Below are 57671 nucleotides of genomic sequence, written 5' to 3'. Positions count from 1 at the left end.
GTTCGTTTTGCTGGAAACGAGTGAATACCCGGGACACGGTTTCCACCGCCAGGCCCAGGTAATTACCAATTTCGTTGCGCGACATGCTCAGGCGAAACTGGTTGGCCGAGAACCCCCGGGCGCGGAAACGGGCCGACAGGTTGACCAGGAACGTGGCGATGCGCTCGTCGGCGGTTTTCTTCGACAGCAGCAACATCATTTGCTGGTCGTCGCGAATCTCGCGACTCATCACGCGCATCAACTGACGACGCAGTTGCGGCAGTTGCAGCGCCAGTTCGTCGAGGCGTTCGAAAGGGATTTCACACACCGATGTGGTTTCCATGGCTTGCGCCGAGACCGGGTGTTTTTCGGTGTCCATGCCCGACAGGCCGACCAGTTCACTCGGCAGGTGGAAACCGGTGAGTTGTTCTTCGCCGCCATCGCTCAGGCTGAAGGTCTTCAGGGCGCCAGAGCGTACTGCATAAACGGAATCGAACGTGTCGCCCTGGCGGAACAGGAATTCGCCTTTTTTCAGCGGGCGGCCACGTTTAACGATTTCGTCCAGCGCATCCATGTCTTCCAGATTCAAAGAAAGTGGCAAGCAAAGGGGGGCCAGGCTGCAATCCTTGCAATGGGCCTGGTTATGAGCGCGCAGTTTTACTGGCTCGGACATTTCTTCAATCCTTGTGGGAAAACACACATAAGCCGTAAGGGTAACCCACGGGAGGACGTTCAGGCACGCGACGATTTTGTCGCAGGGTCGTAAATCAGCGTTTCGTAGACCGGCAGTGAGGTGATTGCTAGATCCCCCGTGAAAACCGCTGGCGATTTTGCTGCTCCAGGTACGCGTCGAACACCCTGCACACCGAACGCACCAGCAATCGTCCGGCGGGCTGTACAGTAATCCGTTCGTTATCAAGCTCTATCAGTCCATCGTCGGCCATTCCCTGCAACTGTGGCCAGAGTTCGCCGAAGTAGCCCTGAAAGTCGATGTTGAAGGCTTGTTCGATCTGGGCGAATTCCAGGCTGAAAGTGCAGATCAGTTGTTGGATGACCGCACGTCGCAGCCGGTCATCGGTGGTGCACAGCAGACCACGGCTGGTGGCCAGCTGCGCGCTGGCCAACGTGTTCTGGTACTGATTCAGGTCGCTGCTGTTCTGGCAATACAAGTCGCCGATCTGGCTGATGGCGGAGACGCCCAGGCCAATCAAGTCGCAATGGCCGTGGGTGGTGTAACCCTGGAAGTTGCGTTGCAGGGTCGATTCTTCCTGAGCAATCGCCAGTTCATCGTCGGGCAGCGCGAAGTGGTCCATGCCGATGTAGCGGTAACCGGCCTTGGTCAGCTGCTCGATCGTGCCCTGGAGTATTTCCAGTTTCTGCGCCGGTGTCGGCAGTTCGTCGCTGTTGATTCGTCGTTGCGGTATGAAGCGTTCTGGCAGGTGCGCGTAGTTGAACACCGAGAGGCGGTCCGGTTGCAGGTTGATGACTTCATCGACGGTGTGGGCGAAGTTCTCGGGCGTCTGTCTCGGCAAGCCGTAGATCAGGTCAATGTTGATCGAGCGAAACTGCAGCGTGCGGGCAGCGTCGATCACCGCGCGGGTTTCTTCCAGGCTTTGCAGGCGATTGACCGCCCGTTGCACCGCCGGGTCGAGGTCTTGCAGGCCGATACTGACCCGATTGAAGCCCAGTTCACGGAGCAGGCCCATGGTCGACCAGTCGGCTTCGCGAGGGTCGATTTCGATGCCGTAGTCGCCGGAATCGTCGTCCAGCAAGTTGAAGCTTTTGCGCAACTGGGCCATCAACTGGCGCAGTTCATCGTGATTGAGAAAGGTCGGGGTGCCGCCGCCGAAATGCAGTTGCTCGACTTCCTGCGCGGGGTCGAGGTGGCAGGCGATCAACTGGATTTCCTGCTCCAGACGCTGCAAATAGGGCAGGGCCCGGCCGCGATCCTTGGTGATGACTTTGTTGCAGGCGCAGTAGTAGCAAATGTTCGCGCAGAACGGCACATGCACGTACAGCGACAACGGACGCAGGGCCTTACGGCTTTCGCGCAGTGCATGGAAGAGGTCGAAGGTACCGACATGACCGTCGAATTGCGCGGCGGTCGGGTACGAGGTGTAACGCGGTCCCGCCAGGTCATAACGGCGGATCAGATCGGTATCCCAACGAATGGCGTCGAGCAACATGCGGGCATTCCCCCGGATAGGCTGGCAGTGTCAGCGAGTCTATGGGGAGGCGCGGTGGGGCATCTTGATTTGCATCAAAGTTGGTCGGGTGGGCAGCGTGAACCTGAAGCAGCTGCCGAAGGCTGCGTTCGAGGACGCAGTCCTCGCCAATACGGTGCACGCGGTTGATCCGGGGATCTGCGGTGGAGGGTTTACGACGGCTTCGCCGCCGAACGCAGCCTTCGGCAGCTGCTACAGGGGCGCGCCGCAAATTTAGTGGCCCATGAGCCAATGCTGATGCGGTCCCGGCAAGGTCCAGATGCCGAACAGAATCACCAGTAATCCGCCAGTCATGCGCACGCTACGCTTGCGCAACAACGCCGTGACCCGTTCAGCCGCCAGCCCCGTGGCGAGCAACACTGGCCAGGTGCCGAGCCCGAACGCGAGCATCAAAAGCGCACTGTCCAGCGCATTGCCCTGACTCGCCGACCACAGCAACGTGCTGTAAACCAACCCGCACGGCAACCAGCCCCAGAGCGCGCCCAGCAGCAACGCACGGGGTACACTCGACACCGGCAGCAGTTTATTGGCAACCGGCTGGATATGCCGCCACAGGCCGCGACCGAGGCTTTCGATGCGGGTCAGGCCGCTCCACCAACCGGCGAGGTACAAGCCCATGGCGACCAACAGCAATGCGGCGATGACGCGCATGAACATCGCCGCCGGGCTGTTGGCCACCGCCCAGCCGGCCAGGCCGATCAGCAGGCCGGCCGTTGCATAGCTGAGAATTCGCCCCAGGTTGTAGGCCAGCAGCAGTCGAAAGCGTCGGCTGCGTTGTTCCTTGGGAATCGCCAGGGTCAGCGCGCCCATCAAACCGCCGCACATGCCCAGGCAATGCCCGCCACCGAGCAGACCGAGAATCACCGCAGACACCAGCAGCGGCGCCAACTCAAGCATGGGGAGGGGCCTTGTCGTCCGGTTTGGCCGGATGGCCGCTGGCTTCGTCGACGGCCGCCTTGTGGTTAGGGTCCTGGTCGTCGAACAGAATGCTGTGGGCCGGGCCGTCGAGGTCATCGTACTGACCGCTGTCGACTGCCCAGAAGAAGATGTAAATAGCGATGGCCACGATCAGCAGCGCGGCCGGGATCATCACATAGAGAGCTGGCATCTGGACTCCATGCCCACGCGGCTCAGGCCGGCAGCGGGCGGGTTTCTGGCGTGGCGCTGACCGCAGGCGTCTTTGGCATGCGAGTCAGGCGCAGAGCGTTCAGCACCACGGTCAACGAACTGATGGACATGCCGACCGCGGCCCACACCGGAGTGATCCAGCCGAGGGCAGCGAACGGCAACATGAGGCCATTGTACAGCCCGGCCCACAGCAGGTTCTCGATGATTACCCGACGGGTGCGCCGCGCCAGGCTGAAGGCTTGTACCAGTGCGTCGAGGCGGTTCGACAGCAATACCGCGTCGGCGCTGGTTTTCGCCAGGTCGGTGGCCGAACCCATGGCCACGCTGATGTCGGCGGCGGCCAGCACTGGCACGTCGTTGACGCCGTCACCGAGCATCAACACCTTGCGGCCTTCCTTGTGGAGCTGTTGCAGGACCTGCAATTTGTCGTCCGGACGTAAGCCGCCACGGGCTTCATCGATGCCGAGTTCCGCGGCGACACTGGCGACCATCGGCGAGCTGTCACCGGACAACAACAGCGTGCGCCAGCCGCGAGACTTGCAGGCGGCGAGTAGCGCGGGTGCGTCGGCACGCAAACGGTCGTCGAGAACAAACCATGCCAACGGCCCCTGGTTGTCGCCGAGCAACAGCCATTGACCGGCTTCATCCGGCATCAACGGCACGGCAGCGCCACTGAGTTCACAGACAAAACCCGGTTGGCCGATGCGCAGGCGTTGCTCACCGACCAACCCTTCGAGGCCTAGCCCTGGTGTGCTGTGGACTTCTTCGGCAGCGAGCGGTGCGCGGCCAAATGCGCGGGCGATCGGATGTTCAGAGCGGTTTTCCAGAGCAGCGGCCAGGCTCAGGCACTGATCGCTGTTGAGTGCGCCGAGCGGGCGGATTGAGCGCAACGCCAAGCGCCCTTCGGTGAGCGTGCCGGTCTTGTCGAAAATCACCGTGTCGATCTGGTTCAGGCCTTCCAGCACATGACCGCGAGTCAGCAGCAAACCGAGTTTGTGCAGTGTTCCGGTGGCGGCAGTGAGGGCGGTCGGCGTGGCGAGGGACAAGGCACACGGGCATGTCGCAACGAGCATTGCCAACACAATCCAGAAGGCCCGCGACGAATCCAGTTCCCACCAGATCAGGCCGATGACGGCAGCGGCAATCAGCGATAGCAGCAGGAACCATTGCGCGGCGCGGTCGGCTATTTCCGCCAGTCGCGGCTTCTCGGCCTGAGCACGGTCCAGCAGGCGGACGATGGCGGACAGTCGGGTGTCTTGCCCCAGCGCCAGGACTTCCACGGTCAATGCACCTTCGACATTCAGGGTGCCGGCGGTGACGGCATCGCCCGGTGTGCGCGGCTGTGGCAGGTATTCGCCGGTCAGCAGGGATTCGTCGATGTTCGACTGACCGTCGAGGATCTTACCGTCAGCCGGAAGGATTGCGCCGGGATGCACCAGCACTTGATCGCCGACGCGCAGTTCGCTGAGCAGGATCCGATCGCTCTGGCCGTCGGCATTCAGGCGCAGACACGAGGCGGGTAACAGGTTGACCAGTTGCGCGGTGGCGGCGGCGGTGCGTTCGCGGGCACGGCGTTCCAGATACCGTCCGGCCAGCAGGAACAGCGCGAACATGCCCACCGCATCGAAATACAGTTCTCCGACGCCGGTGATCGAAGTCCAGATCCCGGCGATATAAGCACTGCCAATGGCCAGCGAGACCGAGACGTCCATGGTCAGGTGGCGGGTGCGCAAATCGCGCATCGCGCCTTTGAAGAATGGCGCGCAGCTGTAGAACACGATCGGGGTGGTGAGAAATAACGCGACCCAGCGCAGGATAGTGTGCAGCTCGGGGCTGAGATCAATGTTGAATTCCGGCCAGGTGGCCATGGTCGCCATCATCGCCTGGAACCACAGCAGCCCGGCCACGCCGAGTTGGCGCAGGGCCAGGCGGTTTTCGCTGGCCAGTTGTTCGCTGGCGCGGTCGGCTTGATACGGGTGCGCGGCGTAACCGATGTGGCGCAATTCGCTGAGTACCTGGCTCAGCGGCAGTTGCGCATCGGCCCAGCGCACGTGCAGGCGATGGTTGGACAGGTTCAGGCGCGCTTCGGCCACCGCCGGCAAGCCGCGCAGGTGTTTCTCGATCAACCAGCCGCAAGCCGCGCAACTGATGCCTTCCATCAACAGAGTGGTTTCGGCAAGGTCGCCTTCGTGGCGGACGAAGGGTGCTTGTACATCGGCGCGGTCGTACAGCGCCAGTTCGTCCACCAACTGCACCGGCAGCGCTTCGGGGTTGGCCGATGACTCGCTGCGATGCTGGTAATAGCTTTCCAGGCCGCCAGCCACGATTGCTTCGGCCACGGCCTGGCAACCCGGGCAGCAGAACTCGCGGGCTTCACCGAGGACGGCAGCGGTGAAGCGGCTGCCGGCCGGGACGGGCAGGGCGCAGTGGTAGCAGGAAAGTTGGGTGGTCATGAGGCGTTGTCCGATGATCGTTCCCACGCTCTGCGTGGGAATGCCTCCCCGGACGCTCCGCGTCCGCTTCGGCTGGGACGCGGAGCGTCCCTGGCTGCGTTCCCACGCAGAGCGTGGGAACGATCAGGGTAAGGCTTACTTCTTCAGGTCTTCCGCACCCTGCAGCGGCTCATCACCCAGCAGCAAATCCTTGTCATGGCTGACCTGTTCTTCTTCGAACATGCGCCAGGTCTTGTCGTCCTGTACGCCCAGCAGTTCTACAAAGCGGCGACCGTCGACCTTGTCGCTCAACTGGCCAATGTAGCGGCCCTGTTCGGTTTCGCTGCGCGCCAGGGTGATCTTGCGATCCTTCTCGGGCTGGGTCGGCGAGATCAGGTTCAGCTCCAGGGTTTTGGGTTGGCTGTTGCCGCTCAGGCGCAAATCGACTTCGCCGGTCACGTCGTCCAGATGAACGCGGGCGCGCAGCAGCAGGGTCTGCGCCAGCAGTTCACGGTCGAGGGAGCGGTTGATGCCTTTGCCAGCCTCGTAATAGTTGTCGTTGACCAGGTTGTCCGGGTTTTTCACCGCGATCGTCACCATGGACAAGGTCAGGGTCACGGAACACGCCAGGATGGCGATGATGATCCACGGCCAAAGGTGCTTGTACCAGGGACTTGCGGCAGTTGGTGCGGGCATGATCACTTCTCTCAACGAACTTGTGGGCCGATGAACCGGCTCTTGGCTTCAATGTGGACGTTGTCGTCATCGGCATCCTTGAGGATGAATTTCACCTCGTTGGTGCTCGATGGCAGTTTTTCCGGAGCGATGGACAGTTCGACCGGTTGGCTGAAAATCTCTCCGGCGGCGACCTTGATCTCGCGCTTGCCTTGCAGTTTGAGGTCCGGCAGGCCAGCGGCTTCGAGCAGGTAGGTGTGGTCGCGTTGATCCTTGTTCATGATCTTCAGGCTGTAGACGTTTTCGATCCGGCCTTCGGCGTTCTCACGGTACAGCACGCGGTCCTTGCTGACGTCGAAACCGACCAGCGAACGCATGAAGAACGCGGTCATCAGCAAAGCGATCATCGCCAGCAGCACCGTGGCATAGCCGATCAGGCGCGGGCGCAGTTTATGGGTTTTTTGCCCGGACAGGTTGTGCTCGGTGGTGTAACTGATCAGGCCGCGCGGGTAATCCATTTTGTCCATGATGCTGTCGCAGGCATCGATGCAGGCCGCACAGCCGATGCATTCGACTTGCAGGCCGTCGCGGATGTCGATACCGGTCGGGCAAACCTGGACGCACATGGTGCAGTCGATGCAGTCGCCCAGGCCCATGGCCTTGTAGTCGACGCCTTTCTTGCGCGGACCGCGGCTTTCACCACGACGCGGGTCGTAGGAAACGATCAGGGTGTCTTTGTCGAACATCACACTCTGGAAGCGCGCGTACGGGCACATGTAAATGCACACCTGCTCGCGCAACCAGCCGGCATTGCCGTAGGTGGCGAGGGTGAAGAAGCCGACCCAGAAATACGACCAGCCGTCGGCTTCACCGGTGAAGAAGTCGATGGTCAGTTCGCGAATGGGCGAGAAGTAACCCACGAAGGTCATGCCGGTCACGAAGCCAATCAACAGCCACATCGAGTGTTTGCTGAGTTTGCGCAAGAATTTGTTGGCGCTCATGGGCGCTTTGTCGAGCTTGATGCGCTGGTTGCGGTCGCCTTCGGTGACCTTCTCGCACCACATGAAAATCCAGGTCCAGACACTCTGTGGGCAGGTATAGCCGCACCAGACTCGCCCGGCGTACACGGTAATGAAGAACAGGCCGAAGGCGCTGACGATCAGGATCCCCGAGAGCAGGATGAAGTCCTGAGGCCAGAAGGTTGCGCCAAAGATGAAGAATTTGCGCTCCGGCAGGTTCCACCAGACGGCCTGATGGCCGCCCCAGCTCAGCCAGACCGTACCGAAATACAGCAGAAACAGCCCGGCACCGCCCATCATCCGCAGGTTGCGGAACAGACCGGTGAAGGCGCGGGTGTAGATTTTTTCTCGAGAGGCGTAGAGGTCGACGCTTTTGTTCTTGGCAGGTGTGACGTCGTGTACCGGAATCTGGTTGCTCATCATTGCATCCCACGGCAGTGGAAAAATGCCTCGGTCAGTACATGCCGACCGCGGTCAAAAAGAGGTGTTGCAGTGGCGCAATGATACGCCTGTCGCTCTGGCTCAAGGGTGCGACCTTTGGTCACGTTGGTGGAAATCTACTGACGGTGTAATGACTTGAATCAATTGACTTGTGAATTATGGACGGTTTTCCCGACTTGGGGATCAATCATTCAAAGGGTTGAGCAGCGCAACGCCACTCGCCTGGAATCCGACACGTTGCCCGTGACCACCATCCATGTCGGCATGTCCTGCTCCACAGGAACATTACAAACAATAATCGCCAGTTGTTAGTCTCAAGTATTGGGGGCGGAAATATATTAATTTAATTGGCTTGGATGTGATGTTTGTGGTTTTTGTGTTCTTCGAATAAGTTGTGGCGAGTGCGCTGCAAAGTTGTGGTGCATCTATCAGTTATTAACGGAAACGGAATTCTATGAATATCAAGAAGCGCGCAGGTTTTCTTGCGTGTCTATGGGTGTTGTCGATGGCGCCTGCTGCGCATTCTATTGAAAACGCACCTCGTCATATGGTCTTTGCCTCTGACCCGCAATACCCTTGGACGGAGAAGTCCGACAGTGGTGAAGAGCAATCGGCATCGGACCGTGACAAGCGTTCCCAAGGGTTGATCGAAAGCCAGTTTGCCAATATCGCGGATTTCCGCGGACGGCACGCCGGTCAGGGGCCTGTGCCCTTGATGATCAATGGTGATATGACTGCCTTCGGGCATATTTCCGAGCGTTCGTATATTCGGACGGCACTGAATAAGTACTTCGGAAAAGATTTTTTGTATGGCTTGGGTAATCACGATTATAAAAATAACGTGGGTGATTGTTTTTCTGAAAGTTGTGCGGCTGGGAGCATTGTCGATTACAAGGAACATCACTGGGGCAAAGTAGATAACTTTGATTTGCGCGTGAGTGGTGGCGGTCTGGTTAATAAATATAACGGCAGCCTGGCGTATTCAACTACGGTCGGCGATGTTCATATGGTGCAACTCAACAATGAACCGACGTACGAGGTGGAAATCTCGCACTTTCTTAATCCGACCTCGTTCCGCATCACTCAGGCGCTGGACTGGCTGGAGACTGATTTGCGGCTCGCACGAGCACAGGGCTACATCATCATCGTCAACCTGCATGAGCCCGATCGCTGGGGCAACCCGCAGCAGGTCGAGCGTTTCAACCGGATCATTAATCAGTATGGCGTCACGGCTGTGTTTGCCGGTCATTACCATAGCGATGCGGGCAGCTTCAGGAGTTCGTGGTACTACGGCAAGGTTCCGGTCTTTCTCAGCGGTGGCGCGTCGCAGCAGACCTACCTGATCGCCAGCTTTTCCGAGGATCGCAAGGCCTTGCACATCAATAGGGTCGAGAACAATGACTGGTCGAGTCGCAACACGATAGAGACGGTACCGGTCAAATCGGTCTGGTCAGGCATCCAGTAAAAAAAAGCCCCGCCAGTTCCCTGGCGGGGCTTTTGGTATTGCATCAAGCGTTTGCCTTATTGGGCGTCCGCCACCGGCGCTTTCTCACCGTGAGACAGGCTATAAACGTAAGCCGCCAGCAAGTGAACCTTGTCGTTGCCTTGCAGCTGTTCTTGCGCAGGCATCTGGCCTTGACGGCCGTAACGGATGGTCTGCTGCAGTTGAGCGAAGCTCGAACCGTAGATGAACGCGGCCGGGTGGGTCAGGTCAGGTGCGCCCATCGCGGGGGTACCTTTACCTGCCGGGCCGTGGCACACCGCGCAGTTGGCGGCGAACAGCTTCTGGCCGGCAACCGGATCAGCCTTGGTGCCTTCCGGCAGCTTGCGGCCATCGAGGTTGGTCAGCACGTAGCCGGCAACGTCGGCAACGCCTTGCTCACCAATGACTTCAGCCCATGCCGGCATGACCGCATGACGGCCGCCCATGATGGTGGTCTTGATGGTTTCCGCTTCGCCGCCCCAGCGCCAGTCGGCGTCGGTCAGGTTAGGGAAGCCATAAGCGCCCTTGGCATCGGAACCGTGGCAGACCGAGCAGTTGGAGGCGAACAGACGGCCACCCATCTTCAGGGCTTGCGGGTCCTTGGCCACTTCTTCGATGGGCATGGAAGCGAATTTGGCGAAGATCGGGCCGAACTTGGCGTCCGACTTGGCCATTTCCTTTTCCCACTCGTGAACGCCGGTCCAGCCGCTCTGGCCGTTGGCGAACGCGGTCTGCTTGTCGTTATCGAGGTAGTTGTAACCCGGCAGCAGGCCTTTCCAGTTACCCAGGCCTGGGTACAGAACCAGGTAGCCCAGGGCGAAGATGATGGTGCCCACGAACAGCATGAACCACCATTTCGGCAGTGGGTTGTCGTACTCCTCGATCCCGTCGAAGGAGTGGCCAACCGTTTCTTCAGTGGCTTCGCTGCGCTGGCCCTTGCGGGTTGACAGCAGCAGCCAGGTCAGGGTGAAGATTGTGCCGAGGCTGAGGACTGTGACGTACAGACTCCAGAACGTAGTCATTCTTTGTTACTCCTAGAAGCTTGCTCGACGTGCTTGATGGCTTCGGGATCATCCGCGAAAGGCAGCAAGGTCGCGTCTTCAAACTCCGACTTGCGCTTGGGGCTGAACACCCACAACGCCAGACCGATGAAGGCCACCATCACAACAACGGTGCCCAGGCCACGAATCATCCCGATATCCATCTAAATCACCGTTTGCTTTTGATGATGGTGCCCAGGCCTTGCAGATAGGCCACCAGCGCGTCCATTTCGGTTTTGCCCTTCACAGCATCCTGGGCACCGGCGATGTCTTCGTCGGTGTAAGGGACGCCGAGCGTGCGCAAGACTTCCATTTTCTTGGCGGTGTCTTTGCCGTCGAGCTTGTTTTCCACGAGGAACGGGTAGGCCGGCATTTTCGACTCAGGCACCACGTTGCGCGGGTTGTACAAATGCGCACGCTGCCAGTCATCGGAGTAACGACCGCCGACACGGGCCAGGTCCGGACCGGTACGCTTGGAACCCCACAGGAACGGGTGGTCCCAGACGCTTTCACCGGCAACCGAATAGTGGCCGTATCGTTCGGTTTCAGCACGGAACGGGCGGATCATCTGCGAGTGGCAGCCGACACAACCGTTGGCGATGTAGATGTCGCGGCCTTCCAGTTCAAGGGCGGTGCGAGGCTTCATGCCTTCGACCGGCTTGTTGGTGACGTCCTGGAAAAACAGCGGAACGATCTGGGTCAAGCCGCCGATGCTGACGGCGATAACCATGAAGAAGGCCAGCAGGCCAATGTTCTTCTCGACTGCTTCATGCTTCATCAGTGAGCTCCAACTACAGCAATCTGAGCCGCGGCTTCGGCTTCAGCCGGGTTCGAGGCACGTACGGTACGCCATACGTTGTAGGCCATGAACAACATGCCGCTGGCAAAGAACGCACCGCCCAGGGCGCGAACGATGAAACCAGGATGGCTGGCTTGCAGCGCTTCGACGAACGAGTAGGTGAGGGTGCCGTCGTCGTTGATTGCACGCCACATCAGACCTTGGGTGATGCCGTTGACCCACATCGAAGCGATGTACAGAACGGTACCGATGGTCGCGAGCCAGAAGTGCGTGTTGATCAGGCCGATGCTGTGCATCTGCACACGACCGAACAGTTTCGGGATCATGTGGTAGATGGCGCCGATCGAGATCATCGCCACCCAGCCCAACGCACCGGCGTGCACGTGGCCGATGGTCCAGTCAGTGTAGTGAGACAGTGAGTTGACGGTCTTGATGGCCATCATCGGGCCTTCGAAGGTCGACATGCCGTAGAAGGCCAGCGATACAACGAGGAAGCGCAGGATCGGGTCGGTGCGCAGCTTATGCCAGGCGCCCGACAGGGTCATCATGCCGTTGATCATGCCGCCCCAGCTTGGCGCCAGCAGGATGATCGACATTGCCATACCCAGCGACTGAGCCCAGTCCGGCAGAGCGGTGTAGTGCAGGTGGTGCGGACCGGCCCAGATGTACAGGGTGATCAGCGCCCAGAAGTGCACGATCGACAGACGATAGGAGTAGATCGGACGCTCGGCCTGCTTCGGAACGAAGTAGTACATCATTCCCAGGAAGCCGGTGGTCAGGAAGAAACCCACCGCGTTGTGGCCGTACCACCACTGGATCATCGCGTCAGTCGCACCGGCGTAGGCCGAGTAGGACTTGAACAAGCTGACCGGCAGGGAAGCGTGGTTGACGATGTGCAGCATCGCCGTCACAACGATGAAGGCACCGTAGAACCAGTTACCCACATAGATGTGCTTGGTGTTGCGCTTGGTGATGGTGCCGAAGAACACCACGGCGTAGGTGATCCAGACAATGGCCAGCAAAATGGCGATAGGCCATTCCAGTTCTGCGTATTCCTTGGACGTGGTGTAGCCCAGCGGCAAGGAAATGCCTGCGCCGACGATCACCGCTTGCCAACCCCAAAAGGTGAAGGCCGCGAGACTGTCGGAAATCAGTCGCGTTTGGCAGGTTCGCTGCACGACGTAATAAGAAGTGGCAAACAGTGCACAACCACCGAAGGCGAAAATCACCAGGTTGGTGTGCAACGGGCGCAGGCGTCCAAAGCTCGTCCATTCCAGACCGAAGTTCAACTCCGGCCAGACCAGTTGCGAGGCAATGAAGACACCGAGCCCCATGCCAAGGATCCCCCAGACCACCGTCATGATGGCGAACTGGCGGACTACCTTATAGTTATAAGCAGTCGGACTGATTGCTGTGCTCATTCTAAGGTTCCACGGTTTGGGTGTTTTATTAGGAGTAAAAATCGGCCGCAAGTATGGAGAAAGCGAGGGGTCATTGCAACGCGCCATGACCTGGGTCAATGCTTTCAAAAGCTGATTCTGCGGCCTTTCCATGCGCCGCGTAGGGACAAAATTGCCCAAGGGCAAAATGTCGCGGCAGACGAAATTGGTGAGGGGTTCAGGTCGGATGTAACGAGGTGTGTTCAAACCCAACGATCGGGTGACAGATGGCAATTGGCAGGACAGCCGGTATCTACCAGCCTTTGCGGCTTGTCATCGAGCAGATTCGTCAAACACATCGGGTCGGGTCGACCTGGAACCGGCTCACGCCAGTCCGCATCGAAGCAAGCTTAGCCCCGAATCTGGGGAACTGAAAGGAGGACTAACGGAGGGTGCGACAATGGGTCGCAAAGGGGCAGGGAACTGCCGCATCCGGGAGAATGCGGCAGCAGAGCGGTCGAGATTTATTCGTGTTTGCCTTCAGCCTGCAAACGCTCGGTGCTCAGACCCTGAGACAAGCTGTAAACGTAAGCGGCCAGCAGTTGCACCTTGTCGTTACCGAGTAGTTCGTTCTGCGCCGGCATATGGCCCTGGCGGCCATGACGAATCGTTTGTTCAAGCTGCGTCAGGCCTGTTCCATAGATAAAACCGGCTGGTTGCGTCAGATTCGGCGCGCCCATGGCTTCAGTGCCCTGGCCGTTTGCCCCATGACAGGCTACACACAGGGTGCTGAACGCTTGCTGTCCGGCGTGCAGATCGGCACCGCTGTCGGCAGGCAACGGCAGGCCGGCCAGGTCATGCCGCACATACGCCGCGACATTCTTCACTCCGGCATCACCGAGGATTTCACCCCAGGCCGGCATCGCGGCCATACGACCGCCCATGATCGTGGCTTTGATGGTGTCGGCATGACCGCCCCAGCGCCAGCTGTTGTCAGCCAGGTTCGGGAAGCCAAAGGCGCCCTTGGCATCAGAGCCGTGGCAGACCGCGCAATTGGAGGCAAACAGGCGACCGCCCATTGTCAGCGCTTGCGGATCCTTGGCCACTTCTTCCACGGGCATCGCCGCGAATTTGGCGAAGATCGGTCCGAACTTCGCATCCGACTTGGCCATTTCCTTTTCCCACTCGTGGACGCCGGTCCACCCGTCCTCGTAACCCGGCAGAACGCCTTTCCAGTTGCCCAGCCCTGGGTAAAGCACCAGATAGCCCACGGCAAACACCAGCGTGCCGGCGAACAGCATGAACCACCACTGCGGCAGCGGGTTGTCGTACTCCTCGATGCCGTCGAAGCTGTGGCCCATGGTCTGGTCGACGCTGCCCTTGGTTTCGCCCTTGCGGGTGCCGATCAGCAGCCAGGTCAGGCCGATCAGGCTGCCGATGGTCAGTACGCAGATCCACGTACTCCAGAAGGTGGTCATGGCCGGGTACTCCTTGTTGTTGCAGGTTCTTGGGTGATGACGCTGTCAGGCTGCGGCTCGTCGGCGAACGGCAGCAAACGCGCTTCGGCAAATTCCGGATTGCGCTTGCCATTGAACACCCAGAGCGTCAGGCCGACAAAGGCCACGAACACCACGACCGTGCCCAGGCCGCGGATCATTCCACTGCTCAATTCGCTACTTATTCCAAAGAACATGGCCATGACTCACCTCTTGCTCTTGATGGATGTGCCAAGCACTTGCAGGTAAGCGACCAGTGCATCCATTTCGGTCTTGCCCTTGAGCGAGGCGACTGAGCCTGCGATGTCGTCGTCGGTGTACGGCACGCCGAGGGTGCGCATCGCCTTGATCTTGCTTTCGGTGTGGCTGCTGTCGAGTTGATTGTCCACGAGCCACGGATAGCCGGGCATTTTCGATTCCGGCACCACGTTGCGCGGGTTGTACAAGTGCGCGCGGTGCCAGTCTTCGGAGTAGCGACCGCCGACCCGAGCCAGGTCCGGACCGGTACGTTTCGAGCCCCACAGGAATGGGTGATCCCAGACACTTTCACCGGCCACCGAGTAGTGGCCGTAGCGTTCGGTCTCGGCGCGAAACGGGCGGATCATCTGCGAATGGCAGCCGACGCAGCCTTCGCGGATGTAGAGGTCGCGACCTTCCAGTTGCAGCGCGGTGTAGGGCTTCATGCCTTCCACCGGCTTATTGGTCACGTCCTGGAAGAACAGCGGGACGATCTGGGTCAGGCCGCCAATGCTCACGGCCAGCACCATCAACAACATCAGCAGGCCGACGTTTTTCTCGATTGTTTCGTGTTTCATGGCGGCCTCCTCAGGCGATCTGCGCGGCAGCGGCGACTTCGGCAGGCTGTGAGGCCCGCACGGTGCGCCAGGTGTTGTAGGCCATCAGCAACATGCCGCTGAAGAAGATCGCACCGCCCACCAGTCGCACGACGAAGCCTGGGTGGCTGGCCACCAGGGTTTCGACGAAGGAGTAGGTCAGCGTGCCGTCTTCATTGACTGCGCGCCACATGAGGCCCTGAGCGATGCCGTTGACCCACATCGAAGCGATGTACAGCACGGTGCCGATGGTGGCGAGCCAGAAGTGCGCGTTGATCAGGCCGATGCTGTGCATCTGCGTGCGGCCAAAGATTTTCGGGATCATGTGGTACAGCGCGCCGATGGAGATCATCGCTACCCAGCCGAGGGCGCCAGCGTGAACGTGGCCGATGGTCCAGTCGGTGTAGTGAGACAGCGCGTTGACCGTTTTGATGGCCATCATCGGCCCTTCGAAGGTCGACATGCCGTAGAACGCCAGCGAGACCACGAGGAAGCGCAGGATCGGGTCGCTGCGCAACTTATGCCAGGCGCCCGAGAGCGTCATCATGCCGTTGATCATCCCGCCCCAGCTTGGCGCGAGCAGGATCAGCGACATCACCATGCCCAGCGACTGCGCCCAGTCCGGCAGCGCGGTGTAGTGCAAGTGGTGCGGGCCGGCCCAGATGTACAGGGTGATCAGCGCCCAGAAGTGCACGATCGACAAGCGGTAGGAATACACCGGACGCTCGGCCTGTTTCGGCACGAAGTAGTACATCATCCCGAGGAAACCGGCGGTAAGGAAAAAGCCTACGGCGTTGTGCCCGTACCACCACTGAACCATGGCATCGGTCGCACCGGCATACACCGAGTAGGACTTGGTGAAACTCACCGGCAGCTCAAGGTTGTTGACGATGTGCAGAATCGCCACGCTGATGATGAATGCACCGAAGAACCAGTTGCCGACGTAGATGTGTTTGGTCTTGCGCGTCGCCAGCGTGCCGAAGAACACCACGGCGTAAGCGACCCAGACGATGGTGATCAAAATGTCGATCGGCCATTCCAGCTCGGCGTATTCCTTGGAGCTGGTGTAACCCAGCGGCAAGCTGATGGCCGCCAGCAGGATCACCACTTGCCAACCCCAGAAGCAAAACGCGGCAATTTTCGGCGCGAACAGCTGGGTCTGGCAAGTACGTTGCACCGAATAGAAAGAACTCGCAAACAAGGCGCAGCCGCCAAAAGCGAAGATCACTGCGTTGGTGTGCAGCGGGCGTAGACGCCCGAAGCTGGTCCACGGCAGATTGAAGTTAAGTTCAGGCCAGACCAATTGAGCCGCGAGAAAAACCCCGAGGCCCATGCCGACGATGCCCCACACCACCGTCATAATGGCGAATTGGCGGACCACCTTGTAGTTGTAGGCGGTACTGATAGAAGTGTTCATGGTTCCCCATCCACGGTTCAGCCGAAGTGAAAGGCGTTTGCGCAAGGCAGACGCTCCCTTCGCCTGGAGTTATAGGCAGACTAAAAGCGAGGCAAGCATGGACAAAGAGCACAAGGCCAGTATTGACGGGGGTCAATGGGCGCAGTGTGTGGCGGAACATGGCTGGCTGTGGGACGCCGCCTCGGCGCCGTCATCGACGACGCTGATTCTGGCTCACGGTGCCGGTGCACCGATGGACAGTGGCTGGATGAACGACGTGGCTGCGCGCCTTGCTGCTCAAGGCGTCAATGTGCTGCGCTTCGAGTTTCCCTACATGGCACAACGACGCATCGATGGTGGAAAACGTCCACCGAACCCTGCGCCAAAGTTGCTGGAGTGCTGGCGTGAGGTGTATGCCGTGGTGCGACGCCATGTCGCTGGACGTCTGGCCATTGGCGGCAAGTCCATGGGCGGGCGGATGGCGAGTTTACTGGCCGATGAGTTAGGGGTGGATGGGTTGGTGTGTCTGGGTTATCCGTTTTATGCGGTGGGCAAACCGGAGAAACCTCGGGTCGAGCATCTGGCCGCGCTCAAGACACCGACGTTGATAGTGCAGGGTGAGCGGGATGCGCTGGGGAATCGTGAGGCCGTCGAGGCTTATACGTTGGCACCGAGTATCGAGGTGTTCTGGCTGGTGGCGGGGGATCATGACTTGAAGCCGTTGAAGGCTTCGGGGTTTACGCATGAGCAGCATTTGGAAGCTGCGGCGCAAAAGGTAGCTGATTTCCTTGGTTAAGTGATCGTTCCCACGCTCTGCGTGGGAACGATCAGGACGATCAGCGGTTAAACCGCTCCACCAACGAATACTGAGTATTCGCCGTCTTCGTCAGCTCTTCACTCAACAACGCCGAGTGTTGAGCCTGTTCCGACGTCTGATCCGCCAGTTGCGAGATGTTGCTGATGTTGCGGCTGATTTCTTCGGCGACAGCGCTTTGCTCTTCGGTTGCGGCGGCAATCTGGGTAGTCATGTCGGTGATGTTGGCCACCGCTTCGCTGATCCCCACCAGTGCCTGGTCCGCTTCCAGTACCCGCGCCACACCTTCTTCGGCCTGGCGATGCCCGGCTTCCATGGTTTGCACCGCGGTGCTGGCGGTTTGCTGGAGCTTGGCGATCAGCGCGTGGATCTGCCCGGTGGATTCGCTGGTGCGTTGCGCCAGTTGACGGACTTCGTCGGCAACCACCGCAAACCCACGCCCCATCTCGCCGGCACGGGCCGCTTCGATGGCGGCGTTCAAGGCCAGCAGGTTGGTCTGGTCGGCGATGCCTTTGATCACATCGACCACGCCACCGATTTCGTCGCTGTCCTTGGCCAGTTGGTTCACGGTCATACCGGTTTCACCGACCACCACCGACAGACGCTGGATGGCTTCGCGAGTTTCCCCGGCGATGTCGCGGCCGCGACCGGTGAGGCGATTGGCTTCCTGGGTGGCGTCGGCAGTGCGCTGCACGTGGCTGGCGACTTCTTGAGTGGTAGCCGCCATCTGGTTGACGGCGGTGGCCACTTGCTCGGTTTCGACGCGCTGGCGTTCCAGGCCGGTGGAGCTTTTGTGCGCCAGGGTGTCGGACTGTTTCGCTTGCTCGGTCAGGTGCTCGGCGGTGTCCTGCAGACGGGTCAGGCAGGTTTTCAGGCGGGCTTCCTGGCTGAGGATCGACATCTCCAGACGTGCTTGAGCGCCACGGCTGTCGGTGTACATCTGCGCGATCAGCGGGTCGGAGGTCGTCTGTCCGGCCAGTTGCAGCAGACGCTTGAGGCCGCGCTGTTGCCAGCTCAAACCCAGCAAGCCCAATGGCACAGAGAGACCGGCGGCCAACGCAAAACCCCATTGGGAGTTGAGCGACGCACCGATCATGAAGCTCAGTTGGCTGACCAGAATGAACGGCAGCCAGTCCTGCAGCACCGGCAGCCATTTGTCTGTTGAAGGAATCGCCGACTTGCCCTGGTTGATGCGTTGGTAGAGTGCTTCGGCACGCTGGATCTGTTCGGCGGTGGGTTTGATCCGCACCGACTCGTAACCGACCACCTGGTTGCCGTCGAAAACCGGTGTGACGTAGGCGTTAACCCAGTAGTGATCACCGGTTTTGCAGCGATTCTTGACGATGCCCATCCATGGCAAGCCTTGTTTCAGTGTGCCCCACATGTGCGCGAACACCGCGGCCGGAACGTCAGGGTGACGGACCAGGTTATGCGGCGCACGGATCAGCTCTTCACGAGAAAACCCGCTGATCTCGACGAACGCATCGTTGCAGTAGGTGATCACGCCTTTGGCATCGGTGGTGGAAATCAACCGTTGCTGAGCCGGGAAGGTCCGTTCGCGTTGTGTATTGGGTTGGTTGTTACGCATGGCAGTTTCAATCCGCAAGGCTTTGACTGGTTGTCGGCGCTGTCAGGAATTAGTTGAAATTTTTTTTCAGTAATCAGCATTGCGTCGCAAAACGGCCATTGCGTCAGCCGGCGAGCATCGGATAGGTGAACAGGCCGAAGTGCAGCAAGTTCGAGCCGAAATGGGTGGCGATGGCGGCCGCCAACCCAGCACGACAGTGATCCCGGCCCACCAGCCGAGTCGGCCGCAGATCAGTGGATGTTGCGAGGGGGGCGATTATAAGCAGCACACAAACAAAAACACCGCCCGAAGGCGGTGTCTGTGTCAGCAGGCTGTTACGAGGCAATCAACTGCCGCAACACGTAATGCAAAATCCCCCCTGATTTGAAGTACTCCACCTCGTTAAGGGTATCGATCCGGCACAGCACCTCGATTTTCTCGCGGCTGCCGTCTTCACGGGTGATCACCAGCGTCAGGTTCATCCGCGGTGTCAGCTCGACGCCTGTCAAACCCAGAATATCCAGCGTCTCCTTGCCGGTCAGGTTCAGGCTCTTGCGGTTTTGATCCAGCTTGAACTGCAAGGGCAACACGCCCATGCCCACCAGATTGGAACGGTGAATCCGTTCGAAACTTTCGGCAATGACCGCTTTCACACCCAGCAGATTGGTGCCCTTGGCCGCCCAGTCGCGGCTCGAACCGGTGCCGTATTCTTGCCCGGCAATCACCACCAGCGGCGTGCCTGAGGCTTGATAAAGCATGGCCGCGTCGTAGATCGGTATTTTCTCCCCGGTGGGCATGTAGATCGTATTGCCGCCTTCTTCGCCGCCGAGCATCTCGTTACGGATGCGGATGTTGGCAAAGGTGCCGCGCATCATCACTTCATGATTGCCGCGACGCGAGCCGTAGGAGTTGAAGTCCCGCGGTTCTACGCCTTTCTCGCGCAGGTAATGGCCCGCCGGGCTGTCAGCCTTGATGTTACCGGCCGGGGAGATGTGGTCGGTCGTCACCGAGTCGCCGAGCAGCGCGAGGACCTTTGCACCGACGACGTCTTTGACCACCGGCGCCGGGCCTCCGATGTCATTGAAAAATGGCGGGTGCTGGATGTAAGTCGAATCGTCTTGCCAGACATAGGTCGCCGCTTGCGGCACTTCAATCGCCTGCCACTGCTCGTCGCCGGCAAACACTTCGGCGTATTCCTTGTGGAACATCGCGGTGTTGACCTGGTTCACCGCGTCGGCGATCTCTTGGGTGCTTGGCCAGATGTCCCGCAGAAAAACCAGATTGCCCTCTTTGTCGGTACCCAAAGGCTCGCTGCTGATGTCGATGCGCACCGTGCCGACCAGCGCGTAAGCAACGACCAGCGGTGGGGAGGCCAGCCAGTTGGTTTTCACCAGAGGATGCACGCGACCTTCGAAGTTGCGGTTGCCCGACAGCACCGAGGCGACGGTCAGGTCGGCTGCCTGAATGGCTTTCTCGATGGGCTCCGGCAAGGGGCCGGAGTTGCCGATACACGTGGTGCAGCCGTAGCCGACCAGTGCAAAACCCAGTTCATCAAGGTACTGGGTCAGGCCGGCAGCCTTGTAGTAGTCGGTGACCACTTTCGAGCCTGGGGCCAACGAACTCTTGACCCACGGTTTGCGCTTGAGGCCTTTCTCCACGGCTTTCTTCGCCACCAGGCCGGCGGCCATCATTACGCTCGGATTGGAAGTGTTGGTGCAGGAGGTGATCGCGGCGATCACCACCGCGCCGTTTTTCAGGCGATAAGTCTGACCGTCGTACTCGTAGTCCGCTTCGCCGACCAGATCGGCATTGCCCACCGCGACGCCACCGCCGCCTTCACTTTCGAGACGACCGACTTCCTTGCTGGTGGGTTTGAATTGCAGTTCGATGAAGTCACTGAACGCTTGCGCGACATTTGGCAGCGATACCCGGTCCTGGGGGCGTTTCGGCCCGGCAAGGCTGGCCTCAACACTGCCCATGTCCAGCGCCAGGCTGTCGGTGAACGCCGGTTCCTGGCCCGGCAGGCGCCACAGGCCCTGAGCTTTGCTGTAGGCCTCGACCAGTTTCACGGTTTCGCTGGGGCGACCGGATAGACGCAGATAGTCCAGGGTGATGTCGTCCACCGGGAAGAAGCCGCAGGTGGCGCCGTATTCCGGGGCCATGTTGGCGATGGTCGCACGGTCGGCCAGCGGCAGGTCGGCGAGGCCGTCGCCGTAGAACTCGACGAATTTGCCGACCACGCCTTTCTTGCGCAGCATCTGGGTGACGGTCAGCACCAGGTCAGTGGCGGTGATGCCTTCCTTGAGCTTGCCGGTGAGTTTGAAGCCGATCACTTCCGGGATCAGCATCGACACCGGTTGGCCCAGCATCGCCGCTTCCGCTTCGATCCCGCCGACACCCCAGCCGAGCACACCGAGGCCGTTGATCATGGTGGTGTGGGAGTCGGTGCCGACCAGAGTGTCCGGGAAGGCATACGTGCGGCCGTCCTCTTCCTTGGTCCAGACCGTGCGCCCCAGGTATTCCAGATTCACCTGGTGGCAGATCCCGGTGCCCGGGGGCACCACGCTGAAGTTGTCGAAGGCGCTTTGGCCCCAGCGTAGGAACGCATAACGTTCACCGTTGCGCTGCATTTCGATGTCGACGTTCTGTTCGAAGGCACTTGAACTGCCGAATTTGTCGACCATCACCGAGTGGTCGATCACCAAGTCTACCGGCGACAACGGATTGATCCGCTGTGGGTCGCCGCCGGCCTTGGCCATCGCGGCGCGCATGGCGGCGAGGTCGACCACGGCAGGCACGCCGGTAAAGTCCTGCATTAATACCCGCGCGGGACGGTATTGAATTTCGCGGTCGGAGCGACGCTCCTTGAGCCAGGCGGCAATCGCCCTGAGATCGGCGCCGGTGACGGTTTTTTCGTCTTCCCAGCGCAGCAGGTTTTCCAGCAGCACTTTCAACGACATGGGCAGCTTGTCGAGATCGCCCAGGCTTTTGGCGGCATCCGGCAAGCTGAAATAGTGATAGGTCTTGTCGTCGATTTGTAAGGTTTTAAGGGTTTTCAGGCTATCGAGGGACGGCATTGAAATAACTCCTTTGGGTCCGCACGGCTACGGACTGACGGGACAGACAGAGCCTTTAACCTAGCCCTGTTCATTCGTTAAAGCTAATAACTGGACTCTATGGCCGAGTCCAAGGTTGCGAACTCGGCTATCATGCGCCGGTTTTCGTGACAGGCTTTGCTTCAACGCAAGTCTGGGCATCGCGCAGTGGCTGAATTCTTCGCCAACTGCCCAGGAGTAAGAATGAACACCCTCTTTATGCATTGCCGGCCGGGCTTCGAAAGCGAAGTCTGTTCCGAGATTGCCGAACACGCCGCGCGGCTGAACGTGGCCGGTTATGCCAAGGCCAAGACTGCCAGCGCCTGCGCTGAATTTATCTGCACCGAAGAAGACGGCGCCCAGCGCCTGATGCGTGGTCAGCGTTTCGCCGATCTGATCTTCCCGCGCCAATGGGCTCGCGGGATCTTCATTGATCTGCCGGAAACCGACCGCATCAGCGTAATCCTCGCCCACATGGCAGACTTCCCGCTGTGCGGCAGCCTATGGCTGGAAATGGTCGACACCAATGATGGCAAGGAACTGTCGAACTTCTGCAAGAAGTTCGAAGGCCACCTGCGCAAGGCGCTGATGGCGGCTGGCAAACTGGTTGAAGATGCCCATAAACCGCGTCTGCTGCTGACTTTCAAAAGTGGCCGCGAAGTGTTCATGGGACTGGCCGAGTCGAATAACTCGGCGATGTGGCCGATGGGCATTCCGCGCCTGAAGTTTCCGCGTGAGGCGCCGAGCCGTTCGACGCTGAAACTGGAAGAGGCGTGGCACCACTTCATCCCGCGCGATCAGTGGGATGAGCGTCTGCACAGTGATATGACTGGCGTCGACCTTGGCGCCGCGCCCGGCGGCTGGACCTGGCAACTGGTCAATCGCGGCATGCTGGTGACCGCGATCGACAACGGTCCGATGGCCGAAAGCCTGATGGACACCGGTCTGGTGCAACACTTGATGGCTGACGGTTTCACCTTCAAGCCCAAGCAACCGGTGGACTGGATGGTCTGCGACATCGTCGAGAAACCGGCGCGCAACGCCGCGATGCTGGAAGAATGGATTGGCGAGGGGCATTGCCGCGAAGCGGTGGTCAACCTCAAGCTGCCAATGAAACAGCGTTACGCCGAAGTGAAGCGATTGCTGGAGCGCATTGCCGACGGGTTCAAGGAGCGCGGTATTCGGGTCGAGATCGGCTGCAAGCAGCTGTACCACGACCGTGAAGAAGTGACGTGCCACTTGCGCCGGCTCGATGTGAAGAAACCCAAGTCCCGCTGATTTTGTGCACTGATCGTTCCCACGCAGAGTGGGAACGATCAGCTGTCAGTGACTAGACACCCGGCAATGCGCGACAATGCCGGCACGTTTCAGGAGTGACTCATGAGTGAAATGATAGATGCGCCGGTAGACGGCACCCTCGACGCCACCGGCCTCAACTGCCCGGAACCGGTGATGATGCTGCACCAGCACATCCGTGACCTGGCGCCCGGCGGTTTGCTCAAGGTGATCGCCACCGACCCGTCGACCCGTCGCGACATTCCCAAGTTTTGCGTGTTTCTCGACCACGAACTGGTCGCGCAGCACGAAGAGGCAGGCACCTACCTCTACTGGATCCGCAAGAAACTCGCTTAACCTGCCGAATGACTGATACGAATCCGCTTGCGTGCGCTGCGCGTCAGGCGGATCGACAGCATCAGCGCCGCGCAACTCAAGCCGACGATCAAACCCTGCCACAGCCCGCTCGGGCCGCCCGGCGTACCAAACCAGTCGGTCAGGCCCAGCGCGTAACCCACCGGCAAACCAATCCCCCAGTAAGCGAACAGCGTCAGGATCATCGTCACCCGAGTGTCCTGATAGCCGCGCAACGCACCGGCTGCAGTCACCTGGATCGCATCGGAGAACTGGAACAGCGCCGAATACACAATCAGCATTGCCGCGACCTGAATCACCGTCGGATCAGCTGTGTAGATCGTTGCGATGTGTTCACGCAGCAACAGCATCATGCTCGCGGAAACGCACGCATAAGCCAGCGCCGTGCCCATGCCGACGCCGGCGGCGAAGCGTGCTTCACGAGGTTCACCACGGCCCAGTGCCTGGCCGACGCGCACGGTGACGGCCATTCCCAGCGAGTAAGGGATCATGAACACCAGGGAGCTGACGTTCAGCGCAATCTGGTGGCCCGCCACGACAGTCGCGCCGAGGCTGCCGATAAGGAGGGCAATCACCGCGAAGATACTCGATTCGGCGAACACCGCAATGCCGATCGGTAGGCCGATGCCCAGCAGGCGTTTGATCACCGACCATTGTGGCCAGTCGAAGCGGCTGAACAGCTCGCTTTTCTGGTAGGACGGCGCCCAGCGTGTATAGGCCATCATGCCGAGGGCCATGAACCACATCACAATCCCCGTCGCCCAGCCACAACCGGCACCGCCCATGGCGGCCACGCCCAAGTGGCCATAAATGAAGACGTAGTTCAGCGGGATGTTCAACGCCAAGGCGCACAAACCGAGGATCATCGCCGGGCGAGTGCGGCCCATGCCGTCACTGAAACAGCGCAACACATGGTAGAACGCGACCGCTGGTAAACCGGCGGCAATGCCGTGGAGGTATTGCATGCACGGGCCGATCAGCTCGGGGTCGACCTTCATGATGTGCAGGATGGGTTCGGCGGCGATGAGCATGCCGGTCGCCATCAACCCCACCACCAAGGCCAGCCACAGCGCCTGACGCACAATCGGGCCGATCTCGCTGTGGTTGCCGGCGCCGAAACGCTGGGCGACTTTGGGCGTGGTGGCCAACAGAGTGCCGGTCATCAACAGAAACACCGGCACCCAGATCGAGTTGCCCAGTGCCACGGCCGCCAGATCCCGTGGCCCGACCCGACCCGCCATCACCGCATCGACGAAGCCCATGGCAGTGGTCGCCAGTTGCGCGATCATGATCGGCAGGGCCAGGCCGAGCAGGTTTTTCAGCTCCAGGCGAACCCGGGCCGGGCGGGTGAGGGAAGTAGCGGCGAGGCGGTCAGTCACGGAATTCAAGGGCGAAACGTCCAAAGATATTGATGCGCTAGGCGGCGCATTCTACGCCCTGACGCAGTGGTCAGGAAAAGAGCTGTGTTGCGGATTTGTAATCGACGTACGACGCAGTCCCTGTAGCAGCTGGCGAAGCCTGCGTTCGGCTGCGTAGCAGTCGCGAGACCTGAGCATGCGATTTTCCTGAATCACCGCAGAGCCTGATTTCACGACTGCTACGCAGCCGAACGCAGGCTTCGCCAGCTGCTACAGAGACTGTGCAATGCTTGCTGGCTCACACTGGTCATCTCCGCCTACACTGCCGATCCGCCAAAGGAGCCTGCCATGCTGATTGTTGCCGACGAAAATATCCCGCTGCTCGATGCCTTCTTTGAAGGTTTCGGTGAAATCCGCCAAGTGCCGGGACGCTCCATTGATCGCGCCACCGTCGAACAGGCCGATGTGCTGCTGGTGCGTTCGGTGACTAACGTTAACCGCGCGTTGCTCGAAGGCAGCAAGGTACGCTTTGTCGGCACCTGCACCATCGGCACTGATCACCTGGACCTGGATTACTTTCAGCGGGCCGGCATCACCTGGTCCAGCGCACCTGGCTGCAATGCCCGCGGCGTGGTCGACTACGTGCTCGCCAGTCTGCTGACCCTGGCCGAAATCGAAGGCGCTGACCTGACGCAGCGCACCTACGGCGTCGTCGGTGTCGGTGAAGTGGGCGGCCGTTTGGTCAAGGTTCTGCAAGGTCTGGGCTGGAAGGTGCTGGTCTGCGATCCGCCAAGACAGGCCGCTGAAGGTGGCGATTACGTCAGCCTCGAACAGATCATCGAGCAGTGCGATGTCATCAGTCTGCACACGCCGTTGAAGAAACACGGCGCTCAGGCGACCTGGCATCTGTTCGATAAAAACCGATTGAACCGGCTCAAATCCGGTACCTGGCTGATCAACGCCAGTCGCGGTCCGGTGGTGGACAACGCCGCCCTGCGCCAGGTGCTGCTGCAACGTGAAGACCTGCAAGCGGTGCTGGACGTTTGGGAGGGCGAGCCTGAGGTCGATGTGGCGTTGGCCGATCTCTGCGTGCTGGCGACCCCGCATATCGCCGGTTACAGCCTTGATGGCAAACAGCGCGGGACCGCGCAGATCTATGAGGCGTATTGCACATTTATCGGGCAACCGGCCCAGGTCGCCTTGAGCGATTTGCTGCCGTCGCCGTGGTTGTCGCAAGTGACCTTGAACGCTGAAAGCGATCCGGCCTGGGCGCTGGCCATGTTGTGCCGTGGCGTGTACGACCCGCGCCGCGACGATGCGGATTTCCGTCGCAGCCTTGTAGGCAGCGTGAACGAGCAGCGTGCGGCGTTTGATTCACTGCGCAAGCATTATCCGCAACGACGGGAGATTGATGGGTTGAAGGTGCAGATTGACGGGGATTCTGCGGTATTGCGGCAGATCGTAGCAGCCTTAGGCGCAACAGCAATCTAAAGATCCTGACCGGGCCCCTGCAAAAGCTACAAAACAACCAACCAACCATAAAAAACCCGGCCGTCAGGGGCCGGGTCAAGAAGAAGGTGGCTATATCACTTTTGTTCGGCAGGCTTGACCAATCGCTGCTCCAGTTCGCGGCAAGCGTCCTGGATCATGCCTTCAGTGATCGGTACTTCGTGCCCATCCTTATCGATCATTGAGCAACCCAGAGACTGGTCTGGCTGTGTGCGGATCACTTCAATCTTGTCATCACTGCTGTTTTGCAAGGACATGGCCTGTCTCCTCATCAGGTTGTGTGCTTACTGTAGAACCGCCAAGTGACCGGGCTGTGACAACTCCCTGCGATCTTTTCTGGACGGCGACATCAGTCCACCAGAAATACCGCGGTGTTGCCACCCGGACTTTAGACCAATACCGTCTAGGGCCTAGTCTTTGCGGTCATAATTAACCTGACTCATTATGATTTACAGCGTTCAATCCCATCGACCGGTGTACGCTTCGCGTCAAACCCTATTGGTTGCGCCATCGAATGATCTCCATCCTCTCATCCCGTCAACGGCGCGCCATGCGCCTGGCTTTGCGTTTCGTCGCGCCCTATCGATTGCCGGCCTTCGGTGCCTTGCTCGCATTGATCGTCACGGCGGGCATCACCTTGTCCATGGGGCAGGGGATTCGCCTGCTGGTGGATCAGGGTTTCATGACTCAGTCACCGCATTTGCTCAACCAGTCCATCGGCCTGTTTATGCTGCTGGTGGTCGGCCTTGCGATTGGCACCTTTGCGCGTTTTTACCTGGTCTCATGGATCGGCGAGCGCGTTGTCGCGGACATCCGCCGTCAGGTGTTCAACCATCTGATCTACCTGCACCCAGGATTTTACGAAGACAATCGCAGCTCCGAAATTCAGTCGCGCCTGACTGCCGATACCACGTTGCTGCAATCGGTGATCGGCTCTTCGCTGTCGCTGTTTCTGCGCAATCTGTTGATGGTGATCGGCGGGATCGTCCTGCTGTTTATCACTAACCCCAAGCTCACTAGCATCGTGGTGGTCGCGTTGCCGTTGGTGATCGCGCCGATCCTGATCTTTGGCCGTCGGGTGCGTAGCCTGTCGCGCCTGAGTCAGGATCGGATTGCCGATATTGGCAGCTATGTCTCCGAAACCCTGGGCCAGATCAAAACCGTGCAGGCCTACAACCATCAGGTCCAGGACGAACAGCGCTTTGCCGTAACGGTGGAGGACGCCTTCAGCACCGCTCGCAAGCGGATCTTCCAGCGGGCCTGGCTGATTACTCTGGTGATCGTGCTGGTGCTTGGCGCGGTCGGGGTGATGCTCTGGGTCGGCGGAATGGATGTCATCGCCGGGCGGATTTCCGCGGGCGAGCTGGCAGCGTTTGTGTTTTACAGCCTGATCGTCGGCAGCGCATTCGGCACGTTGAGCGAAGTGATCGGCGAACTGCAGCGTGCCGCCGGCGCCGCCGAGCGGATAGCCGAGTTGCTGCGCTCGGAGAACATTATCCAGCCACCGACCACTGGCCTGGTGACCTTGCCTGAACGGGTGAAGGGTGACCTGGTGCTGCAAGACGTGCGCTTTTCCTACCCCTCGCGTCCCGAGAGCTATGCCGTTGATGGTTTGAATCTGACCATCAATGCTGGCGAAACTGTTGCATTGGTAGGACCCTCCGGTGCCGGCAAGTCGACGGTGTATGACTTGCTGCTGCGCTTTTACGACCCGGTCGAAGGACGCATCCTGCTCGATGGCGTGCCGCTGACTCAACTCGACCCGTTGGACCTGCGCCGCTGCTTCGCCCTGGTCTCGCAAACGCCGGCACTGTTCTTTGGCAGCATCGAAGAGAACATCCGCTACGGCAATCCGACGGCAACCCTGGCCCAGGTTCAGGACGCGGCGAAAATCGCTTACGCCCACGACTTCATCGAGCAAATGCCCAACGGCTACCAGACCCATCTTGGCGACGGTGGCCTCGGTTTGTCCGGCGGCCAGCGCCAGCGCTTGGCCATTGCTCGGGCGCTGCTGGTCGATGCGCCGATCCTGCTGCTGGACGAAGCCACCAGCGCCCTCGACGCACAGAGCGAGCACCTGATCCAACAAGCCCTGCCGAGCCTGATGAAAAACCGCACCACGCTGGTCATTGCCCACCGGTTGGCTACGGTGAAAAACGCTGACCGGATCGCGGTGATGGATCAGGGGAAACTGGTAGCGGTGGGCACACATCAGGAATTGATTGCGAGCAACGCGCTGTATGCGCGGTTGGCGGCGTTGCAGTTCAGTGACGGGCGCCATGCCCCAATCGACCCAGTAACCGACTAAGTAACCGACCCAGTAGAGCTCCCAAAAAAATGCCCGCATCAATCGACGCGGGCATTTTTGTCAGCGCTTCACAGCAGACTCATTGATCGTCAAAGTAGCGCTCATGCCAATCCACCAGTGGCTGCGGTGAGTTGAGCTTCTGGCCGTAGATCACCGAATACGACAGCACGTTCTGCACGTACTGGCGGGTTTCGTCGAACGGGATGCTTTCCACCCACACGTCGAAGCTCAGGTGGTCCGCACCGCGCAGCCACTGACGCACGCGGCCCGGGCCGGCGTTGTAGGCGGCGGAAGCGAGGACGCGGTTGCCGTTGAACTGACTGTGGACCTGGCTCAGGTAAGCGGCGCCGAGCTGGATGTTCTTGTCCGGGTCGAACACTTGCTGCGGCGAGGCCAGCGGGATGCTGAACTTGCGCGAGGTCTCCTTGGCGGTGCCGGGCATGAGTTGCATCAGGCCGCTGGCGCCGACACCAGAACGGGCGTCGACCATGAAAGCACTTTCCTGACGGGTGATGGCGAACACCCAGCTCGAATGCAGGCCACGAACCTTGGCTTCGCGCACCAGGGTTTCGCGGTGGGCCATCGGGAAACGGATGTCCAGGTCGTCCCAGTACTTCGCCTGACTGATGGTGCGGATTGCCGGGAAATACCATTTCAGGTCGTAAGCCAGTTTCGCCTGGGCAACCATTTCGTCGCGGCTGAAGTGGCGGCTGACGTGGTACCACTCGCGGCGACCGTCGACGATCTGTCCGCGAGCGTGAAACTCAAGCGCCCGACGCACGCCTGGGGTATTGCGGACCTTGTTGATCAGCGTCTGACTGAGCACCAGCGGTTTGTTGTTCAGCGAGTAGGGCAACTGCGAGCGATCCGCCGCGAGGAACCCATAAAAATCACGTTCGCGGGCGAGGCCCTTATAAAGCGTCTGCGCTTCCGGGTTCTGCGGCTGCGCCAGTTCCAGGCTACGGGCCTGCCAATAGCGCCAGCGATTGGTGGTCGCCAGATCCGGCGGCAGGCGGCGAGTCAACTGATAGGCATCGTCCCAGCGGGCCAGGCGCAGCAACAGACGCAAGCGCCATTCGGACACCGTGTTGTCACGCAGTTCCGGGTCGTATTTAGTCATCATGTCCAGCGCGCGGCTGTCGAACCGTTTAGCCAGGGACAGGCCGATTTCCCGGGCGATCGCCACTTTTTCGTCACGGGAGAAGTGCATGCTGCTGGCATAACTATCGAGCATCTGCATCGCCCGGTCAGGATCCTGCCGCGCCAGACGGCGCAGGCCAAGGCTGACCACGTCGGACATCGGCTCGTCGGCCGGAATGAACCGTGAAGGAGCGTTGAGCAGTTCGGGTTTCTGCGCCACCTCCACCAGCAAACGACCGCGAGGGGCGAGGGTGGTCAGTCCGTTGACCAAGCTGTTGGCCAACGGATAGTTGCGTGCCTGGGCGGCAAGCTTGGCGCGCTCCCAGCGTTTCTGCTCGGTCAGTTGACCTTCGGCGGCCCAAATACCAAACAGCGCATCGCACGCGGCGGGTTGGGATTTGCCGGTCAACCAGAGTTTATTGGCGTTGGCGTAACCCTCGGATTTCTGGTTATGCCCGATCTGATACTGCGCGTTCAGGCAGTCCAGTTCGGTGAAATTGAGCTTGGGGTCGTAGTACTTGACGAAGGTCGCCCAGTCGCCGCGTTCGGCCAGCCAACGCAACCAGCGCAACTTCATCCAGTTGGCCTGGGGCAGGTCACCGTGCTCGGCGAGGAATTTCTCGATTTCGGCATTGCTCGCGGTTTTAAGGCGGGCGGTCAGTTCGTCATACGCCAGGTACGGCTCAAGCGGGTAATCGCGGAGGGCCTGGCTGTAACGGAAATAAGGACCGGTATCCCCCTTGGCGAGGGCACGCTTGGCTTCATCGTAATACTGGCGCTGGGTGGACAGGTCCACCGCCTGGGCGGTTTGAACGGCAGTGGCAGAAAGAAGAAAACAGGATAAAAGACTGAAAAGGCGACTGCGCATGAGACGTCCGGGCAGAGAAATCATGACAAGCGCGGGCAATGCCCGCGCTGAATTATCTGTAGCTTAGCCTTTTGCCAGCAGCGGGCGAAAGCTTTGCCGGCCTGTCAGCATCAGTTCGCAACATTTATCATGCAGAGTGCCACGAAGGTGAAATTGCCGGCCTTCTGAAGCCTCAAGTCAGGTAGAATGCGCGCCCGGTTTTTGGAGAAGCTCATGACCCTGCTCAAATTCAGCGATGTGTCCCTTGCTTTCGGCTCTATGCCGTTGTTGGACAAGGTGTCCTGGCAGATCGCCCGTGGAGAGCGGGTGTGCATCATCGGCCGCAATGGCACTGGCAAGTCCAGCATGATGAAGCTCGTCAAGGGCGACCAGAAGCCTGATGACGGTTCTGTTTGGCGTGCACCCGGCCTCAAAATTGGCGAATTGCCGCAAGAATTGCCGGTAGCCGACGAGCGGACTGTGTTCGACGTGGTGGCCGAAGGCCTGGACGGTGTCGGCGAGCTGCTCGCGCAGTATCACCACCTCAGCCAGAACATCGTCACCGACGCCGACCTGGACAAACTGATGCACGTCCAGCACGACCTCGAAGCCCGTGACGGCTGGCGTTTGCAGCAATTAGTCGACAGCACCTTGAGCCGTCTGCAGTTGCCGGCCGACAAGACCCTCGCCGAGTTGTCCGGCGGCTGGCGTCGTCGCGTCCTGTTGGCTCAGGCTCTGGTTTCCGAACCCGATCTGCTGCTGCTCGATGAACCGACTAACCACCTGGACATCGGAGCAATTGCCTGGCTCGAAGAAGCGCTGAAGGATTTCCAGGGCGCCGTGCTGTTCATCACGCACGACCGTTCATTCCTGCAGAACCTTGCCACCCGCATTCTCGAACTGGATCGCGGTGGCCTGATTGACTGGAACGGCGACTACGCCAGCTTCCTCGTTCACAAAGAAGCCTCTCTGGCGGCTGAAGATACGGCCAACGCGCTGTTCGACAAAAAACTGGCCCAGGAAGAAGTCTGGATCCGCCAGGGCATCAAGGCTCGTCGCACCCGTAACGAAGGCCGCGTGCGCGCCCTCAAAGCCCTGCGCAACGAGCGTAGCGAGCGTCGTGAGCGCAGCGGCAAGGCCAATATTCAGCTGGACACCGCTGACAAGTCCGGCAAGCAGGTAATGGTCCTCGACAACGTGAGCTTCGCTCACCCGGGCGGCCCGTTCCTGATCAAGGATTTCTCGATGGTCCTGCAGCGCGGCGACCGTATCGGTCTGCTCGGCGCCAACGGTACCGGCAAGACAACCTTGCTGAAACTGATGCTCAACGGGCTCCAGCCAACCAGCGGCACAGTGGAAGAGGGGACGCGTATCGACGTGGCCTACTTCGACCAGTTGCGTCATCAGCTGGACCTGGAAAAAACCGTAATCGACAACGTCGCAGAAGGTCGCGACTTCATCGATATCGATGGTCAGAGCCGTCACGTGCTGAGCTACCTCGGCGACTTCCTGTTCAGCCCGCAGCGTGCCCGCACGCCGGTCAAGGCGCTGTCCGGTGGTGAGCGCGCCCGTCTGTTGTTGGCCAAACTGTTCAGCAAGCCAGCGAACCTGTTAGTCCTCGATGAACCGACCAACGACCTCGACGTCGAAACCCTCGAGTTGCTTGAAGAGGTCTTGCTGACCTTCAACGGTACCGTGCTGATGGTCAGTCACGACCGGGCATTCCTCGACAACGTGGTCACCAGCACCCTGGTCTTCGAAGGTGAAGGCAAGGTTCGCGAATACGTCGGTGGTTATCAGGACTGGCTGCGTCAGGGCGGCTCGCCGCGCCTGCTGGGCGTGACCGAGAGCAAGTCTGGCAAAGCCGACCTGACCTCCGCGGTCGTGACAGCCGAAGCTGCGCCCGTTGCTGCGGTAGAAGCGCCGGTGGCGAAGAAGAAGCTCAGCTACAAGTTGCAGCGTGAGCTGGAAATGTTGCCGGCTCAGATCGAAGCCATGGAACAGCAGATCGCTACCGTTGAGGCGCAAATGGCCGATGCCGGTTTCTATCAGCGTCCTGCTGCCGAGACCGCTGCAGTGATCGCCCAGTTGGAGCAGTTGCAGGCTGAGCACGATGTAATGGTCGAGCGCTGGGCCGAGCTGGATGCCTGATTGATCCTGCTATAAAAAAGCCCGGCGTTCAGTGATGAGCGCCGGGCTTTTCGTAGGAGTCGTTTAGCTTCTGAGCAGGCGCACCGCGAGCACATCGCATGGCGCACCGTGCAGCACGTCATTGGCGGTCGAACCCAGCAGCAATGCCAGGCCATGTCGGCCATGGCTACCCACTACGATCAGGTCGCAGGTTTGTTCCTTGGCCAGGTGGTGGATCTCCTGGCGTGGCTGGCCGTAGGTCAGGTGGCTGTATTCTTTGGAAAGCACCGGATACTTCACGATCAGTCGATCCAGGCGTTCCTTGGCCTGATCAAACTGCTGTTGTTGCAGTTGTGACAGGTCCATGGGGACGTCGCCGCCAAAGGCCATGGCCATCGGCTCGACAATATGCACCAGGGACAATTTCGCGCCGTTGCTCAGCGACAGTTCGCGAGCGCGGTGGATGACAGGATCGCACTCTTCGGTTAGATCTACAGCGACCAGAATGTGGGTGTAGGGCATGAGGTGCTCCTCCTGAGGATTGCAATATTGGTAAGTATGGCTGGTTTCAAGCGCATTGGTTTCAAAGTGATTCAATGCGCTCATCAAAAATCGGGAGTACACATATGACGGTCTGGATAGTGGTGTCAATCCTGCTGGTGGTTCTGAGTCCGCTGGCATGGTTGCGGCCGTCACGCCACCAGAGCGGTCGCATGTCCCTGCGCATGGAGGCGCGACGCATCGGATTGGCGATGCAGCTGGCGCCCCAGGAGTGGCCGCACTGGCTGAGCCAGGAGCCGCCGAGCCCTTGCGCGCAGTACCATCGGCCGCGGCGTGGCAATCAGCCGGCGTGCTGGAGTTACTGGCAAAAAGCACCCGGTGTATGGGTCAATCAGTGGCAGGAGGTCTGCGAGGATCGAGCGCTGCTTAATCATTTCGAAAAATTACCAGCTAACGTTTACAAAATCGAAGCGGACAAGCAGATGATCACTTTGTATTGGGGTGAAAAGGGCGAAGCGACGGTTTTGCAGGATATTGATGCGCTGCTGAAAGCGCTGGCATAAATCGCGGAAATTTCGCGCCGCAATGGCGCGAAACGTCCGGCAGGCAGGCAATAAAAAGCCCGGCATAATCATCGGGCTGGAGTTGGCCAGGCAGGCCGGTAATTCGGTGTGGAGCTGATCTTACGCTGGGCACTCGCCAAAAGCGTTGATGTTTATTCCTCAAGGTCCCGCCGGCGTAGCTTGTTAAACAAAGGCTGCAGCGAATTAGGGCGACTTTTCTAACTATTGATCCTATGAATAGCCTCACATGCAGCGGCGTGTTGCAGGTCTTCGCGGTACGGAAATGACCGGAAAGTCGCTTTTCAACCAGTATTTTGGGCGATTGACAATTGTCGGAAATTCCGTGAAGGTGACATACCCAAATCAAACGGGCGTATGAATTGAGCGTTTGTATTACAGACCGCTCCTACAGAATCCCGACTATCGCGTTGGCGGGTGTGCCGGGTGGATTGGCGTTAGCATCGACGATAAACGTCTCTGCCGAGCCATTCGCCTGCGTCCGACGTGTACTGTTCAGCTTCCATATCGTGGAGATCAGTTGATGATTTACGAAGGTAAAGCCATCACGGTTAAGGCTCTTGAAAGTGGCATCGTCGAATTGAAATTCGACCTCAAGGGTGAGTCCGTCAACAAGTTCAACCGTCTAACCCTGAACGAACTGCGTCAGGCCGTAGACACTATCAAGGCAGATGCTTCGATCAAGGGTGTGATCGTCAGCAGTGGCAAGGACGTGTTCATCGTCGGCGCCGACATCACCGAATTTGTCGAAAACTTCAAGCTGCCTGATGCAGAGCTTGTTGCTGGCAATCTGGAAGCCAACAAGATTTTCAGCGATTTCGAAGACCTCAATGTCCCGACTGTCGCCGCGATCAACGGCATCGCCCTGGGTGGCGGTCTGGAAATGTGCCTGGCGGCGGACTACCGCGTCATGTCCACCAAGGCCAAGATCGGTCTGCCGGAAGTCAAACTGGGCATCTACCCGGGCTTTGGCGGTACCGTGCGCCTGCCGCGGATCATCGGTGCCGATAACGCCATCGAGTGGATTGCCGCCGGCAAGGAAAACCGCCCTGAAGATGCGCTGAGAGTCGGCGCAGTCGACGCCGTGGTCGCCCCAGAGAAATTGCACGAAGCGGCGCTGAACCTGGTCAAGGGCGCCATCTCCGGCGAATTTGACTACAAGGCCAAGCGTCAGCCGAAACTGGAAAAGCTCAAGCTCAACGCCATCGAACAAATGATGTCGTTCGAAACTGCCAAGGGTTTCGTGGCAGGGCAGGCTGGCCCGAACTACCCGGCGCCGGTTGAAGCGATCAAGACCATCCAGAAAGCGGCGAACTTCGGTCGCGACAAGGCGCTGGAAGTCGAAGCCGCCGGCTTCGTCAAACTGGCCAAGACCCCTGCCGCGCAGAGCTTGATCGGTCTGTTCCTGAACGATCAGGAACTGAAGAAAAAGGCCAAGGCCTACGACGAAATCGCCAAAGACGTGAAGCAGGCTGCCGTATTGGGCGCCGGCATCATGGGGGGCGGCATCGCTTATCAGTCGGCTTCCAAAGGGACGCCGATCCTGATGAAGGACATCAACGAGCACGGCATCGAGCAAGGTCTGGCGGAAGCCGCCAAACTGCTGGTAGGCCGCGTTGATAAAGGTCGCATGACCCCGGCGAAAATGGCTGAAGTGCTTAACGGCATTCGTCCGACCCTGTCCTACGGTGATTTCGGTCACGTCGACCTGGTGGTTGAAGCTGTCGTCGAGAACCCTAAGGTCAAGCAAGCCGTTCTGGCCGAAGTCGAAGACAAGGTCAAAGAGGACACCATCCTCGCGTCCAACACCTCGACCATTTCCATCACCTTGCTGGCGAAAGCCCTCAAGCGTCCGGAAAACTTTGTCGGCATGCACTTCTTCAACCCGGTGCACATGATGCCGTTGGTAGAAGTGATCCGTGGCGAGAAGTCCAGCGAGCTGGCCGTTGCCACCACCGTTGCCTACGCCAAGAAAATGGGCAAGAACCCGATCGTCGTGAACGATTGCCCGGGCTTCCTGGTCAACCGCGTGCTGTTCCCGTACTTCGGCGGTTTCGCCAAACTGGTCAGCGCCGGTGTGGACTTTGTCCGTATCGACAAGGTCATGGAAAAATTCGGCTGGCCAATGGGCCCGGCCTACCTGATGGACGTGGTCGGCATCGACACCGGTCACCACGGTCGTGACGTGATGGCTGAAGGCTTCCCTGATCGCATGAAAGACGACCGTCGTTCGGCTATCGACGTGCTCTACGAAGCCAAGCGCCTGGGCCAGAAGAACGGCAAGGGCTTCTACGCCTACGAGACCGACAAGCGCGGCAAGCAGAAGAAAGTCGCCGACCCGTCGGTGCTGGAAGTGCTCAAGCCGATCGTTTACGAGCAGCGCGAAGTCACGGACGAAGACATCATCAACTGGATGATGATCCCGCTGTGCCTGGAAACCGTGCGCTGCCTGGAAGACGGCATTGTCGAAACCGCTGCCGAAGCCGACATGGGTCTGGTCTACGGTATTGGTTTCCCTCCATTCCGTGGCGGTGCGCTGCGCTACATCGATTCGATCGGTGTTGCAGAGTTCGTTGCCCTGGCTGACCAGTACTCTGATTTGGGCGCGCTGTACCACCCGACCGCGAAGCTGCGTGAAATGGCCAAAACCGGCCAACGGTTCTTCGGTTAAGCGTCCAAACACTTGAGCGAGAGTGAAATTTTATGAGCTTGAATCCAAGAGACGTCGTGATTGTCGACTTCGGTCGTACTCCGATGGGCCGCTCCAAGGGCGGCATGCACCGCAACACCCGCGCCGAAGACATGTCAGCGCACCTGATCAGCAAATTGCTGGAACGCAACGTCAAGGTTGATCCGAACGAAGTCGAAGACGTCATCTGGGGCTGTGTGAACCAGACCCTGGAGCAGGGCTGGAACATCGCTCGCATGGCGTCCCTGATGACTCAGATCCCGCACACCGCTGCCGGTCAGACTGTCAGCCGCCTGTGTGGCTCGTCGATGAGCGCATTGCACACTGCCGCGCAAGCGATCATGACTGGCAACGGTGACGTGTTCGTGGTGGGCGGCGTCGAGCATATGGGCCATGTGAGCATGATGCACGGTGTCGATCCGAACCCGCATATGTCGCTGTACGCGGCGAAAGCCTCGGGCATGATGGGCTTGACCGCTGAAATGCTGGGTAAAATGCACGGCATCACTCGTGAACAACAGGACGCTTTTGGCGTGCGCTCCCACCAGCTCGCTCATAAAGCGACGCTGGAGGGCAAGTTCAAAGACGAAATCATCCCGATGCAGGGCTACGACGAGAACGGTTTCCTGAAACTGTTCGACTACGACGAAACCATTCGTCCGGAAACTACCCTGGAAAGCCTGGCGGCTCTCAAGCCTGCTTTCAACCCTAAGGGCGGCACCGTGACAGCCGGTACTTCGTCGCAGATCACCGACGGTGCTTCGTGCATGATCGTGATGTCGGCACAGCGTGCACAGGACCTGGGCATCCAGCCTTTGGCGGTGATTCGTTCGATGGCGGTAGCAGGTGTGGACCCGGCAATCATGGGCTATGGTCCAGTACCGTCTACACAGAAAGCACTGAAGCGCGCAGGTCTTGGCATTAACGATATCGACTTCTTCGAGCTCAACGAAGCTTTCGCCGCACAGGCCCTGCCAGTGCTGAAAGATTTGAAAGTACTCGACAAGATGAACGAGAAGGTTAACCTGCACGGCGGCGCGATCGCCTTGGGTCACCCGTTCGGTTGCTCCGGTGCGCGTATCTCCGGCACCCTGCTGAACGTGATGAAGCAAAATGGCGGTACCTTCGGGGTAGCTACCATGTGCATTGGTCTCGGCCAAGGCATCTCCACCGTCTTCGAACGCGTTTAAGCGTTTCGTTGAAGGAAGCCGGGGCCAAGTGCCCCGGTTTTTGTTTTTCTGATTTTATTTTTTTATTTTGAAAAGATTTGAGTGAGGGCCAAAGCATGCCGATACAACCTGGGCTCTACCAACATTACAAAGGTCCGCAGTACCGCGTGTTCAGCGTTGCACGGCATTCTGAAACCGAAGAAGAAGTGGTCTTCTACCAAGCCCTGTATGGCGATTACGGCTTTTGGGTGCGTCCCTTGAGCATGTTCCTGGAGTCGGTCGAGGTTGACGGTGAACAGGTGCCACGCTTTGCTTTGGTGCAAGCCGAACCGAGCCTTTTTTCGAAGCCATAAGCTGAGTGCGCGCAAAACCCTGCGCTTGACCTCACCTTGTAGCCACTATATATAGCGGTGCCGCGTCAGGCGCCAACCGCCTTTCACTTCTAGAATTCAGGAATTTTCTGATCCATGGGCAAATCGCTGGTCATTGTGGAATCCCCGGCTAAGGCCAAGACCATCAACAAGTATCTGGGTAACCAATACGTGGTGAAGTCGAGTATCGGCCATATCCGAGACCTGCCCACCAGCGGTTCGGCTAGCGCCAGCAAAGAGCCAGCCGCCAAGCGCGGCAAGGCCGCCGCGGGTGAGGGTCCGGTGCTCACGCCGAAAGAGAAGGCGCGCAAGCAGCTGGTCTCGCGCATGGGTGTCGATCCCGATCATGGCTGGAAAGCCAAGTACGAGATCCTCCCGGGCAAGGAAAAGGTCATCGAAGAGCTGCGCCGGCTCGCCAAAGATGCTGACACCATCTATCTCGCAACCGACTTGGATCGCGAGGGGGAAGCCATTGCCTGGCACCTGCGCGAAGCCATAGGTGGTGATGACAGCCGCTACAAGCGCGTGGTGTTCAACGAAATCACCAAGAAGGCGATTCAGGAAGCCTTCTCGAAGCCGGGCGAGCTGGATATCGATCGTGTAAACGCCCAGCAGGCGCGTCGTTTCCTCGACCGTGTGGTGGGTTACATGGTTTCGCCACTGCTGTGGGCCAAAGTGGCCCGTGGCTTGTCCGCTGGTCGCGTGCAATCGGTTGCCGTGAAGTTGGTGGTCGAGCGTGAGCGCGAAATCCGCGCGTTCAACCCGGAAGAATACTGGGAAGTTCACGCCGACCTCGGCACCGCCAAGGGCGCAACCGTGCGCTTTGACGTGGCTCGCGAGAAAGGCGAAGCCTTCAAGCCGCTCAACGAAGCCCAAGCGATGGCCGCGCTGGAGAAGCTCAAGGCTTCCAGCTACAGCATCGTCAAGCGCGAAGACAAACCGACCAGCAGCAAGCCGTCGGCGCCTTTCATCACGTCCACTCTGCAACAGGCTGCGAGTAACCGCCTCGGCTTCGGCGTGAAGAAAACCATGATGATGGCCCAGCGTCTGTACGAAGCCGGCTACATCACTTACATGCGTACAGACTCCACCAACCTCTCGGTTGATGCGGTGACGATGGCGCGTACTTATATTGAAGGCGAATTCGGCAAAAAGTACCTGCCGGAAAACCCGAACGTCTACAGCAGCAAAGAAGGCGCACAAGAGGCTCACGAAGCGATTCGTCCTTCCGACGCCAATACCGAGCCGAGCAAACTGTCGGGCATGGAGCGTGACGCAGAGCGGCTTTACGAGCTGATCTGGCGCCAGTTCCTCGCTTGCCAGATGCTGCCGGCCCAATACCTGTCGACCACGGTGACCGTGGGTGCCGGTGATTTCGAGCTGCGTGCCAAGGGCCGCATCCTGAAGTTCGACGGTTACACCCGCGTCATGCCGCAAATCGCCAAGCCTGGTGATGACGACGTGCTGCCGGACATGGCTCAGGGCGATGCGATGAAGCTGATCAAGCTTGATCCGACCCAGCACTTCACCAAGCCGCCGGCGCGTTACTCGGAAGCCAGCCTGGTTAAAGAAATGGAAAAACGCGGCATCGGTCGTCCTTCGACCTACGCAGCGATTATTTCGACCATCCAGGACCGTGGCTACGTGGCGCTGCACAACCGTCGTTTCTACTCGGAAAAGATGGGCGACATCGTTACCGAGCGTTTGGCCGAGAGCTTCTCCAACCTCATGGACTACGGCTTCACCGCCGGCATGGAAGAGAACCTCGATGACGTGGCCCAAGGCGAACGCGACTGGAAAAGCGTGCTCGACGAGTTCTATGGCGACTTCAAGAAGAAACTCGAAGTAGCCGAAAGCGCCGAAGGCGGCATGCGCGCCAACCAGCCGGTGATGACTGACATTCCGTGCGTGTTGTGCGGTCGTCCGATGCAGATTCGTACCGCATCGACCGGCGTGTTCCTCGGCTGCTCGGGCTACAGCCTGCCGCCAAAAGAACGCTGCAAGGCCACCGTCAACCTGGTGCCGGGCGACGAAATCGCGGCGGACGACGAGGGTGAATCGGAGTCGCTGGTGCTGCGTGGCAAGCACCGCTGCCCGATCTGCAGCACAGCGATGGACGCTTACCTGCTGGATGAGAAGCGCAAGCTGCACATCTGCGGTAACAACCCGGATTGCTCAGGTTACGAAATCGAAGAGGGCACTTATCGCATCAAAGGCTATGAAGGTCCGAGCCTGGAATGCGACAAGTGCGGCAGCGAGATGCAGCTCAAGACCGGCCGTTTCGGCAAGTTCTTCGGTTGCACCAATGCGACGTGCAAGAACACCCGCAAACTGCTGAAAAGCGGTGATGCAGCGCCGCCGAAGATGGATCCGGTGAAGATGCCTGAGCTGAAATGCGAGAAGGTCAACGACACCTACATCCTGCGCGACGGAGCTTCCGGCTTGTTCCTGGCGGCCAGCCAATTCCCGAAAAACCGCGAGACGCGTGCTCCGCTGGTCATGGAAATTGTGCCGCACAAGGATGAGATCGATCCGAAGTATCACTTCCTCTGTGATGCACCGAAGAAAGATCCGGACGGCCTCCCCGCTGTGATCCGTTACAGCCGCAAGACCAAAGAGCAGTACGTGCAGACTGAGGTCGACGGTAAGCCGACTGGCTGGAAGGCGTACTACGACGGCGGCAAGTGGAAGGTTGAAGACAAGCGTCCATCAGCCAAGGCTTAAAAGGCGCTGTACAAAAGGCCGCATGACAACCCTCGGGTTTTCATGCGGCCTTTTGTTTTGTGCTTGCGGTGTACTTGGGTGATCCATGACACTGTCTGACCTGCGTGAAGCAATTATTTCGTTGTGGAGGCTGCCGTCATGGCCCACGAACTCTATACCCGTACCAACCAGAAGATTTACTTCGCCGGCCTGTCGCTGGAAGCGCTCGCCACTGCAGAAGAGGGGCGTGCGATGAACTCGCTGGCGCTGATTCAGGCCGGACGCCAATCGGCGTTATTTCACTTGTACGGTGCGTTGCTGGGGCTGTGCCATGAAATCGCCGGTTTCTATCGCTTGCCTCAGGCCAATGCACCTCGGGCCGAGTTGCTGCTGACTCGCGAAGTACTGGAAGCCATCGCGATTCCAGAACTGGCCGAGATGGTCGAGTTGGCACAAAATTCTGAAACCTGGCTGGCCAAACTGCTCGCGGCTCATGCTGCGCTGTTTCAGCCGCCACGGGCGCCGCACAAGCCTAAGGGTGACGTGACGCAACCGCTGATCCTGGCCGTTAACCTGGATGAAGAAGAGGCTTCGCAAGAGCTGAGCCGGGAAGAGCTGGAGAGTTGGCGTCAGAACCTCAAAGGCCTGGCGATTCGCTTTCGCGAAGGGTTGAACGAATGCTGAAGGATCGAGCGGAATAACGGATGGCCCTGTGGGTTGTTCGCTCAGGGATGAGAGCTGTCGGAAATTTCTCTTTGTAGTGGCATCTGGTCAAGATCCCGAGCGGAGCCTGGCCGATGCCTATATAATCCCCGCCTTTCGTGGAGAACAGACCTTTATGCCAACGTCCTTTCTAGAAATTGTCGAGTTACCAGACGGCCGTATCGAGCTGCGCAGGGCCGAGGACGAGGGTTCTCTGGTTACTTTGGATTTCTCCGAGGATGCCAAAGCGTTCCTGCAAGGCCAGCACGTTGAGGTCGCGAAGGCGATGCTGAGTGTCGGCGTTCAGATGGCCGGGCGCCTGGTTGAAGGCGAATTCAATACAGATGAGGGATCACGGGTTCTTCATTGATACCGCTCGTCGTTTTTTTGCTGGTATTGCTACAGGTCGGCTTCTCTATCCTTGGAGAAGCCCTGCGCTATTCAAAGCGCATATTGTTTGTCAGTTAGCCCAATCGAATATTCAGACTTTGTGCGTCCCCGATCCGGGCGGCGCTGATCAACTGTTGCCGTGAAGTTGTGCTCAATGGGTTGAGCCAACTGACCACCGTGTGGCTGCGGCCCAGGCGCAAGGCCTCGCAGGTCAACTGCTGTGCGCTCTGAGCGCCACGTGGTTGCAGCAGCAGGATGCGTTCGCGGTTAAGGCCGGCGTCCCGCAACCAGGTCTGGGTGAGGCTGGCGGGCGGGGCGATCAGCGTCAACCAGCGCGCGTCCAGTTCCTGGCTCAGTTCCCTGAGGATCGGCGCAAGAAGGTTCAGGCAGTTCCCGGCTGCACCACGCAGCGACAGCTCACTGAAGACTTCGGGCTCGGCGCTCCAGGGTGACTCGACCACGTCTTTCAGGATCGGCGCCAACGGCTGCACCATGAAAGCCTCGAACAGCGGCAGTTGGGCTTGCTGTGATGTGTGTGGGAACTGCATAAAGCCTCCTTTAGCGGCGAATGACGCCGACACTCAAGCCTTCGATCACCAGTTCCTGATCTTTCAGGTTCACTTCGATAGGGGCGAATTCAGGGTTTTCCGCAATCAACCAGACCTTGCTGCCATCGCGCTTGAAGCGCTTGACGGTCACTTCGTCGCCGATCCTCGCCACTACGATCTGGCCGTTGCGGGCTTCACGGGTGGTGTGCACTGCCAGCAGGTCACCGTCGAAAATGCCCACGTCCTTCATGCTCATGCCATGAACCCGCAGCAGATAATCGGCGCGAGGATGGAAGAACGACGGGTTGATGTTGCAGGACTCTTCGATGTGTTGCTGGGCTAGGATCGGAGCACCGGCAGCCACTCGGCCAATAATTGGCAGGGTGGACTCGTCGGCTTTGGCTTCGAAGCCGGGAATGCGAATGCCACGGGAAGCGCCGGGCGTCATCTCGATCGCACCCTTGCGAGCCAGCGCCTTGAGGTGTTCTTCCGCAGCGTTGGGTGACTTGAAACCCAGTTCCTGAGCGATTTCCGCACGGGTGGGCGGGTAGCCGTTGTCTTCGAGGCAACGTTTGATGAAGGCCAGAATCTCTGCTTGGCGTGGCGTCAGCTTTAGCATATTGATCGCTCTGTCTTTTTATACAGTGACTGGGATTATATACAGTGAAACAGTATTGGCAATGCCCCTTTTTTTGCCGACCGCCAGACGGTCGATCAGCCTGCTGATTCACGCTTGGAAGTTGTATGGTTAAATAGCTGACCGACCATTCCCAAAACGAACGGGCAGGCTTGACATTGCACAGGCTGAAACGTATGTTTCAAACAAGTGTTTGTCAGGCGGAGTAGCCATGGCCCAGTCGGAAACCGTTGAACGCATTCTTGATGCTGCCGAGCAATTGTTCGCGGAAAAAGGTTTCGCTGAAACCTCATTGCGTCTGATCACCAGCAAGGCCGGTGTCAATCTGGCGGCGGTGAACTATCACTTCGGCTCGAAGAAGGCGCTGATCCAGGCCGTTTTCTCGCGCTTTCTCGGGCCGTTCTGCTTAAGCCTTGATAAAGAGCTGGAGCGGCGTCAGGCCAAGCCAGAGAACAAGCCGACACTTGAAGAACTGCTGGAAATCCTCGTCGAGCAAGCCCTGGTGGTGCAACCACGCAGCGGTAACGATCTGTCGATTTTCATGCGTTTGCTGGGTCTGGCTTTCAGTCAGAGCCAAGGGCACTTGCGGCGTTATCTGGAAGACATGTACGGCAAGGTGTTCCGCCGCTACATGATGTTGGTCAACGAAGCGGCACCGCGTATTCCGCCGATTGAGCTGTTCTGGCGCGTGCACTTCATGCTCGGTGCCGCCGCGTTCAGCATGTCCGGTATCAAAGCCCTGCGCGCAATTGCCGAGACCGACTTTGGCGTCAACACCTCCATCGAGCAGGTCATGCGCCTGATGGTACCGTTCCTGGCTGCCGGCATGCGTGCCGAAACCGGCGTCACCGACACGGCCATGGCCACTGCGCAGTTGCGGCCGCGCAGCAAATCGACCCCGGTTGCCGCCAAGGTTTAACCGCGCACGGGTGGGCGCGGCAGCTGACATCCGCTAAGCTAGCCGCCCATGCCGACTCTCGTTCTGAACCTGTTCCCCATTTATGTCGCCGACCTGCCGGGTACAGCCCGTGGCGGTGAATTCGTGCGAGCCGGGTTTATCGTTATCAAGGAATCTCTATGACTGCTGGCCTGCAAGGCTCGTTGATGGTGGACGTCGCCGGTACCTGGCTGACGGCTGAAGATCGCCAATTATTGCGCCAACCTGAAGTGGGCGGCCTGATCATTTTCGCCCGCAATATCGAACACCCGCGCCAGGTGCGCGAGTTGAGTGCCGCAATCCGCGCCATTCGCCCTGATTTGCTGCTGGCCGTCGACCAGGAGGGTGGCCGGGTTCAGCGTTTGCGTCAGGGCTTTATAAGGCTGCCAGCCATGCGCGCCATCGCTGACAACCCGAATGCCGAATACCTCGCCGAACAGTGCGGCTGGATCATGGCGACTGAAGTGCTGGCCGTCGGCCTCGACCTGAGCTTCGCTCCGGTGCTGGACCTCGATTATCAGCGCAGTGCCGTGGTCGGCACCCGTTCATTCGAAGGTGACCCCGAGCGCGCTGCGTTGCTGGCCGGTGCATTTATTCGTGGCATGAACAGCGCCGGTATGGCCGCCACCGGCAAGCACTTCCCCGGTCACGGTTGGGCCGAAGCGGACTCCCACGTCGCAATCCCTAGTGACGAGCGCAGCCTTGACGAGATCCGCGCCAACGACCTGGTGCCGTTCGCCAAATTGAGCAAACAATTGGCTGCGGTCATGCCGGCCCACGTTATCTATCCGCAAGTCGATTCCCAGCCCGCCGGCTTCTCTCGCCGCTGGTTGCAGGAGGTTCTGCGCGGTGAGCTGCAATTTGACGGCGTCATCTTCAGCGACGACCTGTCCATGGCTGGTGCCCACGTGGTCGGCGATGCTGCCAGCCGTATCGAAGCGGCGCTGACGGCCGGTTGCGACATGGGCCTGGTGTGCAACGATCGCGCGGCCGCCGAACTGGCCCTGAGCGCCGCCCAGCGTCTGAAGGTAAAACCGTCCGAGCGCATCGCGCGGATGCGCGGCCAGTCATACGCCAACATCGAATACCGTCAGAACCCGCGCTGGCTCGCAGCGGTCGGCGCGCTCAAAGAAGCTCAACTGATCGAATAAGGGCTTTTCGATATGACGGTTTACGCGATTATCGGTGGCACCGGCCTGACTCAACTCGAAGGCCTGAGCATTCGTCAGTCATTGGCGGTGGACACCCCTTACGGCGCGCCTTCGGCTGAAGTGCAGATCGGCGAGTACGCCGGCAAAGAAGTGCTGTTCCTTGCGCGCCACGGTCATCCTCACCGTTTTCCGCCGCATCAGGTGAACTACCGCGCCAACCTCTGGGCGCTGAAGCAGGCCGGTGCCGAAGCGATTCTCGCGGTCAACGCCGTGGGCGGGATTCATGCCGCGATGGGCACCGGACATTTCTGCGTCCCGCATCAGTTGATCGACTACACCAGCGGTCGCGAACACACTTATTTCGCCGATAATCTCGAACAGGTCACCCACATCGATTTCAGCTATCCCTACAGCGAAGCCCTGCGTCAGCAGCTGATCGCGGCATTGGCGGCTGAAGGCGTTGGTTTTAGCAGTCAAGGCGTGTACGCCTGCACCCAGGGGCCACGTCTGGAAACCGCAGCGGAAATTGCGAAACTGGAGCGCGACGGATGCGACATCGTCGGCATGACCGGGATGCCTGAAGCGGCATTGGCTCGCGAGCTGGAACTGGATTACGCCTGTCTGGCGTTGGTGGTGAATCCGGCAGCGGGCAAGTCCACGTCGGTGATCACCATGGCCGAGATCGAGCAAGCGTTGCATGACGGGATGGGCAAGGTGAAGTCGACGTTGGCGCGAGTGCTGAAAAGCTGAGTTGGGTACCGGTAAACTTCAGTCACTTTAAGAAGCGTTGATTTTATGCTGACAATTATTGAGCAGCTTCATGAACTGCCGTGGACGGAGGCGTTCAGTCGTCGCTCTCTGGATAAGGCTTGCGGATACGCGCAGGACAACAGGGTGCAGATCCGCAAAGTCGAGGACACTTTCATCTTCGCGACGTGCAACGGCTCCCAAGGAAACGTCTACGAGCAAATCATTGAGCTTATCCAGGTTGTCGGTGAGTTTGAGCTGGCCTGCAGCTGCTCTTGTCCTGTGGTGGTCAATTGCAAGCACTGCGCAACCGTGCTTTACAGCTTGCAAGAACTCCCCGGGGACTCATTCAAAAGTGACGCTCCGGCCAAGCTGAATCTTGAGTTAGAGCGCTGGCTCGATGGTATTCCCCTTGAGACCGAAAATCGCGATGGGGTTGCTCAGAGTGCCGGCACGTGCTGGGTATACAAACTCAAAGCGGCGGCTTCCGGCCTCAATGGCGGGGCGACCACGCACCAGAAGAAACGGTTCTTGCACTGGAGCCCTTGTACTACCTGGACCGCGAGCGGATGGAGATCGGACTGCTGCAAGGCGAGTTGGACGAGAAACTGGCTTGCCATTTGTCATTGGCGCCTGAGATTCCGGCGCGCCAGGCCATGCAGTTCAGTCATCGCATCAGTGCTGTGACTCGCGTTGTGCCCCCTCCGCATGCACTGATCGAGCGGATAGTCGATGACATCGAACCCCAAGCCTTTCTGACGCTTGCCAGTACCAACCGTTTCAGACACTGGAAGTATGAGCCCGAGCACCGCGCCGCGTTGGCGTTTACCTACAACGGCCATGTGGCGGCGGACAAGAAATCCGCGGAACTACTGATTCTGTCCGGCACCGAAACCCAACGCACTCAACGCAAACCCGCGGCTGAAAAAGCCTTACGCCTGGCCTTGCAAAAACAAGGTTTCAAAAAAGCTACCCGTAAAAGTGATGCGTTGCCCGATAGCGCGGGTGAAATGTTTGGTATGCCGGATGACTCGGCGTGGATTGCCTTCGTGCAATCCGGAGTGCCCGTGCTCAGAGAGGCTAATTGGCAGATCAGCATAACCGACGGCTTTCATTTCAATTTTCAGCCCGTGGATGAATGGTATGCCGACGTCGAGGAGTCTCCGGGGCGCGAATGGTTCGATCTGCAGGTGGGCATCGTGGTCAATGGCGAGCGACACAGTTTGCTGCCGATCCTGCTGCAACTGTTGCGCAGGCAACCGCAGTTGATGGATCCGGGTAACCTGGCCTTGCGCGACGATGACGATCAGGTGCTGATCGATCTCAACAGTGGTCAACTCGGTGCCAAACCTGGCATCAAAGTCGCGCTGTCCCTCGGGCGGATCAAGCCGTTAATGGCTACGCTCAGCGAGTTGTATTTAAACGTGACCAGCGGTGATTCGCTGCGCTTGAGTGGCCCTGATGCGGCGCGCTTAAGTGCGCTTGAAGGCCTGCCATTAGTGTGGCAGGGCGGCGAGCGCTTGCGCGGTTTCGCAAAACGCTTGCGTGAATCGACTCAGCAAAACGTTGCTGCTCCGCAAGGCCTCAACGCCACACTACGGCCTTATCAGCTTGAAGGCCTGAACTGGATGCAAACCCTTCGTGAGCTGGAGGTCGGCGGTATCCTCGGCGACGACATGGGCTTGGGCAAGACCCCGCAAACCCTGGCTCATCTGCTGTTGGAAAAGCAGTCGGGTCGACTCGATCGGCCGGCGCTCGCGGTGATGCCGACCAGCCTGATTCCCAATTGGCTAGACGAAGCGGCACGCTTCACGCCGCAATTGAAAGTCCTGGCACTGCATGGCGCCACTCGGCAAAAGGACTTCATCAACCTTGCCGAATACGATCTGGTGCTGACCACCTATGCGTTGCTGCCGCGTGATCTTGAAGTTTTGCAACCACAGGTCTGGAGCGTGCTGATTCTCGATGAAGCGCAAAACATCAAAAATCCGCTCAGCTAGGCCGCTCAAGCTGCCCGGGATCTGGAAGCTCGGCAGCGTTTGTGCTTGTCCGGCACGCCGTTGGAAAATCACCTTGGCGAGTTGTGGTCACTGTTTCACTTCTTGTTGCCCGGCTGGCTTGGCGACAGTAAAACCTTCAATCGTGACTACCGTACCCCGATCGAGAAGCACGGCAATATCGAACGGATGCAGCACCTGACGGCTCGAATAAAACCCTTTCTGCTGCGTCGCAAGAAAGAACAGGTCGCCACCGAGTTGCCGCCTAAATCCGAGATTGTGCATTGGGTCGAACTCAGCGATGGGCAGCGGGATGTCTATGAAACCGTGCGTGTGGCGATGGACAAGAAGGTGCGTGACGAAATTGCCCGAAGCGGGCGTTGCGCTTAGCCAGATCATTATTCTCGATGCCTTGCTCAAGCTGCGTCAGGTGTGCTGCGATCTGCGGCTGATCAAAATGCCCCTGACGGCGAAAGCACTTCGTGCGGGCAGCGGCAAGTTGATCGGCCTGATGGAGATGCTTGAAGAGTTGCTCAGCGAAGGCGGCAAGATTTTGCTGTTTTCGCAGTTCACGTCGATGCTTGCATTGATTGAGGAAGAACTGCAGCGTCGAGGGATCGGTTATTCATTGTTGACGGGTGAAACGACGGATCGGCGCACGCCGGTCAAAGACTTTCAAGGCGGCAAGGTGCCGTTGTTCCTGATCAGCCTCAAGGCAGGCGGGACAGGACTGAACCTGACAGCGGCGGACACGGTGATCCACTTCGATCCTTGGTGGAATCCTGCCGTTGAAAACCAGGCGACGGACCGTGCTTATCGTATCGGTCAGGATAAGCCGGTGTTCGTCTACAAGATGATTGCGCGCGGCACGGTGGAAGAAAAAATACAGGCGCTGCAGCAAGAGAAGGCGGCGTTGGCCGGGGCGGTGCTTGAGGGTGGGACGTCGGGTGGATGGAAGCTTGAGCAGAGTGATATTGAGGCGCTGTTTGCGCCATTGCCAGATGTGAAATCCTGATAAAGGGTTACTTCAGTCAGTCCGAGTTGAACCCTTCGCGGGCAAGCCTCGCTCCTACGCGTTTTGAGTTGATCGCGACATTTGTGGTCAATACAAAACTGTAGGAGCGAGGCTTGCCCGCGATAGCGATCTTACAGTCGCCGCTATTTTTCGAGTTTCTCCGGCAGCGGCGCAAACAACGCTTCAATATCATCACTCTGCAACTTCCAGTCCCCGGTCTTGCGCCCATCCAGCACGCCGGCCGCCAAGTCGGATTTTTCCTTCTGCAGATGCTGAATCTTCTCTTCCACCGTGCCTCTGGCAATCAGCTTGTAGACGAACACCGGCTTCTCCTGACCAATGCGATACGCCCGATCAGTCGCCTGGTTTTCCGTCGCCGGATTCCACCACGGATCGTAATGAATCACCGTGTCGGCTTCGGTCAGGTTCAGGCCAACGCCACCTGCCTTCAGGCTGATCAGAAAGATCTGACGCTTGCCGCTTTGGAAGTCTTTTACCGGGGCGCGCCGGTCGCGGGTCTGCCCGGTCAGCAGGGCATAATCGACTCCGCGTTTTTTCAGCTCATCTTCAATCAACGACAGCATTGAAGTGAACTGCGAGAACAGCAGAATCCGCCGACCCTCATCGAACAATTCCTCTAGCATTTCCATCAGGCTGTCGAGCTTGCCGGACGTGCTGCCGCGAGTGGGCAGGGCGGCGTCATTGACCAGGCGCAAATCGCAGCACACCTGACGCAGTTTGAGCAGCGCCTCAAGAATGATGATCTGGCTGCGCGCCACGCCCTTGCGGGTGATCTCGTCGCGGACTTTCTTGTCCATGGCCAAGCGCATGGTTTCGTACACGTCGCGCTGGGCTTCGTTGAGCTCGACCCAATGGATGATTTCGGTTTTCGGCGGCAGCTCGGTCGCCACCTGTTCCTTGGTTCGACGCAGCAGGAACGGTTTGATCCGGCCATTGAGGTGCTGGAGTCGTACTTCGCTGGCGCGCTTTTCAATCGGCACACGGTAATCGCGGTTGAAGCTTTTCACGTCACCCAGCCAGCCGGGCAGCAGGAAGTGAAACAGCGACCACAGCTCGCCCAAGTGGTTTTCCAGCGGTGTGCCGCTCAGGCACAGGCGCTGACGAGCATTCAACTCGCGGGCAGCCTGGGCGGCCTTGCTGTTGGGGTTCTTGATGTATTGCGCCTCATCCAGAACCAACACGTGCAATGGCTGCGCCGCCAGACGTTCGACGTCCTTGGGCAGCAACGCATAGGTGGTCAGGATCAGGTCGTAATCGGTCAGGTTGTCGAAATGCTTTTTGCGACTGGCACCGTACAGCGCCAACACTTTGAGTTGCGGTGTGAAATGCGCCGCTTCGTCGAGCCAGTTAGGAATCAAGCTAGTGGGCATCACCACCATGCACGGCCGATCGAGGCGTCCAGCGTTCTTCTCACTGAGAATGTGCGCCAGGGTCTGTAGGGTTTTGCCCAGTCCCATGTCGTCCGCGAGGATCCCGCCAACTTCCAGTTGCCGCAACGACTGCATCCAGCTCAGGCCTTCCAGCTGATACGGGCGCAAGGTCGCGTTCAAGCCTTCCGGTGCGGTCGTGGTGAAGTCCTTGATGTCCCGCAGCCGCTGGGCAAAGGTGCGAATTTGCTCGCCACCCTCCCAGAGCAACGGCAGGTCTTCCAGCGGATTCAATCGCGTGGCATCGGCCTTGCTCAGGCGCAGCGTCGTTTCGCCGGGCCCTTGCAGGTAGAACTCGCCGAGGGTCGCCAGCACCGGTTTCAATCGACCGAAGGGCAGGGCGACTTGCAGCGGGCCGTACTCTGAGTTTGGGCGGTTGGGGATGTTCACCAGGATCAACTCATCGTCGCGACGTCGTGCGAGGCGTTCCGGGTTGAGGATCTCGGAGTGGGAGCGCATCAGGTTCAACAGGATCGGCAGCAGACTCAACCGTTCGCCGTTGACGATGATTCCCAGTTCCAGATCGAACCAGTCACGCTCCGGCGCTTGTTCGACAGTGGCGTACCAATCATCCACGGCAGTCAAGTCGAAACCGAAGTCTTCGTCGATCTGCAGCTCCCAGCCCTGAGTGCGCAACTTCGGCAGTTCATTGAGGGTGAAGGTCAGCCAGGCGCTGTCGTTGACCATCTCGAAGAGCTCGCCAGCGCTTTCCGGCAAGGCCTTGCTTTGCCGGGTGGCAATTTTGAAGCCGAGGATTCGCAGCTGCTCCCTGTAGGTCTGTTCGACTTCCGGGTGGCGTTTTATCCGTAACGTTTGCGTCTCCTGACGAATCAGGATGTCGGCGTTCTTCTGCCCGGAAACGTATTCATCCAGATAGCTGAATGACAACGCCGCGCGATGCTGAATATAACGCTGCATCTTGCCATTGCGCGGTTCGAAGGCGCTGAACTCGATGCTCGCCAGCCACAAGCGCGGCACCGGTTGCACGTTATCCACCAGCACCTGCGGCGGCGCTTTCGGGCTCCGGTTTTCCAACACCGCCTGAAGTTTTTCCAGTAGCTCCGCGTCTTGCGCCGCAGCGGGGTAGGCGAGGGTTTCCTGCACTTTCAGTAGCACCGCCGCGCAGTGTTTGCAGTTGCTGTGGACCGGGCAGGTGCAAGTGGCGTCAATCATCAGCAAGGTGGCTTTGGCTGACTCGCGCAAGCGAATGGTCTGACGGTAAACGTTACCGCCAGAGCCTTCGCAGGCGGCGATGATCGTGGCATCGCCGGCCTCGACGATCCTGACACGGTTCTCCAGCGCGTAGCGGCGGCCACGCTCCAGGCTCTGTTCCTTGAATCGGCTGACCCAGGAAGGGGCCAGGGGTTTGCTCAGGGTCGCAGGCATAAGGACTTCAATCAGTCCGGAATTTCATCGGGGACTGGCCGAGGCGCAGGGGCGGTCAAGGACGTGATCTTGATCAGCAAGCCGAGGTGGCCGTTGTCGAGGAAGTTCAGCTGGCCGTTCTTGGTGTGGCTTTCCTGCTTCAGGCGTTCGCTGGCGGTGACCATGCCGTTGGCGTCGATCTGGTTGACCCAGAAGTCGGCGTCGACGTCGGTGAACCGTCCCAGTGTCAGGTTCAGCGTGCCCTCGATCGGGAATTGGCCGAACTGTTCTTTGCCCTCGCTGATCGCGACTTTGCTGGTCTCTTCACCGAGAGTCTGTTGCCAGGCCTTGTGCAGCAACACCGTGTATTCATTGCTGGCGGTGAGTTTTTCCACTTCGCCATTGAGGCTCGGCGTGCGCAGGCTGTCGGGGCTGATGGGCTGCGCTCCGGCCGCCCAGTCTTCCGGTGCGGCGCGGCTGACGATGGCGGGCACGGCGTTTTGGCGGACCAGAATCATTTCAATCTGATACAGGTCATCGGCAAATGCCGTAGGGGCGACCAAGGTTATCAACAAGGTCAGTGAGCGAAACAGGCGCATGCGGCGTCCTTCAAGCAGTTTTCGGAATGAGGTGCTCAAACAGCGCCTCTACAGTATTAAAGCGCTCTTCCGAGCGTTCCATCGGCACCTGGAATTTAAACATCGTGGCGCCTTCGAATTTGTAACGTTTGGGCTGGCTCTGGATCAGCTTGATCAGCGTCAGCGGGTCAACCGGGGTTTGCGCCGCGAACTCGATTCGACCCCCTTGCGGGCCGCCGTCGACTTTCTTGATGCCCAGTAGCTCGGCCTGCAATTTCAGTGCGGTGATGCGCATCAGGTTCTTGGTCGGCTCCGGCAACAGGCCGAAACGATCGATCATCTCCACTTGCAGGTCCTTGAGGCCTTCCTCATCGGTGGCCGAGGCGATGCGTTTGTAGAGAATCAGTCGAGCATGTACGTCTGGCAGGTAGTCCTCGGGAATCAACGCCGGTACTCGCAGATTGACTTCCGGGCCGCCACCCAGCGGTTGATCGAGATTAGGTTGTTCGCCCTTGCGGATCGACTTCACCGCGCGCTCGAGCATTTCCATGTACAGCGTGAAACCGACGGCCTGGATTTGCCCGCTCTGCCCGTCGCCGAGCAATTCGCCGGCGCCACGGATTTCCAGGTCGTTGGTGGCGAGCACGAAGCCCGCGCCAAGGTCCTGTGTATTGGCGATCGCTTCCAGACGTTTTTCCGCATCGGGAGTGATCTGCTGACGCGGCGGCGTCAGTAAATAAGCGTATGCCTGGTGGTGACTGCGACCGACTCGGCCGCGCAACTGGTGCAGCTGCGCCAGGCCGAACTTGTCAGCGCGCTCGATGATGATGGTGTTGGCGCTCGGCACGTCGATGCCGGTCTCGATGATGGTCGAGGCGATCAGCACGTTGAAGCGCTTGTGGTAGAAGTCGCTCATCACCTGTTCGAGATCGCGTTCGCGCATCTGCCCGTGGCCAATGCCGATCCGCGCCTCCGGCACCAGTTCGGCGAGGTCGGCGGCGCATTTCTCGATGGTCTTCACATCGTTGTGCAGGTAATAGACCTGACCGCCACGCAACAGCTCACGAAGCAAGGCCTCTTTGACCGTGCTCTTGTTCTGCTCCATGACGAACGTCCGTACCGACAGGCGACGGGCCGGTGGCGTGGCGATGATCGACAAGTCGCGCATGCCCGAAACCGCCATGTTCAGCGTGCGCGGAATCGGCGTGGCGGTCAGGGTGAGGATGTCGACTTCACTGCGCAGGGCCTTGAGCTGTTCCTTCTGACGGACACCGAAACGGTGCTCTTCGTCGATGATCACCAACCCCAGGTTTTTGATTTTTACGTCGTCTTGCAGCAGCTTGTGCGTGCCGATGACGATGTCGATCTTGCCTTCGGCCAGATCCGCGACCGCAGCATTTATTTCTTTGGTCGACTTGAATCGGCTCATCACTTCCACGCTCACCGGCCAATCGGCGAAGCGGTCGCGAAAGCTGTTGTAGTGCTGCTGCGCGAGCAGGGTGGTCGGCACCAGAATCGCCACCTGACGACCGCCGTGTACCGCAATAAACGCTGCACGCATCGCCACTTCGGTCTTGCCGAAACCGACGTCGCCGCAGACCAGGCGGTCCATCGGTTTCGGCGCGAGCATGTCGGTGCGCACCGCTTCGATGGTGGTTTGCTGGTCCGGAGTTTCTTCGAACGGGAAACCGGCGCTGAAGGTTGCGTAATCGGCTTTCGGGTCGGCGAACGCATAACCTTCGCGAGCGGCGCGGCGGGCATAGATGTCGAGCAGCTCGACGGCGACGTCGCGCACTTGTTCGGCGGCTTTGCGTTTGGCTTTCTGCCAGGTCTCGGAGCCGAGACGGTGCAGTGGGGCCAGGGCATCGTCGCTGCCGGTGTAACGAGCGATCAGGTGCAGGTTGGCCACCGGCACGTAAAGCTTGGCGTTTTCGGCGTATTCAAGGGTCAGGAATTCGGCGGCCTGATCGTCGATTTCCAGAATCGTCAGCCCGAGGTAACGCCCGACCCCATGATCGATGTGCACCACCGGCGCGCCTTCGCGCAGCTCGGTGAGGTTCTTGATCACGGCATCGTTGTTGGCGTCGGCGCGTTTCTCGCGGCGACGGCGCTGCATCACGCGCTGGCCGAACAACGGGCTTTCGGCGACCAGGGCCAGCGCCGGGTTGTCGAGCACCAGACCTTCGTCGAGCGGCGCGATGGTGATCGCCAAGCGCTCCTTGCTCGCGACGAAGTCCGGCCAGCTGTCGACGGTTTTCGGTCGCAGCTTCAGGCGTTCCAGCAATTCCAGTAGCACTTCACGACGGCCCGCGGACTCGGCGGTAAACAGCACGCGACCGGGGAACTCGTCGAGGAAACCCGCCAGCGCCGCCAACGGTTGAGTCGCCTTGGCTTCGATGGCCAGGTTCGGCAGCTCCCGGGCGGGGAAGCGCTCGCGGCCGACGCCGGTTTCAACGTCTTGTTGACTGGCGACCACGCGCGGCCAGTTCTTCAGTCGAGCGAAGCAATCTTCCACCGGCAGGAACAACTCGACTGGCGGTAGTAAAGGACGGGCCGGATCGACGCGGCGCTCTTCATAACGATTGCGTACGTCGTTCCAGAAGTTTTCCGCCGCCTGCTCGATGCCCGGCAAGGAAAACACTTGCGTGTCCTGCGGCAGGTAATCGAACAGCGTGGAGGTTTCATCGAAGAACAGCGGCAGGTAGTACTCGATACCGGCCGGTGTGATCCCACTGCTCAAATCCTGAAAGATCGGGCAGCGACGAAAATCCACATCGAAACGCTCACGGAAGCGCGCCTTGAAGCGGGTGACAGCGTCTTTCTGCAGTGGGAACTCGCGAGCTGGCAGGAGGCGAACCGTTTCCACTTTGTCGATGGAGCGCTGGTTTTCCGGATCGAATGTGCGAAGGGTCTCGATTTCGTCGTCGAACAGGTCGATGCGGAAAGGTAATTTGCTGCCCATCGGGAACAGATCGATCAGCGAGCCGCGTACGGTAAATTCGCCGTGCTCGTAGACGGTATCGACGTAGCGATAGCCGCTGGCCTCAAGCCGGGTGCGCATTTGCTCGACATCGAGCTTCTGGCCGATGTCCAGCACCAGGCTGCTGCCGAGCAGGAATTTGGTCGGCGCCAGGCGATGCAGGGCCGTGGTGATCGGCACGACCAAAACGCCATGACTCAGCTCCGGCAATCGATACAGCGCGGAAATTCGCTGGGAAATAATGTCCTGGTGCGGCGAAAACAGATCGTAGGGCAGGGTTTCCCAGTCCGGGAAATGCAGCACCGGCAAATCCGGGGCGAAGAAGCTCAGCTCCTGTTCCAGCCGTTCGGCACTTTGGCTGTCGGCGGTCAGTAGCAGGGTAAAGCGCTTGGCCGCGCTGGCGGCCTCGGCGATGGCCAGGCTCAGGGCGGCACCGGGCAGATTGCCCCAGTGCTGTTTACCTGCCGCGGCAGGGAGAAGCGGTAGACGCAGAACGGGCACGGAAGGTTGAGCTCCAAGCGTTGCGACAAAGTCGGTAATTGTAGCGGTCTCAGGTGCCGGCTGTCAGTTGCAGATATGTCTATTACGCGGGTTGGGCGAAATGTAGTGGTAAAGACAAAATCCGGCCGTTTTTTAGTGAAAACTACCGATTATGTAGTGGCAAAACGAACAGGTGTTACGGATGGTTACGGATAAGGCAGCGCTGCCCCCAAAAAATTGACGGCGCTGGAGGCCCCGGTTTTAATGGGCTTTAGCGGTGTGTGGTTTTTTTGAAGAGGATTTTGTTACTGGCCGCGCGACAGGCGCGCATTGCTACGGGAGGCACTCGGCGGCATAATGTAGCCCCTTTTTTCTGCCCCTACATGTGGAAGGTTCCCGTGACTCAGAAGCCCGACCAGTGTCTTGGTGAATGGATCGACCGTGAAGCACTCGCAGAAGCGATGATTCCGCTTATCGGTCAGCTCTACCGCAACAACAGCGTGGTGAGCTCGATCTATGGCCGCAGCCTGATCAATCGTTCAGTCATTGCGATTCTCAAAGCCCACCGCTTTGCCCGCCATCGCCAGTCCGACGACAGCGAACTGTCCGTCCACGAAACATTTCCGCTGATCAAGGCCATGAGCGAGCTCAAGCTCGGCGCCGCTTCGGTAGACTTGGGCAAGCTTGCAGTCAAGTTCAAGGCCGAAGGCAATGGCCGCACTGCCGAGCAGTTCGTCCGTGAGGAAATGGCTGACGTCGTTGGTCAGCAAAACATTTCCGCCCGCAAAGGCACCGACGTTGTTCTGTACGGCTTCGGTCGTATCGGCCGTTTGCTGGCGCGCATCCTGATCGAGAAAACCGGTGGTGGCGACGGCCTGCGCCTGCGTGCCATCGTCGTCCGCAAGGGCGCCGAGAACGACCTGGTGAAACGTGCCAGCCTGCTGCGTCGCGACTCGGTTCATGGTCCGTTCGATGGCACCATCACCATTGATGAAGCCAACAACACCATCACCGCCAACGGCAACCTGATCCAGGTTATCTACGCGAAAAACCCGACCGAAGTCGACTACACCCAGTACGGTATCAAAGACGCGCTGCTGGTGGACAACACCGGTGTGTGGCGTGACGCCGAGGGCCTGGGCCAGCACTTGGCTTGCCCTGGTATCGATCGCGTTGTTCTGACCGCGCCGGGTAAAGGCAAGCTGAAGAACATTGTTCACGGCATCAACCATGGTGAAATCACCGCTGATGACAAGATCGTTTCTGCCGCTTCTTGCACCACCAACGCCATCGTGCCGGTGCTGAAAGCGGTTAACGACAAGTTCGGCATCATCAATGGACACGTCGAAACCGTTCACTCGTACACCAACGACCAGAACCTGATCGACAACTTCCATAAAGGCGATCGCCGTGGCCGTAGCGCCGCGTTGAACATGGTGATCACCGAGACAGGTGCTGCCACCGCTGCTGCCAAGGCACTGCCTGAACTGGCCGGCAAGCTGACCGGTAACGCGATCCGCGTTCCGACGCCAAACGTGTCGATGGCCATTCTCAACCTGAACCTTGAGAAAGCCGCCTCCCGTGAAGAGATGAACGAGTACCTGCGCTACATGGCGCTGCACTCCGATCTGCATAAGCAAATCGACTACGTCAATTCGCAGGAAGTGGTTTCCACCGACTTCGTTGGCTCGCGCCACGCAGGCGTGGTGGATGCTGAAGCAACCATCACCCAAGACAACCGCGTTGTTCTGTACGTTTGGTACGACAACGAATTCGGTTACAGCTGCCAGGTGGTTCGCGTGATGGAAGACATGGCCGGTGTAAACCCGCCAGCATTCCCGCGCTAAGCATTAGCTGCACATGAAAACGCCCCGACTTTGGTCGTAATGCTGTTCACTTAAGCATTTGAGTCCAAGCCGAGGTTCACCGAAAATCCGAT

The 57671-nt window shown here is 59.2% G+C and carries 45 protein-coding genes and 2 pseudogenes (1 of these 47 running past the window's edge); 19 read left to right on the top strand and 28 right to left on the bottom strand.

All coding sequences use genetic code 11. The annotated features are described in order from the left end of the window. From fnr to ccoG, 7 genes are all read right to left on the bottom strand, one after another. A protein-coding gene (fnr, locus tag QK293_RS20650; RefSeq protein WP_282380436.1) for a fumarate/nitrate reduction transcriptional regulator Fnr crosses the window boundary here: on the bottom strand, positions 1–652 show its 5' portion. It extends 83 nt beyond the left edge of the window; the window shows 652 of its 735 coding nt (coding positions 1–652); it begins with the start codon at positions 650–652; the stop codon falls past the left edge of the window. A 127-nt stretch (positions 653–779) separates the two neighbouring features. Beyond that, entirely contained in the window at positions 780–2162 is a 1383-nt protein-coding gene (gene hemN, locus QK293_RS20645; protein WP_282380502.1) for an oxygen-independent coproporphyrinogen III oxidase, read from the bottom strand. A 255-nt stretch (positions 2163–2417) separates the two neighbouring features. Further along, complete coding sequence (locus QK293_RS20640; protein WP_282380434.1) at positions 2418–3101, bottom strand: sulfite exporter TauE/SafE family protein; 684 nt, start codon at positions 3099–3101, stop codon at positions 2418–2420. Beyond that, positions 3094–3312, bottom strand: a complete 219-nt coding sequence (ccoS, locus tag QK293_RS20635; RefSeq protein WP_007905420.1) for a cbb3-type cytochrome oxidase assembly protein CcoS — start codon at positions 3310–3312, stop codon at positions 3094–3096. Before ccoS ends, QK293_RS20640 begins: the two co-directional genes overlap by 8 nt. Before the next feature lie 22 nt (positions 3313–3334). Then, entirely contained in the window at positions 3335–5785 is a 2451-nt protein-coding gene (locus QK293_RS20630; protein ID WP_282380431.1) for a heavy metal translocating P-type ATPase, read from the bottom strand. Between the two features lie 135 nt (positions 5786–5920). Further along, positions 5921–6460, bottom strand: a complete 540-nt coding sequence (locus QK293_RS20625; protein WP_282380429.1) for a FixH family protein — start codon at positions 6458–6460, stop codon at positions 5921–5923. Positions 6461–6471: 11 nt separating this feature from the next. Further along, positions 6472–7878 (bottom strand): cytochrome c oxidase accessory protein CcoG, encoded by a 1407-nt coding sequence (gene ccoG, locus QK293_RS20620; RefSeq protein ID WP_282380427.1) that lies wholly within the window; start codon positions 7876–7878, stop codon positions 6472–6474. 475 nt (positions 7879–8353) lie between these two features. On the opposite strand from ccoG, the gene QK293_RS20615 reads away from it, so the two are divergent. After that, a complete protein-coding gene (locus tag QK293_RS20615) occupies positions 8354–9364 on the top strand; it encodes a metallophosphoesterase (RefSeq protein WP_282380425.1) in 1011 nt (336 codons plus the stop codon). Positions 9365–9420: 56 nt separating this feature from the next. Here the strand turns inward: QK293_RS20615 and ccoP (QK293_RS20610) are convergent, their stop codons facing one another. The 8 genes from ccoP (QK293_RS20610) to ccoN (QK293_RS20575) form a co-directional block, all read right to left on the bottom strand. Next, the gene (gene ccoP / locus QK293_RS20610) at positions 9421–10404 is read right to left on the bottom strand and encodes a cytochrome-c oxidase, cbb3-type subunit III (protein WP_282380423.1); all 984 of its coding nucleotides are present in this window, start codon (positions 10402–10404) and stop codon (positions 9421–9423) included. Then, entirely contained in the window at positions 10401–10586 is a 186-nt protein-coding gene (locus QK293_RS20605) for a CcoQ/FixQ family Cbb3-type cytochrome c oxidase assembly chaperone (RefSeq protein WP_003175465.1), read from the bottom strand. Before QK293_RS20605 ends, ccoP (QK293_RS20610) begins: the two co-directional genes overlap by 4 nt. A 5-nt stretch (positions 10587–10591) precedes the next feature. Further along, on the bottom strand, positions 10592–11200 hold the full coding sequence (ccoO, locus tag QK293_RS20600) for a cytochrome-c oxidase, cbb3-type subunit II (protein ID WP_017337535.1): 609 nt from the start codon (positions 11198–11200) through the stop codon (positions 10592–10594). After that, complete coding sequence (gene ccoN, locus QK293_RS20595) at positions 11200–12642, bottom strand: cytochrome-c oxidase, cbb3-type subunit I (protein ID WP_282380417.1); 1443 nt, start codon at positions 12640–12642, stop codon at positions 11200–11202. The genes ccoO (QK293_RS20600) and ccoN (QK293_RS20595) overlap by 1 nt, the downstream gene beginning before the upstream one ends. Positions 12643–13124: 482 nt before the next feature. After that, positions 13125–14078 (bottom strand): cytochrome-c oxidase, cbb3-type subunit III, encoded by a 954-nt coding sequence (ccoP, locus tag QK293_RS20590; RefSeq protein WP_282380415.1) that lies wholly within the window; start codon positions 14076–14078, stop codon positions 13125–13127. Then, entirely contained in the window at positions 14075–14281 is a 207-nt protein-coding gene (locus QK293_RS20585) for a CcoQ/FixQ family Cbb3-type cytochrome c oxidase assembly chaperone (RefSeq protein WP_282380500.1), read from the bottom strand. The genes ccoP (QK293_RS20590) and QK293_RS20585 overlap by 4 nt, the downstream gene beginning before the upstream one ends. Positions 14282–14302: 21 nt before the next feature. Next, positions 14303–14911: a cytochrome-c oxidase, cbb3-type subunit II gene (gene ccoO / locus QK293_RS20580; RefSeq protein ID WP_282380411.1), complete on the bottom strand. Its 609-nt coding sequence runs from the start codon at positions 14909–14911 to the stop codon at positions 14303–14305. 10 nt (positions 14912–14921) lie between these two features. Then, positions 14922–16346, bottom strand: a complete 1425-nt coding sequence (gene ccoN, locus QK293_RS20575; protein ID WP_282380409.1) for a cytochrome-c oxidase, cbb3-type subunit I — start codon at positions 16344–16346, stop codon at positions 14922–14924. Positions 16347–16443: 97 nt separating this feature from the next. Here ccoN (QK293_RS20575) and QK293_RS20570 point away from each other — a divergent pair, with 97 nt between their 5' ends. Further along, positions 16444–17121 (top strand): alpha/beta family hydrolase, encoded by a 678-nt coding sequence (locus tag QK293_RS20570; RefSeq protein ID WP_282380407.1) that lies wholly within the window; start codon positions 16444–16446, stop codon positions 17119–17121. 40 nt (positions 17122–17161) lie between these two features. On the opposite strand, the gene QK293_RS20565 is transcribed toward QK293_RS20570, so the two are convergent. From QK293_RS20565 to acnA, 3 genes and pseudogenes are all read right to left on the bottom strand, one after another. Next, positions 17162–18727 carry a PAS domain-containing methyl-accepting chemotaxis protein gene (locus QK293_RS20565; protein WP_282380405.1) on the bottom strand — a complete coding sequence of 522 codons (1566 nt, stop codon included), beginning with the start codon at positions 18725–18727 and terminating at the stop codon, positions 17162–17164. A 103-nt stretch (positions 18728–18830) separates the two neighbouring features. After that, positions 18831–18914 (bottom strand): annotated as a pseudogene (locus tag QK293_RS20560) (CPBP family intramembrane glutamate endopeptidase); the annotation flags it as partial. A 127-nt stretch (positions 18915–19041) separates the two neighbouring features. After that, entirely contained in the window at positions 19042–21783 is a 2742-nt protein-coding gene (gene acnA, locus QK293_RS20555) for an aconitate hydratase AcnA (protein WP_282380403.1), read from the bottom strand. Positions 21784–22005: 222 nt separating this feature from the next. Between acnA and rlmM the strand changes: the two genes are divergently transcribed. Together rlmM and tusA are read left to right on the top strand one after the other, a co-directional pair. Beyond that, entirely contained in the window at positions 22006–23079 is a 1074-nt protein-coding gene (gene rlmM, locus QK293_RS20550) for a 23S rRNA (cytidine(2498)-2'-O)-methyltransferase RlmM (RefSeq protein ID WP_282380401.1), read from the top strand. Between the two features lie 102 nt (positions 23080–23181). Continuing rightward, positions 23182–23433 (top strand): sulfurtransferase TusA, encoded by a 252-nt coding sequence (gene tusA / locus QK293_RS20545; RefSeq protein ID WP_282380399.1) that lies wholly within the window; start codon positions 23182–23184, stop codon positions 23431–23433. On the opposite strand, the gene QK293_RS20540 is transcribed toward tusA, so the two are convergent. Further along, positions 23430–24839 (bottom strand): MATE family efflux transporter, encoded by a 1410-nt coding sequence (locus tag QK293_RS20540; protein ID WP_282380397.1) that lies wholly within the window; start codon positions 24837–24839, stop codon positions 23430–23432. The genes tusA and QK293_RS20540 overlap by 4 nt on opposite strands. Before the next feature lie 318 nt (positions 24840–25157). Between QK293_RS20540 and pdxB the strand changes: the two genes are divergently transcribed. After that, a complete protein-coding gene (pdxB, locus tag QK293_RS20535; protein WP_282380395.1) occupies positions 25158–26300 on the top strand; it encodes a 4-phosphoerythronate dehydrogenase PdxB in 1143 nt (380 codons plus the stop codon). A 95-nt stretch (positions 26301–26395) separates the two neighbouring features. Here pdxB and QK293_RS20530 read toward each other — a convergent pair whose 3' ends face one another. After that, positions 26396–26575: a PA1571 family protein gene (locus QK293_RS20530; protein ID WP_282380393.1), complete on the bottom strand. Its 180-nt coding sequence runs from the start codon at positions 26573–26575 to the stop codon at positions 26396–26398. A gap of 257 nt (positions 26576–26832) precedes the next feature. Here QK293_RS20530 and QK293_RS20525 point away from each other — a divergent pair, with 257 nt between their 5' ends. Continuing rightward, positions 26833–28626, top strand: a complete 1794-nt coding sequence (locus tag QK293_RS20525) for an ABC transporter transmembrane domain-containing protein (RefSeq protein ID WP_282380391.1) — start codon at positions 26833–26835, stop codon at positions 28624–28626. A 79-nt stretch (positions 28627–28705) separates the two neighbouring features. Here QK293_RS20525 and QK293_RS20520 read toward each other — a convergent pair whose 3' ends face one another. Next, positions 28706–30634: a transglycosylase SLT domain-containing protein gene (locus QK293_RS20520; RefSeq protein WP_282380389.1), complete on the bottom strand. Its 1929-nt coding sequence runs from the start codon at positions 30632–30634 to the stop codon at positions 28706–28708. Between the two features lie 213 nt (positions 30635–30847). On the opposite strand from QK293_RS20520, the gene QK293_RS20515 reads away from it, so the two are divergent. Next, positions 30848–32764: an ATP-binding cassette domain-containing protein gene (locus QK293_RS20515; RefSeq protein ID WP_282380387.1), complete on the top strand. Its 1917-nt coding sequence runs from the start codon at positions 30848–30850 to the stop codon at positions 32762–32764. Positions 32765–32827: 63 nt separating this feature from the next. Here the strand turns inward: QK293_RS20515 and QK293_RS20510 are convergent, their stop codons facing one another. After that, positions 32828–33265: a universal stress protein gene (locus QK293_RS20510; RefSeq protein ID WP_282380385.1), complete on the bottom strand. Its 438-nt coding sequence runs from the start codon at positions 33263–33265 to the stop codon at positions 32828–32830. A gap of 104 nt (positions 33266–33369) precedes the next feature. Here QK293_RS20510 and QK293_RS20505 point away from each other — a divergent pair, with 104 nt between their 5' ends. The 7 genes from QK293_RS20505 to QK293_RS20475 all read left to right on the top strand — a co-directional run bounded on the left by QK293_RS20505 (position 33370) and on the right by QK293_RS20475 (position 41829). Beyond that, positions 33370–33807 carry a hypothetical protein gene (locus tag QK293_RS20505; RefSeq protein ID WP_282380383.1) on the top strand — a complete coding sequence of 146 codons (438 nt, stop codon included), beginning with the start codon at positions 33370–33372 and terminating at the stop codon, positions 33805–33807. Between the two features lie 541 nt (positions 33808–34348). Then, positions 34349–36496 carry a fatty acid oxidation complex subunit alpha FadB gene (fadB, locus tag QK293_RS20500; protein WP_282380382.1) on the top strand — a complete coding sequence of 716 codons (2148 nt, stop codon included), beginning with the start codon at positions 34349–34351 and terminating at the stop codon, positions 36494–36496. A 32-nt stretch (positions 36497–36528) separates the two neighbouring features. Then, on the top strand, positions 36529–37704 hold the full coding sequence (gene fadA, locus QK293_RS20495; protein WP_282380380.1) for an acetyl-CoA C-acyltransferase FadA: 1176 nt from the start codon (positions 36529–36531) through the stop codon (positions 37702–37704). Between the two features lie 95 nt (positions 37705–37799). Beyond that, positions 37800–38036: a DUF1653 domain-containing protein gene (locus tag QK293_RS20490; RefSeq protein ID WP_007953059.1), complete on the top strand. Its 237-nt coding sequence runs from the start codon at positions 37800–37802 to the stop codon at positions 38034–38036. 114 nt (positions 38037–38150) lie between these two features. Then, entirely contained in the window at positions 38151–40778 is a 2628-nt protein-coding gene (topA, locus tag QK293_RS20485; protein ID WP_282380377.1) for a type I DNA topoisomerase, read from the top strand. Between the two features lie 138 nt (positions 40779–40916). Continuing rightward, on the top strand, positions 40917–41441 hold the full coding sequence (locus QK293_RS20480) for a DUF6586 family protein (protein WP_282380375.1): 525 nt from the start codon (positions 40917–40919) through the stop codon (positions 41439–41441). 154 nt (positions 41442–41595) lie between these two features. Then, positions 41596–41829: a hypothetical protein gene (locus tag QK293_RS20475; protein ID WP_140893639.1), complete on the top strand. Its 234-nt coding sequence runs from the start codon at positions 41596–41598 to the stop codon at positions 41827–41829. A 94-nt stretch (positions 41830–41923) separates the two neighbouring features. On the opposite strand, the gene sulA is transcribed toward QK293_RS20475, so the two are convergent. Next, positions 41924–42397 (bottom strand): SOS-induced cell division inhibitor SulA, encoded by a 474-nt coding sequence (sulA, locus tag QK293_RS20470; RefSeq protein WP_282380369.1) that lies wholly within the window; start codon positions 42395–42397, stop codon positions 41924–41926. A 10-nt stretch (positions 42398–42407) separates the two neighbouring features. After that, entirely contained in the window at positions 42408–43016 is a 609-nt protein-coding gene (lexA, locus tag QK293_RS20465) for a transcriptional repressor LexA (protein ID WP_007933171.1), read from the bottom strand. Positions 43017–43245: 229 nt separating this feature from the next. On the opposite strand from lexA, the gene QK293_RS20460 reads away from it, so the two are divergent. The 3 genes from QK293_RS20460 to QK293_RS20450 all read left to right on the top strand — a co-directional run bounded on the left by QK293_RS20460 (position 43246) and on the right by QK293_RS20450 (position 45872). Beyond that, positions 43246–43953, top strand: coding sequence for a TetR/AcrR family transcriptional regulator (locus QK293_RS20460; protein WP_007933170.1), 708 nt, complete (start codon positions 43246–43248; stop codon positions 43951–43953). Between the two features lie 170 nt (positions 43954–44123). Continuing rightward, complete coding sequence (gene nagZ / locus QK293_RS20455) at positions 44124–45122, top strand: beta-N-acetylhexosaminidase (RefSeq protein ID WP_282380499.1); 999 nt, start codon at positions 44124–44126, stop codon at positions 45120–45122. Between the two features lie 12 nt (positions 45123–45134). Beyond that, entirely contained in the window at positions 45135–45872 is a 738-nt protein-coding gene (locus tag QK293_RS20450; protein ID WP_282380364.1) for an S-methyl-5'-thioinosine phosphorylase, read from the top strand. A gap of 27 nt (positions 45873–45899) precedes the next feature. Here the strand turns inward: QK293_RS20450 and QK293_RS20445 are convergent, their stop codons facing one another. After that, entirely contained in the window at positions 45900–46172 is a 273-nt protein-coding gene (locus QK293_RS20445; protein WP_282380504.1) for a hypothetical protein, read from the bottom strand. On the opposite strand from QK293_RS20445, the pseudogene QK293_RS20440 reads away from it, so the two are divergent. Next, positions 46155–48881 (top strand): annotated as a pseudogene (locus QK293_RS20440) (DEAD/DEAH box helicase). The gene QK293_RS20445 and the pseudogene QK293_RS20440 sit on opposite strands and share 18 nt — an antisense overlap. A 143-nt stretch (positions 48882–49024) precedes the next feature. On the opposite strand, the gene QK293_RS20435 reads toward QK293_RS20440, so the two are convergent. The 3 genes from QK293_RS20435 to mfd are packed head-to-tail and all read right to left on the bottom strand — an operon-like array spanning position 49025 to position 55753. Next, entirely contained in the window at positions 49025–51715 is a 2691-nt protein-coding gene (locus QK293_RS20435; protein WP_282380362.1) for a DEAD/DEAH box helicase, read from the bottom strand. 11 nt (positions 51716–51726) lie between these two features. Next, on the bottom strand, positions 51727–52293 hold the full coding sequence (locus tag QK293_RS20430; RefSeq protein ID WP_282380360.1) for a CsiV family protein: 567 nt from the start codon (positions 52291–52293) through the stop codon (positions 51727–51729). A 10-nt stretch (positions 52294–52303) separates the two neighbouring features. After that, entirely contained in the window at positions 52304–55753 is a 3450-nt protein-coding gene (gene mfd / locus QK293_RS20425) for a transcription-repair coupling factor (RefSeq protein WP_282380358.1), read from the bottom strand. A gap of 362 nt (positions 55754–56115) precedes the next feature. Here mfd and QK293_RS20420 point away from each other — a divergent pair, with 362 nt between their 5' ends. Next, complete coding sequence (locus tag QK293_RS20420) at positions 56116–57579, top strand: glyceraldehyde-3-phosphate dehydrogenase (RefSeq protein WP_282380356.1); 1464 nt, start codon at positions 56116–56118, stop codon at positions 57577–57579. The last annotated feature ends 92 nt before the right edge of the window (positions 57580–57671 follow it).

The organism is Pseudomonas sp. AL03 (assembly GCF_029960815.1).
GTDB lineage: Bacteria > Pseudomonadota > Gammaproteobacteria > Pseudomonadales > Pseudomonadaceae > Aquipseudomonas.
Note: the sequence above shows the minus strand (reverse complement) of the source record. Positions and strands in the feature narration are given on the sequence as shown.

Coding starts and splice junctions, on each gene's coding strand:
- QK293_RS20640 (WP_282380434.1), bottom strand. CDS start 3,101: ATGCTTGAGTTGGCGCCGCTGCTGGTGTCTGCGGTGATTCTCGGTCTG.
- ccoS (WP_007905420.1), bottom strand. CDS start 3,312: ATGCCAGCTCTCTATGTGATGATCCCGGCCGCGCTGCTGATCGTGGCC.
- QK293_RS20630 (WP_282380431.1), bottom strand. CDS start 5,785: ATGACCACCCAACTTTCCTGCTACCACTGCGCCCTGCCCGTCCCGGCC.
- QK293_RS20625 (WP_282380429.1), bottom strand. CDS start 6,460: ATGCCCGCACCAACTGCCGCAAGTCCCTGGTACAAGCACCTTTGGCCG.
- ccoG (WP_282380427.1), bottom strand. CDS start 7,878: ATGAGCAACCAGATTCCGGTACACGACGTCACACCTGCCAAGAACAAA.
- QK293_RS20615 (WP_282380425.1), top strand. CDS start 8,354: ATGAATATCAAGAAGCGCGCAGGTTTTCTTGCGTGTCTATGGGTGTTG.
- ccoP (WP_282380423.1), bottom strand. CDS start 10,404: ATGACTACGTTCTGGAGTCTGTACGTCACAGTCCTCAGCCTCGGCACA.
- QK293_RS20605 (WP_003175465.1), bottom strand. CDS start 10,586: ATGGATATCGGGATGATTCGTGGCCTGGGCACCGTTGTTGTGATGGTG.
- ccoO (WP_017337535.1), bottom strand. CDS start 11,200: ATGAAGCATGAAGCAGTCGAGAAGAACATTGGCCTGCTGGCCTTCTTC.
- ccoN (WP_282380417.1), bottom strand. CDS start 12,642: ATGAGCACAGCAATCAGTCCGACTGCTTATAACTATAAGGTAGTCCGC.
- ccoP (WP_282380415.1), bottom strand. CDS start 14,078: ATGACCACCTTCTGGAGTACGTGGATCTGCGTACTGACCATCGGCAGC.
- ccoO (WP_282380411.1), bottom strand. CDS start 14,911: ATGAAACACGAAACAATCGAGAAAAACGTCGGCCTGCTGATGTTGTTG.
- ccoN (WP_282380409.1), bottom strand. CDS start 16,346: ATGAACACTTCTATCAGTACCGCCTACAACTACAAGGTGGTCCGCCAA.
- QK293_RS20570 (WP_282380407.1), top strand. CDS start 16,444: ATGGACAAAGAGCACAAGGCCAGTATTGACGGGGGTCAATGGGCGCAG.
- QK293_RS20565 (WP_282380405.1), bottom strand. CDS start 18,727: ATGCGTAACAACCAACCCAATACACAACGCGAACGGACCTTCCCGGCT.
- acnA (WP_282380403.1), bottom strand. CDS start 21,783: ATGCCGTCCCTCGATAGCCTGAAAACCCTTAAAACCTTACAAATCGAC.
- rlmM (WP_282380401.1), top strand. CDS start 22,006: ATGAACACCCTCTTTATGCATTGCCGGCCGGGCTTCGAAAGCGAAGTC.
- tusA (WP_282380399.1), top strand. CDS start 23,182: ATGAGTGAAATGATAGATGCGCCGGTAGACGGCACCCTCGACGCCACC.
- pdxB (WP_282380395.1), top strand. CDS start 25,158: ATGCTGATTGTTGCCGACGAAAATATCCCGCTGCTCGATGCCTTCTTT.
- QK293_RS20530 (WP_282380393.1), bottom strand. CDS start 26,575: ATGTCCTTGCAAAACAGCAGTGATGACAAGATTGAAGTGATCCGCACA.
- QK293_RS20525 (WP_282380391.1), top strand. CDS start 26,833: ATGATCTCCATCCTCTCATCCCGTCAACGGCGCGCCATGCGCCTGGCT.
- QK293_RS20520 (WP_282380389.1), bottom strand. CDS start 30,634: ATGCGCAGTCGCCTTTTCAGTCTTTTATCCTGTTTTCTTCTTTCTGCC.
- QK293_RS20515 (WP_282380387.1), top strand. CDS start 30,848: ATGACCCTGCTCAAATTCAGCGATGTGTCCCTTGCTTTCGGCTCTATG.
- QK293_RS20510 (WP_282380385.1), bottom strand. CDS start 33,265: ATGCCCTACACCCACATTCTGGTCGCTGTAGATCTAACCGAAGAGTGC.
- QK293_RS20505 (WP_282380383.1), top strand. CDS start 33,370: ATGACGGTCTGGATAGTGGTGTCAATCCTGCTGGTGGTTCTGAGTCCG.
- fadB (WP_282380382.1), top strand. CDS start 34,349: ATGATTTACGAAGGTAAAGCCATCACGGTTAAGGCTCTTGAAAGTGGC.
- fadA (WP_282380380.1), top strand. CDS start 36,529: ATGAGCTTGAATCCAAGAGACGTCGTGATTGTCGACTTCGGTCGTACT.
- QK293_RS20490 (WP_007953059.1), top strand. CDS start 37,800: ATGCCGATACAACCTGGGCTCTACCAACATTACAAAGGTCCGCAGTAC.
- topA (WP_282380377.1), top strand. CDS start 38,151: ATGGGCAAATCGCTGGTCATTGTGGAATCCCCGGCTAAGGCCAAGACC.
- QK293_RS20480 (WP_282380375.1), top strand. CDS start 40,917: ATGGCCCACGAACTCTATACCCGTACCAACCAGAAGATTTACTTCGCC.
- QK293_RS20475 (WP_140893639.1), top strand. CDS start 41,596: ATGCCAACGTCCTTTCTAGAAATTGTCGAGTTACCAGACGGCCGTATC.
- sulA (WP_282380369.1), bottom strand. CDS start 42,397: ATGCAGTTCCCACACACATCACAGCAAGCCCAACTGCCGCTGTTCGAG.
- lexA (WP_007933171.1), bottom strand. CDS start 43,016: ATGCTAAAGCTGACGCCACGCCAAGCAGAGATTCTGGCCTTCATCAAA.
- QK293_RS20460 (WP_007933170.1), top strand. CDS start 43,246: ATGGCCCAGTCGGAAACCGTTGAACGCATTCTTGATGCTGCCGAGCAA.
- QK293_RS20450 (WP_282380364.1), top strand. CDS start 45,135: ATGACGGTTTACGCGATTATCGGTGGCACCGGCCTGACTCAACTCGAA.
- QK293_RS20435 (WP_282380362.1), bottom strand. CDS start 51,715: ATGCCTGCGACCCTGAGCAAACCCCTGGCCCCTTCCTGGGTCAGCCGA.
- QK293_RS20430 (WP_282380360.1), bottom strand. CDS start 52,293: ATGCGCCTGTTTCGCTCACTGACCTTGTTGATAACCTTGGTCGCCCCT.
- QK293_RS20420 (WP_282380356.1), top strand. CDS start 56,116: ATGTGGAAGGTTCCCGTGACTCAGAAGCCCGACCAGTGTCTTGGTGAA.